Raw genomic sequence first — 57,482 nt, 5'->3', positions numbered from 1 at the left:
CCTCCAGAGCTTCTGGCTCCACCGAGACGACCTGCGCACACACCTGGTGCGCGCCGTGGACCTGAGTGCTCCCGAGCACGCCCGCGTCGTCGACGCGGAGACAATGATCAAGCTCAAGTACCCGCCGATCATGATGCTCTACCGCTACCTGCGCAACGACGTCGCTGGCTTCAACGACGCCCTGGCCGACGCCATCCGCTGGCACAAGGAGTACTGGACCGCCGACGAGGACCGCGCCGAAAACATCCTCGGGATCGTGGCCCTCGCTCCGCTGGCCATCGCCAGCCTCGCGAAGGCCAACGGCATTGCCGTCGAGGTCGAGTCCGACTACCTCCCCGAAGCCCTCCTCGACTTCGCCTGGCGCGGCGAGTTCGACGCGTAACACCGCACCCCACGTAAGGCGCACACATGACCATCGTCATCTCACGCCACGCATCCGTATGGACAACGTGGCCGTGATCATGGCGCAGTTCGTCGCGGCCGCACAGGAAGCCGTCGAGGGGATGGAGACCTCCGAGGACGACCGCTACGACGCAACGACCTTCACACTGGGCGCAGCGAAGTAGCGCTGCCTCCAGGACCCCAGTTCGGACGAGCTCGAGACCTGGCTCGAGGAGGGGAGTCCTGTGTTGCACCCCCAGCTGCTACAGCCTGGCGTGATGCGCTCGAGCTTCGACGGGAAGGCAGCGAGGCCATGCCGGAATAATTGCCTCCTTGCCTCGATTGTTCGTTCGCAGTGATCGAGGTGGAGTCGGGGGAGGCGTATGAGCAACCTGAAGGCGTTCCGGGTGCGCGGTGGGCGGGCAATGGAGATTCCGGGCTCGTCCCTGGCGCTGGAGCGCCAGTTGCAGTCGCTGATAGAGGGCAATATGGAGGCGATGCTCGGTATCCGGTTCCTGGCGAGCGAGTATGCGACGGGTCGACACCGGGGCCGGATCGACTCTCTGGGCTTGGATGAGAACGGGACGCCGGTCATCGTCGAATACAAGCGCTCCCGCGACCAGAACGTCACGAATCAGGCGCTGTCGTATCTGTCGTGGCTCCATGACCATCACCATGAGTTCGAGAGCCTGGTCAAGGAGAAGGTCGGCACCGAGACGGCCGAGGCGATCGACTGGAGCAATCCCCGAATCGTCTGCATCGCCGGGGACTTCACGCACCACGACACGGTCGCAATCGAGATGATCGGCCGCCGTATCGACTTGGTGAGCTACCAGGTCTTCGACGACGTGCTGACACTGCAGCTCACCGCATCCGTTGCCGGCACCACAGCTCCAGCCCGGGGAAAGGCACCCGCCGCATCCCGGATCTCCAGTGCGGCTTCGCCGAAGTCAGTGCAGCAGTACCTGGGCGAGTCGCCGCAGGACCTGAAGGATCTGTATGCGGATCTCGACGAGGTGCTGCTGTCGCACGGGGAAGTACAAAAGGAGCCGCAGCTGCATTACATCGCGTACAGGCAGATCAAGAATGTCGCCACGGTGCGCGTCCAGCCGCGGAACCGGATGCTCGTGATCAACCTGAAGCTAGACCCGGATACCGTGCAGTTGGAGGAGGGTTTCTCCAGGGACGTTCGAGGTCTGGGTTGCCTGGGGATTAAGGACGGCGTCGAAGTGCGGATCAGATCGCGTGAGGATCTTGCCCGGGCCGGGGACCTCATACAGCGAAGCGTTGAAGCAGGCTGACCTGAGGCGTCAAGGGCGGTTGCATTATCGGGTTTTCGATGATGCAACCGCCCTCTTCTGCGTCTATCCCCGATCTGCCGGGGCGTGCTGCGCTCACTCTTCCGGTCCGGCGAGGGTGAAGTCGTCCTGGGTCAAGGTGCTGCGCAGGCGATGTTCGGCAACGGTGGCGTAGTGGTCGGAGAGCTCCACGCCTACGAAGCTCCGGCCCTCCTTGAGGGCTGCGATGCCTGTGGCTCCTGAGCCGGTGAAGGGGTCGAGGACTGTGCCGCCGGGCGGGCAGACCTGGACGAGCTGCTGCATGACCTCAATGGGCTTCTGCGTGATGTGGACGCGGTCCTTGCGGGGCTGAGAGGCGATGTAGTGGCCGGGAAGGTAGAGGTCCCGGGTGTTGTCCAGGGAGCCCTTGACGCCCCAGAGGATGAACTCTGAGTCCTGCTTCGGTCCGCCCTTGCGGGGGCGTGAGGCCGGCTTGATCCACGGCATCTTCCCGGTCCAGGTCCAGCCGGCCATCTGCAGGGCATCGGATGTGGTGGGGTCCTGCCTCCAGTCGGAGAAGACCATGACGACGGCGTGTTCGCGGCTGACGCGGTATGCCTCGGTGAGCAGTTCGGTCAGCCAGGCGCGGTAGGAGCGCTGGTCGCGATTCTCGCCCGGGAAGTTGGCGAGGTTGTGGCGGGCGTCGCCGCTGGTGTACTTCGCTCGGGCGGTGCGGGCGGTGCGTTCAGAGCTGGTGCGTCCGCCGGAGTTGTAGGGCGGGTCGGTGATGACGGTATCCACGCTCTCGTCCGGGAGGGACTTCAGGACGGTGAGTGCATCGCCTCGGTGCAGGGTGTAGGACGACATTCGGCGGATCTCTCTTTCTGGAAGACGGCACGTGCACGCATCCGCGGAAGGGGATGTGCGTGCGAGTAATGCGCAGACAACCGCTTTGCAAAGCTGACTGCGGTGAGCAGCGGGCTGGAGGTTAACGCCTTTCCCCGGCCGCACCCAATGGCGTGATCTTGGTCGTTTCCTTTCATGATCATGCCTAGTTTGGTGCGGCCGGTTTTTGTCTCTACAGTCTCGGCGTGTTCGCAGGACGGGCCCTGGCTCCGGCCCTGTTGAGCTGCGCTGACGCGTTCCGCCTCGTCCAATCGGTGCCCCGCTCAGCACCCTGAAAACCCTGAGGATGCGAGGGAGAGGAATTCATCGTGTGGCGCCTGAGATTATGAGTGCGGCTGGCTGCCGCCTTGCGCTAAAGAGTCTGACGCTTCGGAGTTAGCAGCTTCGAAGCGCAGCTCCCCCCTTGGGGGCTTCGATGAATAACCGGCGTGGCGCCGGTGGCCTTTTCGACGAGAACGCCGGCACCACGCTGCCTACGAGTAAGGAGCTGCCAATGCAGCATGCCCAGGCATGCCCCTCCCCCGAGCCAGATCTCCGGATGCGCCGACCGTCCGGTGGCCGACTGTGAAGAGGGTCGCAGTGATAGTCGGGGGCGTCGTCCTCACCCCGATGCTGCTGGTCGCGCCCGCCGCCGTCGCGCTGGCCAATGCCGGCCGCGCACAGGCCGCCTGTGGTGAAACCGGTGATGCCGGCGCGGTGGATGCCAAGGCCGTGGCCAAGCAGGTGGATTCGATCCTCAAGGGTGGCGGCAAGGGTTCGGTGTCCGTTCGGGGCCTGGACAACCCCAGGGAGCAGATCTCGAACGCCAAGACGATCCTGGCCACCGGTGTCGCGATGAAGGTGCCCCCGCGCGGCGAGATCGTCGCGTTGACGACTGCTTTGCAGGAGTCGGGACTGCGGAACTTGGGCTACGGCGACCGGGATTCTCTCGGACTGTTCCAGCAGCGGCCCAGCCAGGGCTGGGGCACCACAGCGCAGGTCAGGGATCCCCTACACGCCTCGACGAAGTTCTACGACGGGCTGCGGAAGGTCTCGGGCTGGCAGTCGATGACCATCGCCCAGGCCGCGCAGGCGGTCCAGGCGAGCGGGTTCCCGGACGCCTACGCCAAGTGGGAACCGCTGGCCACCGCCCTTCAGAAGGCCATCGCCAAGGACGCTCCCGATGAGAGCACCAAGCCAGTGGCCTCCGCTGGCGGGTGCGGCACGGGAGGCGACGGGAGCAGGTTCGGCCCGATACCTGCCGTATCCATGCCCAAGGGCTACAAGATCCCGGCCGGTGCACCCAAGCCGGTTCGCACGGCGATCCGTTGGGGCCTGGGTCAGCTCGGCACTCCGTACCAGTGGGGTGGCCACTGCACTGCTCCGCACGGCCCGGACCCGATCGGCCGGTGTGACTGCTCGTCGCTGATGCAGGCGTCGTACAAGGCCGGCGGGCTCTCGCTCTCCCGGACCACCTACAGCCAGGTCAAAGAGGGTAAGGCGGTCAGCGTCGGGACCCTCAAGCCTGGCGATTTGCTTTTCACCCGCGGCAGTGCCGCCCGGCCGGAACACGTCGGGATGTTCATCGGCCAGGGCCTGATCCTGCAGGCCCCCGCGAGCGGTGACGTGGTCAAGGTCTCGACCTTCGCCTCTTGGCGGCCGGACATCCTCGCCGCCCGCCGAGCTGTCTGACCGGCCCCTCTTCCCTCTCCCTTCTCTCCTTCCTCCCTCGCGGGCCTTCACATGCCCGTATTCGCACTGGAGTTCCCTTGAATCTCATTGAGCACGCCCAGTACCTTGCTTACAACCCGGGCGTGACACCCAAGGGCGGCGGCCTGCCCGGCCTCCCCGTACTGAAGAACGTGATGGGCAGCCTCAACCTCTACGGGATCATCGCGGCGGTCGGCGCCCTGGTCATCTCCGCGCTCACCTGGGCCTGGGGGGAGTCACAGCGGTGGCCATCAGGCAGAAGCCAATGGCAAGAAGGGCACGGCCGTCGCCGCCGGATGCGCACTGCTGCTGGGTGCGGCCAACGGCATCGTCGCGTTCGCCTCCAACCTGGGAACGCAGGTCCACTGATGTCGAAGAATCGTTTCTGTACCGCTGATGAGCATGGCGCGCCGTCCTCTGTCCTGCGGCGTGCCGTGATCGGTGGCATCGCCCTCGCCATACTCGTGGCTGTGGCCGGCTTGGTCGCATACCTGAACCGACCGCAAGACCCTGCCACGGCGAGGCCGTCGCCTGCGCCGACATCCTCCTCACCGACTTCGCCCCATCCGGCCACCACTTCCGGCAAGGGCGCAACCGTGTCCGCTCCTCCCGGGACGAGCGATCCAGTCGTCTTCGCCAAGGCTGCCACGAAGGCGCTCTGGTCCTACGACACCCGCGCCTCTTCCCAGACCCAGCAGTTGGCCGGGCTGCGGCGGTGGATGACCGGCGAGAAGAAGTACGCGGACTGGAAGTCGGTTGCCGAGCAGGTACCGAGTCCGGTGCTGTGGTCGCGGATGCACGACAACGGCCAGCACGCGAGTGCCACAGTCGGTGAGGGGCACTTCCCGCAGTCGTTCAAGACCGCCCTGGCACAGGACCCCGGCGCGATCACCCAGGCGTACGTCTACGCCGTCACGGTCACCGGCAAGCAGCCCCTTTCCTGGAAGGGCTCCGGTTCCGGAGCCGAGGCCCGTTCCACCACGCTCGCCGTCCAGTGCCGCCCCCACCACAACTGCGCACTGTCCGCCGTCCTGCCGAGCGTCGCGCCGTGACCGCCCTGATCCCGGACAAGGAGGTGCCCTGATGGGAGCCTGCAACCTTCCCCTGATGAACACCGTGTGCGACGCCGTCGGCGGCGTCGTCAGCTCCACCGGCGAGGCGGTCACCGACGGCATCGGTGCCTGGATCGCCAAGTCGAGCAGCGAGGTGGCCCAGTCCGCCGCCGCCCTTGCCTCCAAGGGTGTCAACCAGACCACCACCATCGACCTGAACGCCGAGTGGTTCCGCAATAACTACGAGCTTCTGCTGCCCATCGGCCTGACCTTGACGGTCGGCACGTTCTGCCTGCAGCTCATCCGTGCTGCGTGGCGCAGGGACGAACGCGCCCTGTTTCAGGCCGCGTTCGGCACCATGGTCGGCGTCTTCTTTGCCTTCGCCGCCATCGCGTGCACCACCATTGCCATCAACGTCGTCGATGCGCTGAGTGCCGGGCTGTTCCACATGGCCAACAGCTCCGTCGACGATGCGATCCGCCGCCTGGTCAAGGTCAACGAGCTGGGGATGATGTACGGCCTGGGCTGGGGTGTGCCCGCCATCGTGGCGCTCGGCTGCGCGATCGGCGCCTTTCTGTACTGGGCGGTGATGGTCGCCCGAAAGGTCGGCATCCTGGTGCTGGTCACGTTGGCGGTGTTCGCCGGGGCCGGCGGCGGCTGGGAAGCGGCCAAGCGCTGGCGGCGCGGCTGGATCGAGGCCACGGCCACGCTCGTTGTCAGCAAGCTCTTGATGACGATCGTGTTCCTGCTGGGCGTCTCGGCCATGGGCAAGTCGGATGCGCACGGTGGGCTCGGTGCGCTGTCGGATGCGATTGCGGGCATCGTGGTGCTGGTTTTGGTGATGCTCTGCCCTTACGCCACCTATAAGTTCGTCGACTGGGCTGCCGACGGCGGTGGCCACGATGACCTGCACCGCACCGGCGTGGCGGGCATGGCCGTGGCTGCGGGTGCGGCGAAGACCGCGGGCCAGCTCGCGATACAGGCGGGTACCGGGACGCCGGCTCCGCAGGGTCCGTCGAAGGTTCCGGGCCAGGGCGCGGACGGTGCCGCCTCCGGGATCGACCCCACCGGCGGCACCAGCGGTGGCGGCAAGCCGAAGCAGACGTGCTTCCGCTACGGCGAGGACCCCAACGCCACGGGCGACAAGGGCCAGGCGCTGATCCAGCGGCCTCCCACGGACGGCGACCGTGGCCAGCCCCTGATCCAGCGCCTCGGTCAGGCGACCGCCTCGGGGGCAGCGGCAGCTTCGGCACCGGTCTCGTCCGCGGCGAGTGTGCGGATGGACCCGCCTGCACCACAGCCCAGCGGGCCGCCACCGGCAAGCGGGCCCCCTCCACAGGGCAACACCACGCCGTAGCGGTGGGCCTGCCCCAGCCGCCGGGCGGATTGGGCTCGTAGCCCTCAGCTGACGGGGCGGGCGCCTGGCCGCGCTGCCGGCCCTCCCCGTCTCCCCTCCTTCATTTCTCACCACGTTCCAAGGACGGCTTTGCCATGCACCCCGACGCTTCTCTGCCGGACGGCCCGGTCACCGTGAGGTTTCCCCATCGCTCACGCCGCGGTGTCCTGCTCGGCCTCTCGGTCGCACAGCTCGTCGTCGTCACCCTCACCGGCCTGGCTCTGCTCGCGGTGCTGATGAATGCCGGCGTCACCGGCGCGCTGAAGCTCATCCCGCTGTGGGCGGTCATCCTGGCGGCGGTCTTCCTCCGCCACCGCGGACGGTCCCTCGTCGACTGGGCGCCCATCGCCCTGCGCTATGCGCTGCGGCGTTTCCGGAGCCAGCTCATGTGGCTCGCTCGTCCCTCCCGCCGACCGCGGCGCGAGGGCCTGCTGCACCTGCCCGGCACCGCGGCTTCCCTGCGGGTGGTCTCCTCCCCCGGCGGTCAGTTCGGTGCGGTGCACGATCCGCACCAGGGCACTCTGACCGCCCTGGTGAAGCTCTCCTCTCGCGCCTTCGCCCTGCTGGATCCGGCATCCCAGGCCAGCAATGTCGCAGGCTGGGGCCGTACCCTCGCCGGCCTGGCCCGCACCGGTCACATCGCTCGCGTCCAGGTCCTGGAGCGCACCGTCCCCGACTCGGGCGACGCCCTCAAGCGCTACTGGAACGAGCACGGCAACGCCGACACTCCCCTGGCCGGGCCCATCTACGGCGACCTACTGGCGGCCGCCGGGCCCGCCGCCGCCCCGCACGAGGCGTATGTCGCGCTCGCCCTTGATCTCAAGGCCGCCCGGCGCCTGATCAATCAGGCCGGCGGCGGACTCTCCGGCGCCTTCACCATCCTCGCTCAGACCGCCTCTTCGTTTGATCAGGCCGCCCGTAACGCCGGTCTCACGCCGACGGGTTGGCTTCCGGCGGAGGAGATCGCCGCTGTGATCCGTACCGCGTACGACCCCGCGACGTCCGCCGCGCTGGACCAGTGGTCGACCACGGGACGGCCCCAGGCCGACCCGGCCGCCGCAGGGCCGGTCGTCCTGATCGAGAAGGCTGACAGGATCCAGACCGACTCGGCTCACCACACCACGTTCTGGATCGAGAACTGGCCCCGGGTCGAGATGAGTCCCGGCTTCCTGCACGGGCTCCTTTTCACTTCTAGCGTGCGCCGCGCTCTCTCCCTGTCCTACGACCCGAAGTCGCTGGACTCCGCTCTCAAGGACGTACAGCGCCGCAAGGCCACAGTGATCGCGGACGCCGCCGAGCGGCAGCGCAAGGGCCAGGTCGACTCCGAGGAGGACTCGGTCGAGTACGCCGACATCAAGCAGCGTGAGCGCCAGCTGATCTCCGGTCACGCCGATGTCGGGCTCACCGGTCTGCTCACCGTCTCGGCCGACACCGGCGAGGAACTCAACGCAGCCTGTGCCGCGATCGAGACCGCTGCCGCCGACAGCTTCATCGATCTGCGCCCGCTCACCTGGCAGCAGGCCGAAGCCTTCACCAACGCTGCCCTCCCGCTGGCCCGCCCCTAGCGCCCCAGCTCCACCACCGCGCTCAACCGAAGGGCCCTGTCATGCCGACTGAACCCCTGCCCGACCTGGCTGAGGACTTCGTCCCTTTCGCCACCGCCGCGCTCGACTTCCATCACGCGATCAACATCCCGGTCGCGCCGATCGCCGCCAGCAGGACCGAGCTCGATTCCCTGCACGGTCACGTCGTCGCCCTCTACGGCCTGCTCGACTCCCACACCGCCCGGACCACTCCGGTGGCCGAGGCCGAGGGCGATCATCTGCGGGCGGGCCGGATCCGCCTGTGGCAGGCCGCCGAGCACCTCCACGCCGCTTTTCACGCAGCCCCTCACCCCGGCACCGGCCGCCTGCCCAACCGGGAGGCGTGCCGGGTCCGGCTGCCCGAAGGGGCACCGGAACTCAGCGTGTGCCAGCGGCACCTGGCCACCTCTGCCCAGGTCCGCCGTGACCACACACCGGCCGATCTGCGCGACCCGTTCACCGGCCTGATCCGCCACTGACTGCCAGGAGCACCAGCACCATGTCGTCCCCCCGCACCCGTGCCAGCGCCAGTCCGCTGTTCGTCCCCCGCAACAGCAACCGTCGCACCGCCCGCGCGGCCCGCGACCAGTTCGCCGCCGCCCGCGACCAGGCTCGCCACGCCGCACGACCCCAAGCCCGCCGTACCGAACCTGGCGTCGACCCTGAGCTGCGGGCCACCTACCCGGCTGCCGGCCGACCCGGCCCGGCGTCCGCCCGCGGCGGCCGTCTCAAACTGCCCGCCCACCGCATGACGACCGCCACCGCGTCCGGCGCCTACCCCTTCCTCGCCGAGGGCGGCCTCGGAGCGCGAGGCATCTACGTCGGCCGTGACGTCCATGCGGAGGCGGCGTTTACCTACGATCCGTTCGCGCTGTACGGGCGTCTCGACGGGTTCACGAACCCGAACGTCCTGCTCGCCGGGATCATCGGCATGGGCAAGTCTGCCCTGGCCAAATCCCTCGCCGTGCGGGCCGTCGCCTTCGGCTACCGCATCTATGTTCCATGCGATCCCAAAAGTGAATGGACCGGTGTCGCCCAGGAACTGGGGGGTCAGACGATCGCCCTCGGTCCTGGCCTTCCGGGCCGGTTGAATCCTCTGGACGCGCCTGCCCGGCCGCAGGGCGTCGGCGAAGAGGACTGGGCCAACGAAGTTCGCAAGCGGCGCCTTCTCCTTCTCGGCTCGCTCGCCAAAACGGTCCTCCGACGGGACCTGCACCCGATGGAGCACACCGCTCTCGACCTGGCGCTCGACCAGGCCGTCGCACACGCCGAAGCCAACGGCACCACCCCACTACTGGGCGATGTCGCCCAGGTTCTCGGATTTCCCGCGCGGCTCGACTCCGCGCTCGGTGAGCTGACCGGCCGCCTCGGGCACGCCGCCGAAGACCTCGCCCACGCACTGCGCAGGCTCATCCACGGCGACCTCGCCGGGCTCTTCGATGCCCCCAGCACAGTGGGATTCGACCCGAGTGCGCCCATGCTGTCCATCGACCTCTCACGCCTGGGCACTGCCGGCGACGACACCGCCCTCGTCCTCGCCATGACCTGCGCCTCCGCATGGATGGAGTCCGCGCTCGCCGACCCCGCCGGTGGACGGCGTTGGGTCATCTACGACGAAGCATGGCGCGTCATGCGGCACGTCGCCCTGCTGGAACGCATACAAAGCCAGTGGAAGCTCTCGCGTGGTCTCGGCATCGCCAACTTGATGGTGATCCATCGACTTAGCGATCTGCTCAGTGCGGGTGATGCCGGATCGCGGGGCCGGACGCTGGCGGAGGGTCTGCTCACCGACTGCTCGACCCGGATCATCTACCGCCAGGAAGCAGATCAACTCGCCTCCGCCGCCACCTTGCTGGGGTTGACGGGCGTGGAGACCCAAGCCGTGTCCGCCCTCACCAAGGGACGTGGCCTGTGGAAGGTCGCGGGCAGGTCGTTCATTACGCAACACCTCCTCCATCCACGCGAACGGGAACTGTTCGACACCGACGCCCGCATGCACGCCTGAGCTTCGCCCGACGCCGTACATACCGCGGGTGGGGGAAGCCGAAGCCGCACTTCGGCTCTCCCCACCTTCGCCGTTCGGCGACGAAGGAGCCCCACCGCGCCCCCGGTCGACGTGCCTGGCCACGAGCGCTGACCTCGTTTGGCCTAGCGGATTTCTCCGGCATCACCAAACCCGTCTTTGGGTCGCATCCTCGTCGTCCGCACGGCCCCAACCTCTTCGAGGTGCACTTCTTGTGGCGGAATCACGTCCGCACATCACCGTCAGCCGCCACGACCGCTACGGCGTCGTGGCAGCGGCTTCGCACGGCAACCACGTCGCCGACCACATGCTGCGGCGCGTCGGCTTCGAGCGACTTCTGGGCAGCGACCACTACGCCCTGTCCGAGCCGGACCGCGACCCGACCCGCCGCGGACAGCAGGCGGTCCAGTCCCTGCGAGCCGCGCAGTACACCGTCACGTCCGATGCCGCATACGACCTCAGCCTCCAGTCCGCGCCCCGCACCAACCGCGGCCCCCTCGGCCAGCTGGAGAATCGTTCCGCCGCGGTGGGTGCCAGGGCCGGGGAGGCGACCTTCGCCTCCGCCGGTGCTCTCGATGCCGACATCCGGGCCGCCCGGATCGTCGTGCATGACCAGGTACGCGATGCCGAGGGAGCGCTGCGGGCTGTTGGCACCGATCTACGCACCCGTGAGGGCCTGCTGCTTCACGGTGAGGGCGATCTGCGGTACCTCGAGTCCCGGCTGGAGCACACCGGTCGCGCGTTCGATGCCTTCTATGCGATACCCGGCAACGAGCGCCGTGATCCGAGGCTGTCGATGATGCAGCGCGCTCAGGCCGCCACCGCCATCTCGCCGGCTCGCGCAGGCGCCGTGCTGCCGCAGCAACCGGCCGCCACCGTCGCCTACCGCCCGGCCACCGCCCCCCAGCAGCCGGTCCGCGGCCGCTGACCCCTGCCTCGAAGGACGTTCGTGATGAACCTGCCCTATGAGCCCGATGTCGCCTTTGGAGTCCACCCCGATCTTGGTGTGGCCGCCGCCGTCGCGCATGACGGGCCGCAGCTGGACGAGGTGCTGCGCAAGCACCACTTCCGCTACAGCCAGGACCTCGACGTCTACCTCCTTGCGGAGGGCATCGGCCACAACACCGCGGTCCGGACAGTGGCCGCTGCCACCCGCGAATTCCAGGACACCGGCCATACCGTCGCCGCCGATCCCCGCATCATGCTGCCGCCGCCCATCCCCACTGCTCACGGTGTGGCCGCACGGACAACGCAGCCTGGTCAGTCGTTGACCGCGCTGACCGGCGAGCTGCACGAGCTGCGTCGCTCGGCCGATGTCGCCAGCACCTTGGAGCAGATCCTCGATGAGCACCACGGTGCGGTCGGTGATCTGGAGGAGTTCATTGACACCGCTGCCGCCTGGTGTGAGCGACTCGAGACTCCGGGCGGCCGGGAGTTGAGCCAGCATCTACGCACGATCGCGCACCACATCGCCTTCCTCGGCGACCGGTTGACCGACGCGCAGCTCGGCCTGTCGGTCATGCCGGACGTGACGCCGAAGGACGCTCCGCCCCTGGCCGATGTGCCACTCCCGGCGCGACACACGGTTCCCTCCGTCACTCACAGCACCCGAGCTCGCGCAGCCGTGGCGCCTTCACCGAAACGCCCCGCGGGTCTTCCCGCGGCCCTGGAAGAAGCACCCCGCTCCACGGCCGCGCCACCCAGCCCCCGCCGTACGCGCTGACCCTCTATCCCGATCACAGAAGGAGTCCTGCCATGGCCGTCAAGACGCAGTGGAAGATCAACCACGCCTGCGGGCACCCGAGCAATGCAGACCTCGCCGACCGTCCGGCCGACCGGCGTGCCGGATACGCCCGCTGGCTCTCGGCACGCGGCTGCCCCGCCTGCTGGCGGGCCTCCCGTGGCGAGGATGTCGAGTCGAAGACCGAGTGGCTGGCGAAGAAGCAGGCCGCCGAGCAGGCCGAAGCCGCGGCATGGTCCGAGCAGTACCGCATGCCTCCGCTGGAGGGAACCGACCGCGCCATCGCCTGGGGCACCCGCTGCCGCCACCAGCTCGTCTCCGCCGCCTACACCGCCCTCGTTCTCGAAGGGACGACCACCGAATCCGAGTGGGAAGCCGTCGAGGACGCCGTGCGGCCGGTGACCCGTGCCGGCTGGTGGCTCGATGAGCGCGAGACCGACCCCGCCGACCTGCCTGAGCTGCTGCACGCCGCCGACGGCGACCGGCCGAACAAAAACCCCCACTTCTAACGCCCGCCCCTCCCTCGCGAAAGGCTCTGCCGTGCCTCCGTCCCTTCGTCTGCCACATACACCGCTCCGCCGACACCGCAGCGCTCCTCACCCGGCTCCACGAGAACCGCGACGCCGGCTTCGAGCCCTATCTCCTCGCCGCCTGGTCGCCCGAGCTGGAAGCCACCAACGCGCTCTCCCTCGCGCACCTCGCCCGGGTGCTCGATGAGCCCCTCCTCACTCGCCAGTGGCGTACGGGACGACGACCGGCCCGGCCCGCCTGGCACTGCTCCGTGGTCAACGCCACCGGCGTCCCCCTCTCCGACGAACAGTGGCTGGACCTCGTAAAGGACCTCATCGACGCCACGGGGATCGCTCCCGACGGCGACCGATTCGCCTGCCGGTGGGCCGCGTTGCGCTATGGCGACCACTCGCTCAACCTCGTCGCCAACGTCATCCGCCAAGACGGGCGCTGGGCCAGGATCCACCAGGACACCTGGCACGCACGCTCCGCATGCGGCCACCACGCCCGCACGCTGACCGCCCAGCTCGTTCACTGAACCGCCGCCACGACGCGTCTGCTGCCGCCCGCTCACCCTGCCGAAAGGTCATCCCATGTCCCGCTTGAGCCGCTTCCGGTCCCGCTGCATCGCCGTCCTCCGCGACGTGTACTTCGACGACGTCGAGATCTACCGCAAGCCGCGCAGCTTCGATGTCCTCGCCGACAGCCACAACCAGGACGCCGACAAGATCCTCCGAGGCTTCGGCTTTGAGGAGCCGCACGGGTCCAGGCACCAGTTCCGCCTGCCCAATGGGCTCAGCGAGGCGGAGAAAAAGGCCCGTGCCACACAGGCCGCGATCCATCTGACTGCTGCAGGCCACGGCACCAACTTCGATCTCGGCCTCCTCTGCCATGCCGCACGCGACGCAGCACACGCCGAGATCTACGGCAACCGCTCACGTCCCACCCCGGCCACCTAACCGGCCGCCGGCACGGGAACTCCCCATCCGACTCTGCAACCAGGAGCCCGCAGTGATCACCAGAAGAACGCGCCGCCTCGTCCTCCCCTCCCTTCGCGCCGCGCACCCCTGGAACTGTTCTTGTCATCGCCACGCACCACCACGCCCTCGACCACCACCGGCACCGACGTCCTCCTCTACCTCCTCATCACCCTCGCCGCACTGGGGATGGGGGGAGGCTCGCTTGCCTGGCTGTTCGGCAATCTCGTCAACACCGTTACCGGCACCGGCTCATGGGCCGTTTACCAACCAGAAGAATCGCTTCTCCGCCCGGAGCAAGTCTGGCCTAATCTCACCGGGCCTGCTGTCATCACCTGCTGCTACGTCCTGCCCGGCCTCGTCCTCCTGGCCGGCGCCGTCCTTGCCGCGAAGGTGTGGCTGCGCCTGCGCCGCAACCCCTCGGGTCTTGCCTCCGCCAGGGATCTGGCGCCGCTGCTGCCCAAGCAAGTGGCTGCCAAGGCCATCGAATTGCGCCCCAGCCTGGGAGGCAGCAAGCCCAAGGCTGTCGTTCCCGAAGACCGTGGCGTGCTGCTGGGCCGGCTCAAGCGAGGCAGGGCCGAGGTCCGCTCCTCCTGGGAGGACGTGATCCTCGCGATCATGGCGCCCCGGTCGGGCAAGACGTCGTGCCTGGCGATCCCCGCGATCCTGCACGCCCCCGGCCCGGTCCTGCTAACGTCCAACAAGGCGGCGCGCGATGCCTACACCGCCACGGTCGATGCCCGCGCTCAGGTGGGGACGGTCTGGACGCTGGATCCGCAGCAGATCGCGCATGCGCCCAGGACCATGTGGTGGGACATCCTCGCCGACGCCCGTGACCTTGCCGGGGCCCGGCGGCTCGCCGGACACTTCGTGACCGCCTCCGTGGACGAGTCGAGCGCGGGGGACTTCTGGTCCACCGCCGCAGCCAACACGCTCACCGCTCTGTTCCTGGCTGCCGCCCGGGGTCGCCGCCCGATCACCGACGTGCTGGCCTGGCTCGCTTCCCCAGCCGACCGCACCCCCGTCGACCTCCTCCAGGACGCCGGTCTGGACGCCGTCGCCGCCCAGCTCCAGGGCACCGTGGCCGGCGCGGTCGAAACCCGCGACGGCATCTTCGAGACCGCCCGCCAGTACGCCAGCTGCCTCCTCGACCCGACCATCGCCGCCTGGGTCACCCCGCCCAACGGGATGCCGAATGTTCGGGAGTTCAAGCCGGAGTCATTCGCGACCAGCAAGGACACCTTGTTCCTGCTGTCGAAGGACGGTGGCGGGTCCGCAGCGGCAATCATTGCCGGGGCAGCCGATGCCGTGATGCGCGCCGCTGTCATCCAGGCCGAGCGCGCCGGCGGACGTCTCGATGCCCCGCTGCTGGCGATCCTGGACGAGGCCGCCAACGTGTGCAAAATCTCGGACTTGCCCGACCTGTACTCGCACCTCGGGTCCCGTGGGGTCATCCCGATGACGATCCTGCAGTCCTACCAGCAGGGCATACGGGTCTGGGGCCAAGCGGGCATGGACTCCCTGTTCTCCGCCGCCACGATCAAGCTGTTCGGCTCCGGCATCGACGATGCCGACCTCGCCGACAAGCTCTCGCGCATGGCCGGTGACCACGACGTGCGCACGGTCTCCGTCTCCACCGGCGAGTCCGGCAAGTCCACCTCGGTCTCCATGCGCCAAGAACGCGTCCTGCCGCCCGACGCGATCCGCGCGCTACCCAAGGGCACGGCATACCTGCTCGCCACTGGCATCCGCCCCGCCCTCCTTGCCCTCAAGCCCTGGTACAAGGAGCCGGGCGCCGACCGGCTCGGCGCAGCCTCCGCCAAGGCCACTGCGGCCATTACCGACCACGCCCTCGCCAAGCCCCGGCAGCAGGACGACTTCGGACCGGCGGCATGACCAGGCCCCGCCGGCCCGATCCCCGGATGAGACCGACGGGGTGCCGTTCCCGCCCCGTGTGCGTCCCCAACCCGCTCCTGCTCCCGTCTCTTGAGGTGCACCCATGCCCCGATCGCCACTGGCCACAGAGCTTGCGCACGGCACCGGCACCCGACGCCCGCTACATCCCGGCGCGCGTCGGCAGGCGGCCCAGCGCACCACGACGCTTCCCGCCACCGCGCCGACTTGCCCGCGACTCCCCGCTGGCCGACTCCGCTGACCGGCAGACATAGGTGTGGCTCCGCGAACGGGGGATGCCGCGGAGCCACCCTCGCACCATACCGTCCGTCTGCCCCTTTCCCAGGGCCTTGCGGCTCATGGCGAGATCCGCTCTTCAGCGCTGTGCAATCCCGACGAGCCCACCGCCCGCTCAGTCGGGCGGGTAGCCGGGCTCTGGCCCCTGGTCCTGCAGCTTCAGTCCGAAAGTCGCGGAGCGCCTGTGAGGCAGCGGCTGGCGTTCTACAGTACCCGCGTGGACATCGTGGAGAGGATCGCCGCCATCAACTTTTCCGAGCCTGAACCGGAGCGGCCGGCCGGGGTCGACCCCGCCGACACGTGGCGCGTGCCCGTGGGCGTCATCTACGTCGCGGACCACCGAGAAATCGACATCGTGCGGACCATCAATGAGACGCACGCCGAATCGCCCGGACTCCTGGGGCTGGTGGACTACAGGCCGGAGCCGGAACCCGTACCGCTGGCGTGTCCGCAGTGCGGCGTCGCGGAGGAACTAACCCTTGAGGGACGATGGGGAGGGCCAGCCACCGTCATCTGTCCCTGCGGGCATCAGTGGCCACTGATCGCAGATAACCCGGCCTGGAGCGCACGCCAGATGCAGCGGGCCATCCTGCGCACCATCCAGGACAACGGCCTGCCGGGCGAACGCCGCTGACCTGCGGTAGCTACAGCACGTCCACCAGGAGTACACACGTCTTTAGGAGGTACTTCTCGTGGAGCGTTTCAACCCGAAACGCTTAGAGAGCATCTGAAGCTGCTCGCGCGTGAAGCGCCACCGCCCGCCGTCCTCGGCCTTGAGGAACTCGGCGCACCACCCGGCGATCTGCCAGCCGAGCGTACGCTCGGGCAGCTTCCAGGAACAATCCGCCTCCCTCAGCCACGTCGGGCCGAGGAAGGTGGTTCGAGTGCGTCGATCTCATCTTCGGTGAGGGCTGGAATGGGACTTCACCTCCCTCACTGGAAAGCTGAGGACCACTCGGCCTGTCGGTGCCTCGGGATACAGTCAACGGATGGGCACTGTCATGTACTTGAGGAGCGATCCCCCCGCCGACAAGGGGACCGATTGGCGGGCCTTCGAGGAGACCGTGACCAAGTGGGTGGCAGACCTTGATCCGAGGGCGACGGTCACGCATGACGCTCGGCTCAAGGGACGAATGAGCGGCATCGAGCGACAGATTGACGTCTTGGCCTCTGGAAGGTTGGCCGGGACAGAGGTAAAGATCGTCTTCGAGTGCAAGAGGTACGAGAGGGCTGTTGGGCTCGCGACGGTCGAGGAGTTCATCGGCAAGCTCCACGATCTCGATGTGGACCGTGGCGTCCTATGCGTATTCGGTAGCATCACGGCCCCGGCCTTTTCGCGCCTCGCTCGTGCCGCCCATCCTCAGGTCGATCTCTATGTCTGGGAACGGCCACGACCGCAATGGTCGGAGCTGCTGGACGACTTCGACGAGGCCGTTCTAACTCGGGACCCCAACACGCGTCGGCTGTACTACGCGAGCCCCAAGACCTTCTCGTAGTCGGCGATGGCAAGCACGGCCGCGGACTGTTCCTCGGGCTCGGGCAACTCGATGCGCACGCGGCGCCGGTCGCCCTCGGCGACGAGGAGCCGCTCGAAGGCGCTGTAGATGGTCTGGAGCATCTGTCCTGACCGCTTGCCGGACTTCTTGTAGTAGGAGAGGTCTTCGCACAGCGAGTAGGCGAGCGCCCAGTCGGACTGCTGGTAGAAGTCGGCCTGGCCGGACTCCTTCAGGGAGTCCCACAGGGGCTTCGCGATGGGGTGCCAGTTGCGGTCGGCGTTCGGGCACCTTCGTAGGCCGGGCAACGCCTCGCGTCACCGACTGCACGTCTCCGCCCTTGCGCTCGCGCAGGCGGGCCAGGTCAGCTTCCCGGTTGGGTGCGGGGCCTGGCACATCGACACCCCCTCGCGTCCTGCGCGACTCAGCCTCGCGCCGCTGCGGATGCGATCATGAAAATCGTTAGTTACGAATGGAGCATGGGCAGAGGGGAACGACGGAGACGGAAGGAGCGGAGGGGGCCGCTCATCTTCATCAGCCATGCCACGGGTGACTCGGATACGCCGCTCGTCCAAGCTATATGCGCCTTCATGAAAGACGCAGGGCTGGGCTCCGGAGACTACTTTTGCAGCTCACATACACCTTACTGGTTCACTTCAGGCAAGAATGACGCCTCGCAGATATATGGGTTTCTGGACCAGACGGTAGTCTTCATGCTGGTCACGACCAAGCTGTTCTTGGAGCGGCCGAATTGTCTGCTGGAGGTTGGCTACGCGATCAGTCGCCGCCGGCGTGATCAGGCGGATCGGCGTTCCAGCCGCCTTCAAATGCTGCCCGTAGTGGTGCCACCTGTGGACTTTACACCCATAAACAATATGAAGCTGGGTTCGGCGATTGCGCTGAACGACGACATGAAGAATGCGAACCTGTTTGCGGCTCAGCTGCGGAAGCTGCTTGAGCAAAGCGGTCACCCGATCAATGATGAATCGTGGACCGCTGCTACCGGGACATTCGTGAATACTAACTGGCCCAACGCGCTGTCCGAGTATCGCAGCAAAGCTGATAACAAGGCCGCTTAGAACGGCTAACACAATGAGGCGTATCGCTCCTGATGGCCGTGCTTGACAGGCCAGTTGGACGTTGTCCGGACCATGGGTACTTCGCCGTGGATCGTGTCGGATGACCTGTGGGACCGGATCGAGCCACTGCTACCGAGGAAACAGCGGCGGTTCCGATACCCCGGGCGTCTGCCGATCCCCGACCGTCAGGTGCTGTGCGGGATCCTGTACGTGCTGCACACTGATATCCAGTGGGAACACCTTCCCCAGGAGCTCGGCTTCGGCGCCGGAATGACGTGCTGGCGCCGACTACGGGACTGGAACAAGGCCGGCGTCTGGCAACGACTCCACGAGGTCCTACTGGCCGAACTGAACGCCGCAGCACGGCTCGACTGGTCCCGCTGCGTAGTCAACTCCTCCCACGTCAGGGCCCTAAAAGGGGGCTCCACACGGGCCCTCACCGGTCGACAGGGGCCGGGCAGGATCCAAGCATCACCTGATCACCGACGGCCACGGCACCCCGCTCGCCGTCATTCTCACCGGCGGCAACCGCAACGACATCACCCAGCTCATCCCGCTGCTGGACGCCATCCCGCCCGTCCGCGGCCGGGTCGGCCACCCACGGCGCAGGCCGGACTCGCTGTTCGCCGACCGCGGCTACGACCACGACGTCTACCGCGACCAGGTCCGCGCCCGCGGCATCATCCCTGCCATCGCTCGCCGAAGCACCCGCCATGGCAGCGGGCTTGGCGTATACCGGTGGGTGGTGGAGCGGACCTTTGCCTGGCTCCACGGCTTCCGACGACTCCGCGTCCGCTGGGAACGTCGACCCGACATCCACGAAGCCTTCCTCAAACCGGCCTGCTGCCTCATCACCCACCGGCAGCTCCAGCCATCGTGTTAGCCCTTCTTAGCCCCTGTCGGAAGGTTCGCTCCCAGCTTCTCCGCTGTCTCGGGTTTGCCACAGGTCGCCTCCCTCGTACTTGCTCCGGAGCAGTGGAATCACCCCGCTGGGAATGCGGAACCCCTTCGCCCAGGAAGGGTCGGCGGCGTGGCCGTAGACGGTGGTGAGCAGGAAAGGCTCCCCTCCTGTTAGCACACCTATCGCTTGCAGATCCCTCGACAGGGTGCCGATCGGTTGGGTGAAGCCGCGGAGTCTGCGTGTCTCGTCGTAGCCGGCAAGCTCGTACACCGTCTCCCGGTCCACGAACCCGCCGTTTGCCGCAGCTGCAACGATTGCTTTGACTCGGGATGGGTAGCGCCTCATCAGCTCGTCCATGAACGCCGCCAGCGACTCCGCTGTCCAGGCTTCATCTTCGGAGTCTTTGTCGGCCGATGCCTCGCCCAGTTGCTCCAGGTCGCGGACCGAGCCCTCGTCCACGTTCAGTTCGAGGAGTTCTTTGGCCCAGCGGAGCAGTTCGCTTGGAGTGAGCATGTAGAGTCCCACCCCGGCCTGCTCCCGCAGTTCCTGGAGGAGTTCGGCACGGGGACGAGGCGGGATGTCGTATCCGCGGTTGGTCCACCAGTCCTTCTTCACGTCCCCCGTGACCAGTAGAACGTCGCACCCGCGGTGCCGGGCCTCCGCCATGAGCTGTACCCATACGAGGTAGTCACCGGCAGCTAGCTCGGGTTCCTTGGTGCGGAAGTCCTCGTGCCCCGGCGGTATCCCCTCGTCGGCGCGCTCCTGCGCCTCTTTCACGGCCTTGTCGTATTCGTCCGACGGCAGCGGCTCGCCGACCCGGCCGTGCAGAAGCGGTTCGAGGGCGTTGAGCACCGGGTCAGTGTGAGTGATGGCAGTCTCCTTGAGTGCGTCGCACTCGGCCTGCGCCCGGATGAACTTTTTGAGGCTGCCGGCTGCTTTGGCGAGCTCGGTCAGGTCTCGGTCAGTCCGCTCTACAGCCTCTTCGTTGTCCTTGAGTTGGACGGCGGTCAGCCAAGTGGTCACTACTGTCCGGGCCGCGTTGACCGCCTTATCGAGCGCGGCGCTCGCCTCATTGGCCTTGGTCGCGTGGTGATGGCGTACGGTCGGCGACTCGCGGTTACGCCAGAACTCCGTGAGCACCTGGTGTGGAATCCACAGGCGCTCGCGAAGCCTGGCGAGGGCGGCAAGGGTGTCCCGGCGGGTGCTCTCGTTCGAGCGGTAGAGGTTGAGCAGCACATTGGTGTCAAGCACGACCAGACCGGAATCGAAGATCCGCTTGTAGTCGGAGCGGAGTGGGCTGCGATGGGCCTCGTCGCAGTCGAAGACGCCCCGGACTTGCGGCAGGTCGGACGTGATGTGCGCTGCTGCCATGAAACGCTCCCCGGGAATCGTAAGGCGCATCAGCCCTCCCCGGCTGGGTGCGCGGGGGAAAGTCTAGGACCGGATCGAGCCACTGCGACCGAGGAAACAGCGGCGGTTCCGACACCCCGGACGTCTGCCGACCACCGACCGTCAGGGCTGGTCATCCGACACGATCCACGGCGAAGTACCCATGGCCCGGACAACGTCCAACTGAACTGTCAAGCACGGCCATCAGGAGCGATACACCTCATTGTGTTAGCCGTTCTTAGAGTAGGCAGGGTGGGCCTCTGTCCGCCTAAACCGTTGGTTGATGCGCCGCCGCTGGGCGGCCAGGGCGAGGGCTCCGTCTCGTGAGGACTTGGCCCGGTGATGAAACCCGCAGAGTGCTCGAAGGCTTGTCTCTCGACGGTCATCACCAGGCACGATGTGGTCCACGTCCGTGTCCAACTCCGTGCAGCGCTCGCCGTACTGATCGCGGTGAGTGCAGCGGTGCCCGTCTCGGCACAGGACGCGAAGTCGGATCTTCGGCCAGTCCGCCCGCAACCGTTCGTGTCGGTCTGAGGAAGCCCAGTTCGGCATCACACCCCCGGGTCGAGGAGTGTTCAAGGGACAAGGTCGTGAGACAGAAGTGCCGTGTCCCCCAAACGAGACAGTCAGGAGAGCCCCGGTCGCCACGGCGGAAGGGGACATTCCAATTGCGGTCCTACACTCACGCCTGTCGCCCCGCGCTGCTGGACTACCCGATCGACCTGGCCTGCCCGCCCGAGGCCGGCGATCCTGGAACACTGCACCTGACCATCGAAGTGGTCGCCGACGCCCCGTTGCCGACATCAGCGCCAGCAAGCGCGCGGACCTGGTCAACGCGCTGCACAAGGAGGTGGCCGAGGTGCCCCCGTCTGTGACCGAGGTAGGGCCGCCCATCGGGAATGTTGCGGGCGCGGTGCCCGCGTGGAGCGCATGCGCACGGGGCGAGGAAGGAAGGTCCCCGGGCGTGGGGCATCGCTGACGGAGGCGCTGCCGCTGTTCGCGGAACCGACCGACGCAAAGACCGGGGCGGGGCCTGGGGGCCGTACGCCACCGCCATCGACCGGTGGGAGAGGATCACCCGCCCCGCACCGCGTCCGACCGATGATGCAGGCCGCCTGAGCCCATTGTTCGTTAAGTGGATGCAGGGCCTCGGCCCCGGTTGGGTAACCGCCACCCCAGGACGGGACGCCCAGCACAACTGGGCTGCCTGGGCAATGGCGTTGTGCCACAACGCGCTGCTCACGCCTTGCGGATCCTCGCCCAGTCCCGGCCGCCGTGCCGCCATCGCATACCGCTCTGAGCTGGACTTCTACACCAGATTTCCGGCGTGGCCAAACCCCGTTTTCTCCGGATCCTCGACACCCCGCACGTTCAAGCCAAGGGGTATCGATGTCTGAACCCGCCCACGAGAGCGAACCGGTACGCACACCGGACCACGACCTGGACGACCTCGTCTCCACCGTCACAGAGCTGGCCGCGGAGAGCCGCAAGCAGGGCGAGACGCTCGCCCGGCTCACCGACGAACAGCCATCCGAGCAGGACTGCGAACAGGCCGAGCTAGATGCCGCGGAAGGCGCCACGCCGGCCTCCGCCCCGCCGGGCAGCGATGAGGCTGCCGCGGGGGCGGAGGGGCCGTCCTGCGTCTTCATCCTCGGGCTCGACGACAAGGCGTACACCGAGGAACTCGCCGGCCTGACCGTCTGGGTGCACCACCTTCTGCTGCCGGTCTACGGACGGGAGATCACTACGGGCCGCCCGTGGTGCCCGCAGTGGCACGAGCACCCCGAAGCCGTCGCCCGGCTGCACGCCCTGTGGCTGGCCTGGCAGCAACTCACCGACGTCAAGGCCGGACTCGCCGGGCCCTCTACCTGGCACCGCGACCACCTCGACCCAGCACTGCTGCAACTCCGCACGCCGGACGGTCCGTTCGGGGCGTGCACCACCAGCCCGGCCCGGCCCAACCACCGGCTGCTGGCCTCCCCCGAGCCTGCCGGAGTCTGACATGGCCAACCTTCACCTCCCGCGGCCGGACTACCGCATCGACGGGCTCAAGGCCACCACCGAACAGACCGAGGAGGACTTCTCCTCGGTGACGCTCTCGGACGACATGTTCTTGCCTCTGGTCGAACACCACAGTGCCGACGGACGCGACAGCTACCTGCTGATGTACGACTGGGCTGCGATCTGGGACGTCCCCGGTACTGCCGAGTACGTCGCGCTGCACATCAGCCGGGGCCATGAGCACCGCACGTTCGACTTCGCCTCCGAGACGCACCCGACCGTCCCGCTGGCGCAGAACTGGCTCGTCCGTCGTGGCTGCCCCGATGAGGCGGCGGAGTTGTCCAACATCCACTGGCCCCGTCCGGCCGACGCGCTTACGTCGCATCTTGAGGAGCAGCTCCGGGCCAACCAGGACGACCGTTACACGGTCATCGACCACCACACCCGCCATCAGGGCCCCTCCGGATTCGGTGTCGAGGTACAGATACTCCTCCACGACACCGCTCCCGACTCGGCGAGCACGCCCTACCGGTTGTTCCTTGAAGAGACGACCGACGACTTTCGCTCCTACACGGTGCGGGAAGGCGCCTTCGCCACGGCCGACGCTGCGCATGAGTGGGCCAGGGACCGCTCCTGCGCCCTTCCGATTGCCCCGTCCTCGTTGCCCTCGGACGTGCGTTTGGCCCGTGCTGCACGGTCACGCTCGTCGGTCGCCTCCGACGCCGGCCCGCCAGCGGTCTCCTTGCCCGGCGCGCCGCACCGAACCGCGGCCGCACCGGCACGTGTGCGTCGGAGCGTGTCGTGAGCCGGGCCCGGTACGCCTTCGCGGCTCATCCCGAGGCCCTCGCCGATCTGCGCTCCGCCCCGGAGGGCATCCGCGACCTGGCTCTGCTGGAGTTGCAGCACCTGGTCCACAGCAACGAGCGCGGCGCCGCTTTGCATCGCGAATTGGCGGGCTGCCACAAGGTCTACGTCGATCCGGAGACCCGGTGGCGACTGGTCATCCAGTACCGGGACGCCCCGGCCTCCTCCCAGCACGCGAGGGAGATCTACCTCCTGGCCGTCGGTGAGCGTCAAGACCAGTCCGCTTACCGCACCGCGGAGCACCGGCTGGAGCGCGAGCGGCAGGCATCCGCCGCCGCACAACCTCTCGGGCGTCGCGCTCAGGCCGCCAGGGCCCGCTCCCCTCACGGCAGCACCGGCCGGGGCGCCGCCCCTCCGCAAACGCCTACGGCTCCCGCCACGCAGCCACGGGCCCGCCGCACCCGCTAACAAGCCCACCGACTTTCGGAGAACTGGACATGACCGACCCCCGCATATCGGCGCACGACGCCGAGCTCGTTCGCAAGGCGATCGACCGCCTCGCTCCCCGCTGGACGACCTGGACGCTGCAAACCATCGCGCAGCACGGCCAGATGCGCGTCTCGAAGGGAGCCGCAGCGCTTCCGTGGCTCACGACCCCGAACGCGCACAACATTCTGCGGCGAATGCACACAGACGGGTTGCTGGACCGTCCGGTCTTCGGGGTCTACGAGGTCTCCCCCTCGGGTCGGCACGCGCACAGCATCCACCGCACGCTCGCTTCCTGGCACCGCACACACTCCGGTGGAGGCGGCCCGACCGTCGCCGAGGCGGAGCGGACGGAGGACACCCTGCGCCGGCTACGCGGCGAGGGGGCGGTCCCCGTCCGTCGCTGTGCAGCACAATCCCACGACACTGGCAGCGGCCAGCACGGCCAGGGCCAGCGCAGCCGTACGGCGAACCCTCCTCACCCGTCCCGGGGCTGTTCTCCCACGCCCCCGGCACCCCAGCCACACGTCCCGGCACACGTCACGGCGCTCTCCCACCCCTCACGGACCAGGTGATCCCGCATGACCACCGTCAGACGCCGCAGCCGCGATGGCGCCCGCGCACCTTTCGCCTCGAACGTGCGGGCGTCCGTGCACCACCTCATCTGGAGATCCGATCGCCATGCCTGCCCACGCTCCTGACGGGGACTTCTACGTCTCACCCGTCTACCTCTCCGGCTCCACCGTCACCGGTGACCCGGCCCTTCAGCCGCTTCTCGACCAGGGCTTCCACCTGCATCACGACGAAATGGCGATTATGTGGAATCAAGTCTGTCAAGTGTCGGCGTACGGGCTCGGATGTACGCGACAACACCTGACCCGGCGCCGCTCTGCGGCAGCAGTCAGCCTTCCGTGCCTGGTCGCTGTTCTCGCACGGTGCCCCCGCGGGAGCCGTCGCCCTGCGACGGCCCGAAGGCGCGTGTATCGCTGCGCCACCGGGCGAGGCCAAACCGCGTGGCCACGGTGTAGGGGTGGAAAGCACCCAGCACCCGCACTTGGGCGGGCAGCAATTCCTCTAGAGCAGTGACAGCAGCAGCCAGGTCCCCGGCCACGCCCTGCCAATACGCACGGATGTGACGGGTGTTGAGAGTTCGTGGGTGCTCGGGTCCCAGCAGCCGATCGCATCCGGCTAGCACGTCCGCAAAGCCGGTGGCAGCGCCCATCGCGTCCCCCGCACGGCCCTGCCACCAGGCCAGGCTGCTCGCGGTATCGAGAACAAGAATATGGTCATGCCCGAGCACCCTCAAAAGGTCAGCAAGGAGCTGCTTGAAGGTGGCCGCGGCGCCGACGGCGTCCCCGGCTTGCCCCTGCCAATGAGCGAGGTTGCCACGCGTTACCAGGGTGTCGTGATGGTCAGGCCCTAGCAGTCGAAGCCGGTCGGCCAGCACGCTCTCATACACGGTTGTAGCAGCCGCTGCGTCGCCGGCCGCCCCCCGCCACCAGGCCAAATTGGACCGCGTGGTGAGAGTGCGGGGATCGTCGCGGCCCAGCACCCGCAGTTGATCGGCAAGTAGCTCCCGGTAAGCGGCTGCGGCGCTCGCCCTGTTCCCGGACTCGCCCCGCCAGTGGGCAAGGCCGTCTCGGGCGCTGAGGGAGGCCGGGTGGTCAGGTCCGTGGTAGCGCCGCGTGAGGGCCGCCAGGTGTCGGAAGTGGTGAGCGGCGGTATGCGGTTGGCCGGCCATTCCGAGACTGTCCCCGAGGCGATAGAGCACCTCGTGGGCCTCGGGCTCGATCAAAACGTTCTCGCTGTGGTTGGCAAGTTCGGTGGCGTTGGCGCGCAGCGCTTGGTCGAGAGCGGTATCGCGATCGACGCCTGACCAGTTTGCGACCAGGGCGTCTGCGACCGTGCGAGCGTAACGATGGCGCTGGCGGGGGCCGAGGGCGTCACGAGTGGCGCGCTGGACAAGCGCGTGGACCCGCACGGCGCGGTGGGAGATGGCCGGGGTGTGGTCGATGAGGCTTAGTCGGTGCAGGACGCGAAGAGACTGTGCGATCCGGTCCGCAGTTACCGCCAACTGCGAGGTGAGCAGGCCCTCCTGACCTGGCTTGGCCAAAATCTCCGCCAAGAGCGTGACGACGGGGGTAGAGGTGAAGACGGCAGCGGGGATGCCGTTGGGGTCGAGCATCGCGGCTAACTGCAGCAAAGGACGGGCCAGCCCCTCGGGGGTCAACTGGTCCGCGCGCTCGACGGACAGCGACCAGACCGCAGCGACCGTCGTGCTCTGGTCATCGGGTAGCCGGTCGAGTTCAGGAACGGCGTCCGCAAGGGTCCGGGTGCGGTCTGCAAGTAGCTTTCGGTAGGCGGCGATGGTGAGCGCTTGGTCTATGAGGTGGGCGGCAGCCTGGGACAGAGCCAGCGGTAGGCAGCCCAGGTCGTCAGCCAGGGCAGCGAGCTCACTTGCCGACTCGTTACGGCCGTGGGCGGACAGGATCATAGCTAGGTAGCCGACGGCCTCACCGAGGCTGAATAGGCCGACCCGGACTTGGCAGCGGCCCATGCCGGCCAGCGCCGCGTCCCGGCGGCGGGTGGTAACCAATGTCTGGCCGAGCGGATTGCCCGGCGGCCACAGACCCCGCATATCGGCTGGGTTAGAAACGTCGTCCAGCACTACCAGCCAGCGGTACGGTTTGGCGCGTAGCCATGCCAGGAACATCCGCGCCGCCCTCTCCAGATCACCCGGGTCCGCACCGCACAATTCAATGCCGGCCTGGCCGTAACCCGAGACAATCGCCGTGCGGTTGCTCGCTGTGATCCAGACCAGCAGGTCGACCATGCGACTGTCCCAGGCATCGTGGACGTAGTCGGCAGCAAGTTGGGTTTTGCCGACGCCGCCCATCCCCGTCAGCACCTGGCACAGCCCGACTGTGCTTCCGCGGGAGACCGCTGCACGCAACTGGCCGGCTTCGGCCCGGTATTGGAAGGACTGCGCACGCGACGGGATCACTCCGACCTGGTGGGGCAACGCCGCCGGTGTTCGGGGCGTGGCATATGCGTGGAGGTGAGTGATGGATCCTGCCGCGAAACCGCCCACGGCGGTCACCGCGGTGTCTGCCATGACGTGGGGGACCGATACGCCGGACCCGATCAGGACTGGTCCGGGTCCGGCTGGTGAGGGTTTCCCAGGGCCACGTCCCCCATGGTCCAGGCAGCCGCGGAATTGTCGGAGGCGCTAATGCGCACGTCCCCTCCGACGGCTTGCCCACCCGTGCCAGCCACCACGGCACCCGTCGAATGCTGAACTTGCTGCAGTTCGGCGACGGCCGCTCGCACCGCCTCAGCGAAGTCGGGATCGCGTTCAGCCGCGTCCTCCAGAGCGTCAGCCAGGCGGCGGCGTGTACGCTCGGTCAACTCTTCGCGCCCCGCCTTCGCTTCTTCCCGCGCCCGCTCCAACGCCGGGTCCTGACCGAGCTTGGCGCTGACCAGGTTATGGACTCGGTCCATCCCCGCATCCAGTACGCGGTCTACCTCCGTGTCTGCCCTCGCGCTTAACCGCTGCGACTTCCTTACCACCCATGCGAACACATATCCGACTGCTATCTCGATGCCCGTCATCTCCACCTCCAGCACTCCTCCCATACCGCGAGGCGACCTTACCCACACTTTGCGCCGCCCGACCGTCTTGATTGCCCCACTTCCAACGTGATTACCAACAACCGAACAGCTGAAGGCCGTGGCCCTGGCCCTGGGTGACAGCCACCACCCCGGAGCTGCCGAAGCAGTCATGAACTGTCAGGAGGCCCCGCATTATACCGATCCCGAGGGTCTGTCAAATGAGCGGTTTAACTCTGGTTATTGGAGTTACTGACTTGCTGCGGAAAGCCGGCCGTCGAAGGTGATGTCGAAGGCGTTCAGTGCGGTCTTCCAGCGCATTGTCCATCGTGCCTGGCCGTTGCCGGTGGGGTCGAGGGACATGATGGCCATGTAGACGCACTTCAATGCGGCCTGCTCGTTGGGGAAATGGCCGCGGGCCTTGACCGCCCGCCGGATCCTGGCGTTGGCGGACTCGATCGCGTTGGTAGTGCAGACGATGCGGCGGATCTCGGTGTCGAAGCGGAGGAACGGGGTGAACTCCTCCCACGCGTTCTCCCAGAGCCGCACGATCGCCGGATACTTCCGGCCCCAGGCGTCGGCGAACTCAGCGAACCGCTCAAGTGCGGCCTCTTCGGTCGGCGCGGTGTAGACGGGCTTGAGGACGCGGGCGATCTTGTCCTAGTCCTGGCGGGCGGCATAGCGGAAGGAGTTCCGCAGCAGGTGGACCACGCAGATCTGGACGGTGGTGCGGGGCCAGATGGCCTCGACCGCGTCGGGCAGGCCCTTGAGCCCGTCGCAGACGAGCATGAGGACGTCGCCCACGCCGCGGTTCTTGATCTCGGTGAGGATGTGCATCCAGTGCTTGGCGCCCTCGTCGCCGTCACCGGCCCACAGTCCGAGGATGTCCCGCCGACCCTCGGTCGTGACCGCCAGGGCCACGTAAATGGGCCTGTTGGCAACCGCGCCGTCGCGGATCTTCACGTGGATGGCATCAATGAAGATCACGGGATCGACGGCGTCGAGGGGCCGGATCTGCCATTCGGCCTTGCCCTCGAGGACCTTGTCGGTGATCGTGGAGATCGTCTGGCGGGATACGTCGGCGCCGTAGACCTCGGCCAGGTGGGCCTGGACCTCACCGGTCGTCAGGCCCTTCGCCGCGAGCGAGATGACCATCTCGTCCACTCCGGACAGACGCTTCTGCCGCTTGACGATCCTCGGCTCGAAGCTGCCTTCCCGGTCTCGGGGCACGGCTATCTCGACCGGGCCGACATCGGTCAACACGGTCTTGGCCCGCGTGCCGTTCCGTGAGTTGCCGCCGTTCTTCCCGGCCGGATCGTGCTTGTCATAGCCGAGATGGTCGGTGATCTCGCCCTCGAGAGCGGACTCCAGGAGCCGCTTGGTCAGCTGCTGGAGCAGCCCGCCCTCGCCGGTCAGCTGAAGGCCTTCGGCCTGAGCCCGGCCCACCAGCTCGTCGATCAGCCGGTCGTCCACAGACTTCGCCGGCACCGCCTCAGACGGCTCGACAGACTCGGCCTCGGTCACATTGTTGCTGGTCATCGATGCATCTTCCATGATCGGGAGTTACACCGAACGTTTTACAGTCCCGCAGCGGGCCGAACTCTGCACGGCCGAACCACGCCGCCCGCGGCCGATCCCGCTGAGCAGCCCGCTACGCTCGCCCCGCCGTCAGGAAGCCCCGGCCTCACCACACCGGCCCCTGCCACGCTCGCCCGTGGTTCCGCCGGCGACCAGCTGAGCGAGTTCCTGAACGCTCAGCTCGATCCGTCTGCCGTCGGCCATGCGAGCCCGGCCCAGGGACGCAGCCCCCACATCGTCAACCACCTCGTCGCACGCACGGAGCTCTTCGCTCGCCAACCCAACCTCCCGCAGCAATCGGTCGCCCCGGAAAAGCCGCTGGGGCGACCGATTCATTCCCCCTGTGCGGACATCAGCGGCCGGTCCCGTCGCCAGTTCGCCCACGGCAGACGCACACCGCCGGACAGGACTGGAGACCCCGCGCCACACCATGTCAACGTACGGATGCCGCAGAAAACAGCAGGTCAACGGAGGATTGTTGCTCATGACGTGCACCGCTATCGCCCCTTTCCCGGCCCCCTCCGCGCTTCCGTTCGCCGCCCTCAGCGGACGCGAGTGGCTGCTCGACTGCCACTGCGGGCAGCCCGTAGCCGACTTCCTCGAAGCCCAGGGATGGGACGTCGCTTTCGACCTGGACGACAACGTCCACTGCTCCGGCCCCGACCAACGCGTGTACGTGGGATTCCTTCCCGAAGACCCGCAGCGCGCCGCACAGCGCGAGCTGTGGGTCGTCCGCGTTAACCGGGCGGACGGCACAACGGCGTGGAGCCAGACCTTTGGACTCATGTCCCTGCACAAGCCGTCGCCGGATTCCTCGGTGCACTTATCGCCTCCCCTGGCGACTGCATCTGACCTGGAGACCGCCCCATGCCTCGCCACTCGATCACCGTGACCGCCTATCACGCCGACGGCACCATCTGCCCCTCCGACCAGCGGCACACCACCGGCGGTACGTCCCTCACCGAGGGATGTACCGAGCGGGAACGCTTCCTTGCGGCCTGCAGCTGCAAGCAGTGGACCAGCGGCCCCTCGTCCACCAAGTCCCACGCCACCCGGCAGGGCAGACGCCACCACTCCGACCGCCTCACGGCACCATCTGCCCCGCCGCCTCAGGGGCCTGCTGCCCTGGGCGATCTCCTGCGACTCAGCCCAGAGGACTGACCAGCCCTCTGCCCGCTTAACCCACTGGTCTTTCCCCGCCCACTCCTACCCCAGGAGGCCGTCTTGCCGTACAAGATCACCGTCCGCCAACTGATCCACCAGCTCCAGGCCGTCGACCCCGACCTGCCTGCCTACTTCGCCATCAACCCCGACTGGCCCCACACCCACTACGTCGGCCGCACCGTCGAAGTCCCCGGCCCCCACGGTGCTGTGTACCTCTGCGAGAACGGCCAGGAGGGCGTGCTGCCGCCCACAGTCCGCACCGAGCTGGGCTGGGCGGCAGCATGACCCCCCGCGCCCCTGCGCCCCGCTCAGCGAAGGTGATCGGCTCGGACGGGTACCTAGACCTCAGCGACCTGGCCCGTCGCCCCATGCCCCCGGCGGCACGCGGCGCTCTCCTACGCTCCGTTCCACCACGGTCCACCGGAGCCGATCCACGCCGTGTGGGACACCGAACCGGAGCCCAAACTGCTCCGGCCCGGCAGCATCTTGCTGAGCTGGAAGCCCGGACCCGGGGGCATGGATGTCACTGCCCGCCTGGGGCTGGCCGCAACCACCGTCGTTCTCGCCACCTGGCCCAGGCTCCATGGCGACTGGACCGCCGTCGTCCACCCCACCCTCTTCGAGGTCGCCGGTCTCCACGCTGCGTTGGCCATCGCCATCGACGCCTTGAACCTGGCAAACCGCCTGGCTGGTGACTGAATGCCGCTCGCTCCGTTCCCTGAGTGGTTGTACCGCATTGAGGCAACCACTCAGGGAGAAAGTGCTGCCTAGCGCACTGCGCCGGGACGGAAGGGGTCGCGTCGGAGCCTGAACGCTCTTCCGCAGATGGGCGCTCGTAGGCAGCGGCTGGCCGCTGGCCACCACACTTGTACGGTTTCCCGGGCAACACATCACTCCATCTCCTAAACTGCTGCGGGCCGACGGTTGGCTGCCGTCCACACATCAACGGGGAGTAAATGGAAGCCGCTGCCATTGGCGCTCGCCTCGCCTCAAGCGTTGTAGCGCCACTGATCAAGAGACTCTTCGTAGCTGACGGCCCCGGCGCAGGTTTGGTCGACAAGCCGCTGCGCGTCTCGAAGCTCGTTTCGTTCAAGGGCGAAAAACGAGTTCTGTCGGACGAAGATCTGCACAAGATCGCCGAGGAACTGGTGAACCGCGCCGCGAAGTCCACGGGCGTTGAGGAGCGTCTCCCGGCGTACGAACAACGCGCTGTGGCACATGCCGTAGCGGACTCCCTGAGATCACTCGGCTACATCGACATGGACGACGTGCAAGCCGTGCAGCTCGGGCACCTTGCGCTCTCTCGGCATTTACGGTCACAGAGCCGCTCGGCCACTCTCGGCCTATCCAGCGACGCGGTGACACTTCACGCGAGCGTGCTCGACACCGCGTGCCTGCACATCCTGCAGTTTTTCACCCAGAGATCAACCTTTGTAGCCCGCACGCTGATCGAACACAGCCGCCGGATCGAAGAGTTATCTCTCAAAATCGACTCCCTGATCGCCCGTACTCCGTCACCAGCCGACGGTCCTTTCGAGGAGCGCTACGCTGAGTACATCGCCTCCAAGCACGGAAAATTGACCATTTTTGGACTCGATCTGTCCGAGGCGCCTGAAAATTGGCCGCTCGACGCCGCCTATCTGAGCTTGGACGCAGCAGGTGGCAGAGCGCATGACCTCCCTACTCTCCTACCCGCGGATCACATCTTGGCCGGCCGTGATCGAGTATTGCTCCGAGGCGTGGCGGGGTCAGGGAAAACGACGCTCGTACAGTGGCTGGCGGTATCCACGGCGCGGAAGGCTCTCGACGAACGTCTCCTGTACCTCTACGGCCTGGTGCCGTTTGTACTGCCGCTGCGCACGCTGACCCGAGGCGGCGCCAAACTCCCCACACCCGACGGATTCCTGGCCGCCGTTGACTGTCCCATCGCCAACCTCCAGCCCACGGGATGGTTCGACAGGGTATTAAGGTCAAAGCGCGGGTTGATCCTGATCGACGGGATCGACGAAATCCCGGAAAGCGAACGCCAAGAGGCTCGCCGTTGGCTACAGGAGCTGGTCAGCGCCTACCCGAACAACCGGTGGCTGGTGACCTCTCGACCTTCGGCCGTACGCCAGGACTGGTTGGTCGGTGACGACTTCGCAGAACTCGACCTTGCTCCGATGAGCCGGGAGAACGTCGCCGAGTTCATCAAGCGGTGGCACAAGGCCGCGGGCATTGGTGACCGCTATGCCACAGATCTCCTGCAGTCTGTACGAGCCAAGCAAGACCTAGGCCGGCTCGCCACCAACCCCCTGATGTGCGCACTGATCTGCGCCCTTCACCAGGACCGTCGTGGCTACCTCCCGGACGGCCGGAAGGAGGTCTACGACGCTGCCCTCTCCATGCTGCTGTCCCGGCGTGACCGTGAGCGAGGAATCTATAAGCCGGGTACCATCCGCATTGGCGAGGAACATCACATCCAGTTGATCCAGAAGTTGGCCTACTGGATGATCCGCAACGGTCGTTCCGAGATGGATCGGGCCGACGCCATCGAGTTGCTGGAGCACGCACTACCCGCGATGCCGAAGATCGCCGATCAGGGGACAGCTGAGGAGATCTATCACCACCTGCTGATCCGTAGTGGTCTCCTGCGCGAACCCAGTGCAGGTTCGATGGATTTCATTCACCGCACATTTCAGGACTACCTGGGCGCCAAGGCAGCTGTGGAAGGGCTTGACTTCGATTTCCTCATCGCGCACGCGCATCTCGATCAATGGGAAGACGTCATCCGAATGTCCGTTGCCCACGCTCGGACCATGGAGCGAACCCGGCTGCTGACCGGTCTCATAGAACGAGGTGACACATCGGAGAAGGACAGCAGACGTCTCCATCTGCTGGCCGCGGCCTGTTTGGAACATGCGACAGAGCTGGATCCGGTTGTGCGGACGGAGGTGGAGCAGCGGGCCGCGGCGCTTATTCCGCCTCGATCGGCGGATCAGGCGCGCGCTCTGGCTGATGTGGGCCCGGTCGTTCTGGACCTGCTTCCCGGGCCGCAGGGGCTCTCCGACGACGAGGCCTACTTCACGGTACTGTCCGCCACCCGTCTTGCCACCGACGTCGCGATCTCCGTACTGGCGCAATACCGCGACCTCTCAGACCTCCGTGTCCGTTCGGAACTGGCCAGGGTCTGGAGTCGTTTCGAGTGCGATCGATTCGCTGAAGAAGTCATTGCTCACCTCGGAGAGGAAGATCTCTACTTCTGCGTCTCGAATGCACAGGAACTGCATGCGCTCCAACGGTTCGGTGGCCGTACTCGCATCCGGATAACAGGCACGATCACACCTGAGGATTTCCAAACTGCCTGCGACCGGTCCCGCCTCACTCATTTGTGGGTGGAGGCTGGTTCGGGCGCCACCTGGGAGTGGCTGGCGTACTTCCCGAATCTCCACACCATCACATTCGAAAGCCCGCTAGCCAGTATCGATGTGAGCAGTCTCAAGAAGGTCAGGTCCCTGCGCACCATTCGGCTCTCCGAGGACTCCGTATTCGTGGGATCCGAGGCTCTTCCGCCATCCACAAATATTGTGCAAGAGTGCCTGACCACGACCTGATGGGGGCCGTCCGCACCACGGATGCCCGTCGATGGCGTGCGTGTGCCCTCGGGCACTGCCTCCTCTCCGGGGCAGGTTCAAAACCTGCAGAGCTTACGCGCCGCCGCCTGGTGGCTGCGAGAGCTGAGGGCCTGGGCCCACTCGCTCGGAGGGTTCACCAGCAAGCTCCACCCTGCGCGCGTTGTGGGCGTGGCAGCCGCCGCTTCAGGCCTGGGCGCGGGATCACCACGGCGGGTGCTCTGTGTCAATCCTCCCCGCCATCTTCAGCCTGCCGGGGGCTCTGTGCCGACCCCTCGGAGACGTGCGGCTTGTGGAAGCTGCGTTCAATGCGATTCCGCTCATGAGTTCAGGTAGGTGCCACCGAGCGTGCCGTCGTAGCCGACAGCCTGGGCCGCGGCCTCCAAGCTCGGGTAGTCTTGGCCGATTCCCTCACCGATCACCTCCATGTAGTCCGCGCACGTCAGTTCGCGCTCGATCCACTGGTGTGTGCAGCGGCAGCGGATGCTGACTTCGTTGCGGTCGCAGATGACCATCCAGTCGCGCCGAGCGCCGCACTGGGGGCACATGACGGTGATTCCGGTGATACGGATTTCCTCGGGGTGCGTCGTGGCGCGCAGTCCGATGTTCCCGCCGGAGAGCTGCGTCTCCTGCTGGAGTCGCAGCAGCGGGTCATCGCCGGATGCCGTTCCGGGCAGGAGGGTTCTTGGGGTCTGAAGGTTCTCGCTGAGCATCCGCATCGTCTCCATGTCTCTCTTCAATCAGCCGTAACAGGCATGGCTGCCGGTGTCCAGCGCTTTGTGGTGCTGGTCAGCGCCTGGCCCCTCGGGCGCGGGGAGGAGTGCTGGGGTTCGTCCCGGCGGTGGCCTCCGGTGCCTGCTGCTTCGACGGCGGGGGATGTTGACGAGACGTTCGCGAGCCCGTCGGCGGGCGGGGCAATGTGGTGGTGGCGGGCAGGTTCCCCAGCCGCCGCAGGCGCCAGATGAGGACATCAGTGACGCTGTCGGCGGTGTCCAGTTCGCGCCATGTGATGGCCTGCTGGAGGAGGACGTCGGGGTCGTGTCCGGCCCGCTCGGCCTGGTCCAAGGTGGCGGCCAGTGCGTCCCAACCGGGTTCACGCAACACATGCTCCGCGTGCTGGGGCAAAGTGGCTTCGAGAGAGCAGGCATGCCGCTGCCGTACGGGTTCGGGAAGTCGACGGCCGTGCTGCCTCATGGCGTTCATGGGTGTGGCGGCAGCGGTCCGGTAGGCGGCGCGCAGGTGCTGGGCGGATTGTTGGGCTGCGGCGGCCTGTTGGGCGTGGCCGCGGGCGGAGTGCCAGCGGGCGGCGGCGATGGTCACGAGGACCATCGTGGACAGGAGCATCGCGGTGGCGCCACCGTCCTCGCCTTTGCCGAGGGCGTTGCCGGCGCGGATGATGCCGCGGGCGGCGGAGCGGATGGCGCGGTTGTCGGCGCGTTCGGCGCGGATATGAGAGCGAGTGGCGCGTTCGAAGGCTCGGGCGGCCGCGGCGAGTTCCTGGCGGGTCGAGGCCGGCGAGGTCTGGGCGAGGGCATCGAGCATTTCGCCGACGCCGACGAGTTGTGCGGCGGAGTCTGCATCGTCGTCTCCGCTCAACACTGAGGCCGCCCGCTCGGCGACAGGGGCTGCCTCGCACCGGGTGTGAGACGGACGTGGAGGTTCGCCGGAGCGGTCGACGACGGAGGTGTCACCGTCTGATGGTCCTGTGTCGAGGCGCTGGCGGATCTTGGGGAGGGAGAGGTCTGGGGCAAGCTTCGAGCCGGGGAACCAGATCGGTTCGCCGTGACGGTTGCGGTCGCCTGGGAGGGCGACCTTGTATCCGAGGGCGTCGCCGGAGGGGGCGAGGCGCTTTTCGAGGCGGAGGCCGGCCTCGGCCAGGCGGCGGAAGAACTCCTCCTCGCTGGCGGCTCCGGCCAGCGCCTGGCGGACGCGCTCGCGCAGGGTCTCGCGGGGCGTCTCGGTACGCCCGGCGCGTTCGGCTTTCGAGCGTTCGGCGCTGGTGGGCCGTTGGGCGGCGGTGCGGTCTCCTGCGTTGAGGATCTGCAGGCCGAACTCGGCTTCGATCTTGCGGCATTCGGCCTGGGCGCGGATGCCGTCCTCGTGGCGGCGCGGGCTGCGGCCGTCCTCGCGCTTGAGGGTGGCGACGATGTGGATGTGGTCGTCGGCATGGCGTACGGCGATCCAGCGGCACGCCCTGTCGTCGCCGTGTTCGGCGATGCCGGTGGCGTGCACGATACGGCGAGCGACCTCGGCCCACTCGGCGTCGGTGAGGTGACGGTCGCCGGGCGAGGTGCGTACGGGGCAGTGCCACACGTGCCGGGCCGGTCGTCGGTGTTTGGGCAGGGCGAGGACGGGCAGGTCGAGGCGGGCGGCGAGCTGCTTGATCGTGGCCTCTGGGTCACGGCTCGGGTCGGGCGCGAGTTCCGGCATCCAAGCGGCGACCAGGTGCGGGTCGGTGTGCTCGTCCCTGCGGCCGGGCCCGTAGAGGTAGTTCAGCAGTCCATACGTGCGGCTGCCTGTGGAGATGTCGGGCACCATCGTCAGCGCCGCGCGATCTCGATGGCGGCGTCTTCGACGCGCGCGGCGGAGCGCAGGACGCGGGCCGCCGCCTCGTCCGCGTGATCGACGTGGCCGCCGGAGTTGAGGATGCGGGCGATCTGGTTGAGGTTGTTGCCGACGCGGGCGAGCTGGGCACTGGCGGCCATGAGTTCTTCCACCCTGCCGCGCTGGTCCAACAGCCACGCCCTGGAACCGCCTTGGGCCTGGGCGACTGCGACCGCGGCGTCGGCGAGGAACCCGGCGGTCTTCAGACCGGCGGCTTCGGCGGCGCGGGTGACGAGGTCGAGTTCGTCTCGGGTCAGCCGGACGCTGCGGACTTGGTCGCGGTGCACGCTCTGGCGCAGGCGAGGTCGCGTGCGTGGCGCGGCGGGCGCATTCGGTTCCCCTCCCGGCTGCGGTCCGCCCTCGGTCGCAGCCTCTGAGCCCGGCGCCCCCTGGTGCTGGGCCTCCCCCTCCCCTCCTGGGGCGGGGGCTAGCCCTTCCGAAACTCCTCCGCAGCCCATGGCGGCGGAGGAGTTTCGGAAGGTACAGCTTGCTCGGCCTCGTGCCGGGCAGTGGTCCCACTGCAGTTCGGAGGTGGGGCTGGGCTGTTCCGAGGGGATCATCGGGGCGTCTCCACGGTGTGGCCGCGGACTTCGCGCAGGACCTCGGCGACGTAGTCGAGCGCGAGAACAGGGTGGTGCAGGGTTCGGGGTGTGCTGGCCCGAGTTCGCTGGACGGTCCAGCTGCAGTCGGGGCCGGGTTCGGCGCGGTGGAGGTGTCCGTAGTCGCGAAGCACGGTGATCCATGTGTCGGCCTCGGCGTGGGTGGCCGGTGTGGTGCGCATCGTGGTGCCTCTGCTGTGTGGAGAAGTCGGCGGTGGGGGCGGGCCGGTGACCTGGCGTGTGGATCGCGCAGGTCACCGGCCATGCGCCGTGTGTCCGGTCAGCTCGTCGTAGTGACCGGCTTCGTGGCGGGCTCGGTGCGGAGCCGGCGCATCAGGACGGTCAGCCGGTCGTTGCCGAGCGGGAGGTTCTGTCCGCGGATGGCGTCGGCGACGACCTGGCGGGTGGCCTTGCCCGCCTCGGTGACCGCCTGGCGGGCGATCGGAAGGAGTTCCTCGGTCACCGGATCGGCATCCGGCGTGTGGGTGTCCTGGGTCTCCGCAGCGGTGACCGGGGCAGATTTCGGCTGGTCGACAAGCGGCACGGCCGGACGGCGGCGGGTGACCGCGGGGGGTCTGCTGACCGAGTGTCCGCCCAGTTCAGCGGTTCGGCCGTCGTGGCCCGGCTCCGGCTCAGCCAGGCCCTCCTGTTGTCCGGACGGGTCTGTTGAGGCACCCACCTTCCGGCTGTTCGGGCCGGTGGTGACCGCTGGACGGTTGGTCTCCGGTGCGGGCAGCTCGACAGGGCGCCCGGAGATGACCGGCGCCGGCCGAGGCTCGTCCTGGCCGACGGCACTGTCCGGGAGGGCGGCGGTGCCCCGGTCAGCTCGGACACCGGCAGTGTCCGGGTCTCCGGGGACAGCGGGCTCGTCGACTTGCCGGGCGATGAGGATGTACAGGTGGACTGCTCCGGCCAGGGCTAGCGGGGCGAGGGTGGACAGGATGCCGACGGTGACGTCGCCGAGCCGAAGCCCCTCGCCTTCCGGCTGCTGCTGGTTGAGGCGTACGGCGTGCAGCGCGTTGGCCCAGATGCTGGCGGCCGTCGCGGTGCCGAACAGCAGCCAGACGTAGCAGCGGGCGGCGAGCGGTGCGGTGCGCAGGACCAGGAGGGCCCGGACTCCGTAAGCGATGAATCCGTCGATAACCAGAGGAAAGAGGTAGGTGAGGAGTCCGCGGATGTGGATGGCGGTGGCCATCTGCTGGAGGGCGTCGTAGGAAAGGGCGCAACCGGCGCCACCCAGGGCGACGATGGCGGCTCGGTCCCACCGGGTAATCCGCGCGGGTATCGCGGCGAGGGTGCTCACGCGGCCGTCCCGAGGTCGTCGCGGAAGGGCTTCGTCCTGCTCGCCTTGAGCACCGCAGGCTGGTTCGTCGGCTTCTTCTCGCCGTTGTCCGCCTGCTCCTTCTGCTCGACTGCGCGATCGCGGATCTGGCGGCGGGTCTTGCGGTACCGCTTCTGGGCGTGCTCCTTCGTGATCTTGAGAATCCGCGCGAGCTGATCGGCCGGGATGCCGTCCAGGTAGGCGGCGCGGACGACGGCGTCGCGCTCGGCATGCGTGAGGTGGACGTCGTGGCCGGCCAGCACGGCGTTGACGCGGGCGTAGCTGAGACGGCGCCGGAAGTTGCGATGCAGCGGGGCTCGTTCCTCTTCCGTCATGCCGCCCCGGATGCCGTCCTGGTCGCCGTTTTCCAGGGCGGCGTCGAGGCAGGTGTTCAGGACGGGGCACTGGTCGCACAGGGCCTTGGCGGCGCGGATGCGGTCCATCTCGTCCGGCTCGGGGAAGAAATCGTCCGGATCGACTTGATGGGGGCCCGTGGAGCGGCAGGCAGCTTCGTCGTGCCAGGTCAGATCGCCGAGGGTGCGCGGCGTCTCGTTCTCGGTGTGGTGCATGGTGTGTCTCCGTTGCCCCCAGGCGCGTTTGGGCAGGCTGACGCGCCTGGGGTTGAGGCGTGCGGGAGGCGACCGGCGGTCGCGAGAAGGCGGTTAGCGGCCGAGGCGCGAAGCGGCCGTCAGAGCGCTGAAGGCTGCTGGGCCGGCGTGTTCGGTGCGTGTCTGCGGCACAGCAGTGGCAGCGGGGCTGCGGCGCTTGGCTGCGAGGGCGCGTCTGCGGTCGGGGCCGTCGAGGACGACCTTGTCGGTCATCTCGGTCAGGCGGGAGGCGACGCGGTCGCCGATGTGCTGGCGCAGGTCGGCCATGCCGAGGTTGGTGGTCACCAGGGTCGGGAGCATCTGGTTGTAGCGGCGGTTGATCAGCCGCATTGTGATCTCCTCGGTCCACTCGCTGCTCTTGGCCGCCCCGAGGTCGTCGATGATCAGCAGCGGGCAGCGAGCCAGGTCAAGCAGCTCCCGCTCGCCGTCGTGGCCCGCCCGTGGCCGCAGCTCCGCGTAGAGGTCGGCGGCGGTGATCGCCTTCCACCGCAGCCTGACCCCGGCCAGTAGCAGGGACCGGACCGCGCCATATGCCTGGTGGGTCTTGCCGGTGCCGGTGGTGCCGACGATCAGCAGCGAGCGGCCCTGAGCGATGCCCGGTGCCCCCTTGGGCCCGGGGCGACCCGTCTGGGTGACCTCGCGGACCCAGTCGGCGACCGCGGGGTGGTCGGCGACGGCTTCCTGGTAGCGGGCCGGGATGCGGGCCTGCGCCGCCTGCAAGGCGGGGACCGGCTCCGCGGGGTCAGTGAGCGGTGCGTTGGGGTCGATGCCCCGGGAGGTGAGGATGTGGGCCAGGCGACGGGCGATGCCGCCGACGGGCTGGGCGTCGTGGTCGCGCATCACAGCTCCTCGGCGTAGGCGGCGGCAGGGTCAACTGGATTGGCCCAGGCCCGGTGACCGGGCAGGTTAGGCCGCGATTCCGGCCGCACCAAACCGGCCGGCGAGGCGTTCATGGCCTCGTTGACCATGCTGGTCAGCACGCTGGGGTGCTTGGGGTTGGCGGCGAAGCGCCGCAGTCCGCCGCGAATGTGCTCGGGGGCGATGCCCTCGTCCAGGAGTTTTTTGGCGATGCGGCCGAGGTGGCCGATCACGTCACCCGGCGGGCGCTGGTCGCAGGCGGCGACGTACTCGCCGACGAGGTCCTGAGCGGATGGGCTGGGTGCGGGCACTGTGCGCCCCGAAGGATGAGAAGATCCAGGATCCAAGATCCTAGATCCAGGCACCGAGCCCTCGGGGAGGTTTCGCGGAGACTTCGGGGATGACTCCCCAACTCGCTTCTGACCTGCGGTTTTCTTTGCGGTTCGCTTGGAGGTGTCGAGGGTGCCGTCGAGCGTCGCCTGGCCACCGTTCGTGCGCGCGGACGGGTCGGCTGGAGGCGTCACGGCCGTCTTCGACGGCCGTTCGACGGTCCGGGGAGCCTTCGCCGAAGTTTCCGGGAGTCCTCGCGGAGTATTCGTCGAGCCCTCGTGGGGCACGCTGCAGGTGCCGTCGCAGGCCCCGCAGCGCTCCGTGCGGTGGTGGTCCGGGCAGGCCGGGATGCGGGTCTGCGACCTCTTATCGATCTTCTGGTGGTCGAACCAGGTGACGATGTGCAGGTACCGGCGGCCGTCGCAGCCGGTGTACCGGCAGATCAGCCCGGCGTCGGCCAGCTGCTGGAGATCGTCCTCGGCGTGAACTGGGGTGTGCTCAGCACGCAGCGGCCAGAGCAGCCCGGCAACGATGGCTGCATTGTCTCGGAAGCGTCCGTGGTCGTCGGCCTGGGTGAGGAGACCGAAGAACGTCCGCTCGGCGTGGACGCTCACCTCCGCGAGCGACTCGCTGGTGAAGGCTTCGGGCTTAATGGTGCGGATCCTGGCCACCGTCAGCACTCCTTGCCGGTGGCAGCGCACGCCTCGGCGGCGGGCCGCAGGCTCCCGGTGGTCAGGCTGAGGTCGTACGCCTCGCCCCAGATCAGCTCAGGGTGGGCGCGGATCACCCAGCGGGCAAGCGTCGTGCGCTGGGCTCGGTTGAGGGCTATGGGCGCCCCTCGGCCGTCGTACGCGCGGGCGTAGGGGCTCGGCCAGCTCTGGCCAGGCTGGCGCTGCGAAACGCGGAGGATAGAGGCTCCGGGCACCATCTCCGCAAGCAGGCAGGCCAGGCGCTGCTGGCGAGCGTCGATGAGAGGCGCATCATCCTGGGGCGTCTGCTCTGAGAGCGCCCTTTTGCTCCAGTACTTGGGCATGCAAGAATCCCTTGATCGTAGGTGGGACGGGGCGGCCGTTCTCGTCGAAAAGGCCAGCCGACCCGCTCCAGTTATGAATCCGCGCCCTTCGGGGTGACGGCCCGGCGCTCAGGAGCTGCTAACTCCTGGGCGCCGGTTCCATATCCCTAGGCCTGTGCGCGCTTGGCGCTCATTACGCTCCGAAATCTCCCCTGCAGTTCGCACGGCCGGTGGGCTCCACCGAGCGCACCAGCAACATATGCGGGCACCCTCGCAAGATCCAGTAGTTAGGAACGAGCTGCCGCTGCGCCGGAAGAGGCATCTGCCAGGCGATCATTTACCCGGTCGAAGCAGCCACCTTTCCGTCATGAGGGCAGGACTACGAGGCGTAACGGAATCCCGAGGACTCCATCACAATGCACAGAGTTCTCATGCGGCACCTGACGGTAATTCGATCTTCTTGAGGTGCTGGTCACTGCGCATCCGCTCCGGACTCCCATCACACTTCGGGATTGCACGAAAGAGCAGAGCCGTCCCTCGATGTCCGGACATCGGGCAATTCTGACCGACCGGGTGGGCGGTGGCAGAGTGCTCTCGGGTGAAGGCATGGGCGTCGAGAGTCGCCCATTGTGACGCCAGGTAGGGGTGCCGAAAGTTGATCAAAGTCTCCACCCCTGTACAGCCCCTTCTCGCCATGCTTTCACCTCAGCGGAAATCGCTGATGGGCGCGTAGCCCGGAATTGCCATGCACTCAACTGTCGTGAAGGATCACTCGATGCTTCGTCCACTCATGTACAGTGGCCTACCGACTCTCGACGAGAGGGGAAGTGGTGAGCGAGGCGACGGGCCGCACTTTGGCGGAGAAGATCAATCACCTGTTCGCGACGATCAAGGGCGACGACGGCCAGGAGTACAGCAACGATTACGTGGCGAACGCCATCAGCCAGTCGGGGATCGGCATCTCCATGAGCTACGTCTGGCAGCTGCGGAAGGGGAAGAAGGACAACCCCACCGTGCGCCATCTGACGGGCCTGGCGAACTTCTTCGGCGTTCCCGTCGCGTACTTCTTTGATGACTCGGTCACGGGGCAAGTGGACGGCCGGCTGGCGAAAATGGCAGCCGAGCATGCGAGTTTCAGCGACGCACTCGAAAACGGTGACGTCAAGCTGATGGCTTTGCGTGCCGGCGAGCTGTCGGACGAACGGCGAAAGCAGGTAATGGACCTGCTGGACGTCGTCTATAAGTTGGAGCAGGCAGAGCACCGCGAATGACGCGCTTTATGCGGCGTCGTACCGCGGATCGGGGGTGCTGCTGCAGCGCGCGTCGTATGCAGGAGAAGTACCTTGAAAGAGCGCGAGCTTCGCAGTCGCTGTAAGAGAGAGCTGCGAGCCCTGAACGTTCAACCCCCCTTGCAGGTGGAAGAGCTCTGCCGACAGCTGGGAGAGCGCCGTGGCCGTCCTATCCGGCTGGTGCCGCACCGGATGCCGGTACCTGGCCCATTCGGTGCGTGGATTGCAACCCCGTCTGCCGATTACATCTTGTACCAGCAGGAGACCACCCCAAGTCATCAGAGGCACATCGTCCTGCACGAGGTCGGGCACATCCTCGCCGACCACCAGAGCGAAGAAGTCGACGACGAGGAGCTTTGGAAGGGCGCGGTCCCGGACCTCGCGCCGGGATCAGTGAGGCGGCTGCTTCGTCGGACCTCCTACGACGAAGAGCATGAGCGGCAGGCCGAATTGGTCGCGACGATCGTGCTGGAGTGGGCCTCGGTGTTGGACCGAGTCGCCCCTCGACGCGCCGCGAACCCTTCTCTGCATCGTGTGCAGACAGCACTCGGTGATCGCCAGGGGTGGCTGTGACTGCGCTCGTCCTGACAGCCACGCTTCTCCACCTTGCCGTGATCTGGAAGTTCGTGCAGGTAGCAAATGCTCCCCACGATCTTCCCCTTCGCGCCGTGACCTTGTGCCTCGTCTGCACAGCCGCTTCGTTCCTGCTCGGCCTCGACGCCGCGGCGGACATCGTCGACCACCTCCTGGGGGTCGGCGTGTCCCGGCTGATCCAGAACGCGCTGCTGGTCGCGGCGGTCTACTGGCTGATGTGCGTCTTCCTCTTCTCTGCAGAAGAACGGCGACGCGCCAAACGTCGCGCGCGGTGGGAAGCTCTACCCCTGGCGGTGGCAGTGCTGGTCCTCGTCCTGACGACCATCGCCACGCCGGCCCACATCCGAGGTCGGGACTTCGCCAGCGCCGACATGTCGCAGACCCCTGTGGCTCTGTTCTTCATCGCAGCGCTGGTCTACCTCGTCTACGCCCTCGCGTCTGCGCTCTGGTGGACCGTGCGATACGCCCGGATGTCGATGCGCCCCCTGGTGACCGGGCTGTGGCTGACGGCCAGCGCCCTGGCGGGCATGGTGGTGGCAAACACCGGCCGGATCGGTATTGACGTGATGCGGTGGTGCGGTGAACCGGTCCCGGCATGGCTCAACCACGGCACTCAGGACCTCCTAGCGCTCGCTGTCCCGGTGTTCATCGTCGGCGTGACCTACTCCGGCGCTGCGATGCGCATGGCGAGCGGGCGGGTATGGCTGCAGCATCGCCGCGAGCACCGACGCCTACGCCCACTGTGGGAAGCGCTACACGACGCCTTCCCACAGGACGCCCTCAGCCGTGTGCCGACCAGCGGCTGGCGCGATTCCCTATCCCTGCGCGGCACCCACTACCGCTACTACCGCAGGGTCATCGAATGCCGCGATGGCCTGGTGCGCATCAGCCCCCACCTCGCCCAGCTCGGGGTGCAAGAGGGGGCACCGCCTTCAGAACTCGCCCGTCACCTCAAGAAGGCCCTGGACACACAGGCGAACGAACCAGCCACATCCCGCCAGGCGCTGGCCGTCGCTCCTCCCGGCGACGACGACAGCCTCGATGCCGACGTCCGGCAGCTCATGCTGCTCGCCGACGCGCTCAGTATGGAGTCGGCTAGGGCGGAAGCCGGCAGCACTTCGAGGTGAACAGCCCGCGGGCCAGCACCCGGGCAAGCACGATGAGGAGCAACACCATGACAGACGCACTATTCACAGCTGACCAGGTCATCACGGGCCCCAACGGCGCCCGCATCACGGACGGTGCCGTGCTGGTCCGCGGAGACAGAATCGCCGCAGTCGGGCCTCGTGAGGAGATCGAGCGCCTCGCGCCCGAAGGTCTTCCCGCCAGGTCCGTCCCGCACGGCACGCTCCTGCCGGGACTCATCGACTCACATGTGCACCTGATCTTCGACGGCGGCGCCAACCCCCTGGAAGTCGCCCAACAAACGGCTGACGAGGAACTGCTGGAGGGGATGGCCGACCGCGCTCAGCAGCTGCTGCACAGCGGTGTGACGACGGTACGGGACCTCGGCGACCGTAACGGTCTCGCCATCCGCCTGCGCGACGCCATCACCAACGGAGCCCTGCCCGGGCCCCGCATCCTGTCGTCAGCCACCCCCCTGACCTCACCCGGCGGCCACCTGCACGTCTTCGGCGGCGAGGTAACCGGCCAAGACGCCATCCGCACCATGGTCCGCCGCAACGCCGACCTCGGCGCCGAGGTCATCAAGGTCATGGCCACCGGGGGCGGCATGACCAAGGGCGGCCCGGCCATCTGGCAGAACCAGTTCACGGAGCACGAGCTGAGCGTCGTGGTGGACGAAGCCGCCCGCCATGGACTGCCGGTCGCCGTCCATGCCCACGGCACCGACGGCATCGCAGCCGCAGTCCGCGCCGGCGTGGCCACGATCGAGCACTGCACCTGGATGACTGAGGGCGGGGAGTTCGACCTCCGCGAAGACCTCGCTACGCAGATCAAGAGTCAGGGGGTCTCCGTCTGCACGGCCACGAGCCCCAATTGGCGGGGCTTCGCCGAACGCGTTGGTCAGGAGCGAGCCGAGTACCTGTTCGGTTCGATGCGCTGGATGGCGGACCTTGGTGTTCCCATGATTGCGGGAACCGATGCCGGCGTCACCCGTGCGGTTTTCGACGGGCTCGTGAACACCTTGGAGTTCTACGAGTACCTCGGGCTCAGCAACGCCAAGATCCTCGACATGGCCACAACGGACGCCGCGCAAGCCCTGGGCATCACCGGCACCGGACGGATCGCCGAAGGACAGCGTGCCGACATCATCGCCGTCGATGGTGACCCACTCGTCGACCTCGGCGCCCTGCGCAACATCTGCCTCGTGATCGCAGGAGGCGAGAGAATCCGGTGACCATGGGGATGCCGACTACTGCATCGCCGCTACCGTCCGATTCGACGCCGGCAACCGCAAGCGTACGGATGAAGCCCTCTGTCTTCACGCGGGGCGCCGGCGACGCAGATTCCACTTGGCCGGTGAGGGCAGGGGCTGCGACCTCTCACCCTGGTGCTCACGCCGGGCCCGGTGGGACCGCCCCTCAGATGTTCCGGTCCGGGAAGGCATTCGTGACCCCGTTCGGCAGGCTGGCAGCCGTCCCCCCGGCCGGAACACCTGAGCAGCGACGAAGTGCCCGCCAGGTCAGTTGGTCTGTAAACTTCGTGATGGCGGTGTAGCCCTTAGCGTTGACTCTGCAGCAGGCCTAGGCGCTTGCTCATGCCCTCGGCCTCGTCCAAGTACCCCTGATCGCGGGCGTCATTGATGCCTTTCCTGATCAGTCCGTAAGCTTGCTCGCTTAGCAGCTCCGGGTGTTGCCCCAGAACTTGCAGTGCAGCTTTATCGTTCGATGCCCTCATGAAACTGTTGATGCCATCAAATAGTGGCTGCATGGAATCATGAACCTCTTTGGCGATTCGGCGAGCAAACTCCTCATCGCTTGAAGCCGGTTGCCTCGACACGGCGCCCCACCTCGCTCTGCGCTGAAATCACTTTCGCTCTTGTCCCAGAGCCCCCGACCTACGTATCTACCCAGACGAACACAATCGTGTGACCCGCGCACCTTTTCAGGTTGTGGACCCTCACCTGGTCGACAAGCAGACGCTTTGGTTGGGCCCTTTAGCGAGATTTTCACGTCGGCGGCTAGCGATGCCCACTGGGCGCGTGACCGGCTGAGCACGATGCGTGCGCTGTAGTCGCTGTGATAACGCGTTACGTGTTCAGCCCCGAGGTGCGAAATTCGTGCCGAGGTAGATCCTGGGAGTACCGACGGTCTCCAGTGACGAAGATGCCAAACGCTTACATGTTGGATGCCAGCGAGAGCGACCGGCTAGTAGGAGATAGTCGCCGACTGCGACGTGGTATCGGAGCGACGCGATGGCCAATGCAAGCTTCCCAGAAGGTACGGGGCCTGGCGGCGGGGAGGATCGCGCCCGGTTGGAGCGACTGCTCGGGGATATATCGAGGCCACCTAAAGAGCAGGCCCGGGCATTGCTTGAATTTTCGACGGAGCTTACGGTAGCCGCTCGCAATCTTGATATCGGACTGCGCGCCTCAACTGCCGCTCTGGAACGGATCGAACAGGACGAGGATCCCGATTTTGTGCTGCAGAGCTACGCGCACATGCAGGTGGGCGGGTTGGCCCTTCTGCAAGGAGATGAGGAGCAGGCCCGGTTCCATATCGAGCAGATGCGGCACTTCGCAGAGATCGCAGGCGACTCCCAGGCACAGACAGGAGCTGAGACTTTGCTGGCTCAGCTGGCCCAAGCCCGGGGCGACCTCGCGCAGGCACAGCAGCACTGGGGACAGGTGCTGCGCCTAGGCGAGCTAGCCGAGGACGTGGATCAGCAGGGGGGCGCGAACTGGTTCATGGGACAGATCGCCCTGGACCAGGGGGACATATCGGAGGCGAGGGGCCACGCTGAGCAGGTCATGGCGTTGACGGAAAATCCGGAACTCGTGGCTGGGGCCGAGTTGCTCCTCGGAGGACTCGCGCGACGCCGTGGCGATCTCATCAGGGCAAAGCAGCATGGGCGACGCTCAGTGGAGTTCGCGGAGGCTGCGGGCGGTGTGCTCGGGCGAGGGGATTCTTGCCTCTTTATGGCTCAGCTAGCGCGGGACGAAGGGGATCTCGACGAGGGAAGACGGCTTGCTGAAGAGGCATTGGCTCTTGCCCAATCAGCTAGCGACGAGCTGGAGCCTCATGAGTCCCTTCGATTCCTGAGCCAGGCTCATTGCGTTGCCGGCACTCTGGCCCGGGAGCGGGGGGATCTGGCCGAGGGACAACGGCTTGCCGAGCGGGCGTTGGAGTTGGCCGAGGCCGCTGGAAGCCGTGGGATGCAGGCCGATGCTCACGACCTGCTGGCAGTGATTGCGGGGCATGAGTGGGGGGATCTTGCGCGGGCACGACACCATGCGGAAGTCTTGTTGGAGCTGGCCGAGGCCACGGGCGATGTCCTGCAGCAGAGCCGTGCCCAGCAGCAGCTAGGTGAGTTGGCCGGGCACGCGTCTGGGGATCTGGCCAATCTGGCCCAGGCACGGGAGCGTGTGCAGCGGGCGTTGGAGCTGGCCGAGGCTGCCGGCGACCTATTCGAGCAAGCTCACGACCGGGTGATGCTGGGCGAGATTGCCCGGGTTCAGGGCGACCCCGCGGTCTTCGAAGACCACGTACAGCGGGCGTTGGGGCTGGCCGAGGCCGCCAACCACAGGGTAGGTCAGGGTAACGCTCACCACCTGCTTGCCCAGCTGTACTACGAGCGGGGCGAAGTCCGGCAGGCGCGAGAGCACCTGGAGCAGGCTCTGGTGCTGGCTGAAAGTGCTGGGGATACGCCGGAGCAGAGCAAGGCGCACCTGATGCTCGGAGACCTCGCCCGCCTGCGTCATGAGTATCTTGCCGCCTGCGACCATGCTCGGAAGGCCCTCGAGCTGGCGGGTGAGGCAGGAGACGATATCGGTGCAGCCAAGGCCCACGTAGTCCTGTCGAATGCGCTAGTAGCGCTTTCGCCGCGGGAGCTTCAGGCAGGACTGGAGCATTTGATGGCAGCGATCCGCCTACGGGAAAGAGTGCGGCTGCGAGTAGGTAGCGCTCCCGACCGAGCTCGCATCCTCGCCCAATCTGAGGACTGGGACCAGGTAGCACTATCGCGGGCGGCAAGCCTTCGTGATGGATGGGCTGGACTAGAACTGGCAGAGATTGGCCGGGGAGAGGCGTTGGCGGAACTGCTGCACTCCCACGATAGCCATCGTGACGCGCCGGAACTGGTCCAAGCCCTCCTGACCGAACTGGAAGAGGCGCACTCCCGCAAAGGGGTATTGCTCAACGCGCGGCCCCTCTCTGACGAACGGTTCGTCGACCCGGGGCTTCTACGCGCGCGACAGAAGGCCCAGGGGGAGCTCGACGAGCGGATCGCACGGCTCCACAGGGAACTGGCCACAGCGGTGGGCAGCGCGTTCCAGCGCGTTTTCACGGCTGAGCCGGTTGCCGTAGACAGCCTCCGTGCGCGTCTGCACGGAAACGTGCACGCCCTCCTGCTCAGACTCTTCCCACACGAACAGAAACCAGATAGCCGGCTGCTGTACTCCGTGTGGGTGCCTCCGGATTCCACCAAATCTCCCGTCGTCGAGGAGACAGTGCTGACCGCGGAGCAGGTCAACTGGTTGACGGATCTGACAAGCCCCAAAGACGCACACCTCGCCGGTTGGCGTCTACTAGAAGATACCGAACATCCCTGGCGACGAGAGCTGGGCGAGCGGCTACTGCCCGCAGGCCTGCGCACGCACCTGACCACGCTCAGCCGGAACACCGAAGAAGTTCCGCCAACGTTGCTAATCGTGCCGAGCGGGGAACTTTGGGGGCTACCATTCGCCACCCTCGAAGTCGGCAGACGCAATCTGCTGGACTTCGCCGCCCTCGCCTTACTGCCTGCCTTGCGGATGTTGCCTGATACTGCACCGGTCAACCAGCAGCAGAAAGACGGCGGAAAAGAGGCGCAAGCCCTCTCCTACATAACCAGACCATCCGCCGAACTCGACCAGCTCGCCCGCGACTACGCAAACCGGCTGGATGAAGAAACCGACCCTGAACGGCTAGTGGCCAAGCTGCGTTCTGGCGACCGCTACCAGCTTGGAGTCCTCTCTGTACATGGCGACTCGGAACTCGGACTTGCCCACAGCATCGAGCTCCAGCGCGATCCCCCTCACAAACTCTCCGCTGCTCGCCTACTCGGCCTCAACCTTCCGCCGCACCTGGTGATCGGAGCCTGCTGGTCAAACCGCATATCATCGGGGCCAGGCGAGGAGCCCATTGGACTGCCCACCGTGGCCCTCACACGCGGCGCTACCGCGCTCACAACCGGTCTATACCCAGTGCCCGACAAGGCCACTGGAACTATTCTCAGCGCCTACTACCGGGAACTTGCCGCCGGCCTGCCGCCCGTCCATGCCTTGCGCAACGCTCAGAGAAGCTACATCGCCTCTGCCCAGCACAACGGCTCTGATTGGGAACTTGGACCTACACCTGGGTACTGGGCTGGACTAACGATTCTGACCACTGAACCTGGACAGCAAGGTCGGTGCTAACAGTTGGATGTCACGAAGGTCCAGCCTGTCCATCGCCCGGGTGCCAGAGCCAGCATCGTCTGCCTTGGTCGAAGCTCAGCGTTCCGGATCGGAATCGTGACAGATCCAAACTGTGCAGTTTCGCATAAGCATCTTCAGGCAGCCCTGGTACAAGAACAACCTGCAGTTCCGTTGGTCGATCCTGGAATACCACTTCGCGACCGTCGGCACCTGCCGCGCGGAAAAGTCTCTCAATGGCTTTCCGAAGTGCTCGATAGGCGTCTTCGCCCATGCTGCTCAGAAACGCCTGCAGTGGGAGAATGACAAGGACTGCCAACGTCACGATGTCACGGACCGCTGGGCGAGGCCTGGTAGGGACGCAGACGCCCATGGAGGACAACGTGTCGAGGAGGACCTTCCTCTGATCGTTTGAGAATTCTACGCCGAAGCTGATATCTGCTTCCAGTACATCCGGCTTACTCATGGCCCCTCCACCGCGAGGTTACATTCGGATGATATCCAGTGTATTCGCGGTTGGGCGTGCAGCGCAGCTTGAAGTCAGCATCCTTGAACTATCCGAGTCCGAGGTGCGGTTGTGCTCTGAGCAATGCCCAGCAGGCGGGGTGGACTTCGTCGCCTTTGAGGCGGAAGTAGCGGAGGATCTACCAGGTCTTTTTGCGGGCGGGCTCTATTGATGACAGTGGCAGTGGGGTCAGCCCTGTCGTGGCAGAGTGGTGATGGTCGTGAGGGCATGCGTGAACGCGTCGGCCCAGGGCCCTCGGGTGGGAAGCCGCAGGTGGAGCCGTCTGGCGGTGTGGACGAGGCGGCCCGGGACGGTGAACAGGGTGCGCTGGAGGGTGAGGGCGGTGGCCCGGGTCAGGTCGTGGCCCGCGAGGATGCCGACCGCGCGGCCCAGGTTTGGGCCATGGCTGCCAGTGCGAGCCAGGCCGCGTTGGCGGTGAAACGCCCTGATGGAAGGTGGGCCAGGCTGGCGGATTTCAGCTCGGCGATGGTCTGCTCGACCACGGCGTGTCGCCGGTGATCGGCCTCGAGTTCAGTGAAGTCACCGGTGTGATCGGTGACGTATGCATGGTGGCCGTAGGTGGTGAACAGGACGAGTTGGGAGCCGGGAGTGGGACGGACGCGGCGCACGATCAGCCGCACCGTGACCGGTGTCTTGGTGTGCTGCCGGTGGCGAGGCGGTCGAGGAAGTGCTGCGCGCCGTAGCGTTTGCCCTTCAATCGGCCATGCAGGTCCGGGACGGCCAGCAGCACGGTGTCGACGCGCCCCGCGGCAACGTGCTCGCGCAGCTGGTCGAGTGTGACCGGGCCGGCGGACCGATCACTCTGCCCGGGTGCCGTGGGGAGCGAACCGGCTCGGTTGCCGGAGTCGGCAGGGGGCGGGGTCATACGATCTCCTGGTCGAAGCGGTCCATGGAGCGGTCAACGTGGTGGGCGGGCACCTCGTAGGTGCGTTCTCCCGCGACCCGCCACCAGAGCCAGGCCAGCAACAGCACTGCGATCAGCGCGACCGGGGCGTAGTTGAAGGACTCGACGGATACCGGGGCCGCCTGCGGCAGGCAGAACAGCACGGTCACGAACGCCACCCATGCGACGGCGACACAGCCGACCGGGACACCCCACCGGCCCAGGTTCCACGGCCCGGGCGCAAACCGGTTGCGGTGCTTGATCCGCAGGTAGATGGGGATCGCGTAGGCGGGGGTGATGCCGATGACGTTGATGCTGGTGATCGCTGCGTACGCCGTCGGGCTGTACAGGCTCGGCACGGCGAGCAGCGCGGCGACACCGACGGCCAGCCAGACGGCGTTGCGCGGGGTGCCGGTGCGCGAGTGCACCCGCCGCCACAAGCCCGATCCCGGCAGTGCACCGTCCCGGCTGAAGGCGAACACCATCCGGGACGCTGCGGCCGTCTCGGCGTTGCCGCAGAACAGCTGTGCCGCGATCACGATCAGCAGCAGCGCCTTCGCACCGCTTCCTCCGAGCGCGTCCAGGAAGATCTGGGCGGGCGGAACCCCGGTCGCCGTGCCCTGCGTTGCCGCGTAGTCCTGGATAGCGAAGGTCAGCCCGGCCAGCAGGACGAAGCCGGCCACCCACGACCAGCCGATCGCCCGGATGATGCCGCGGGACGCAGACACCTGGGCGTTGGTGGTCTCCTCCGACAGGTGAGCGGATGCGTCGTAACCGCTGAAGGTGTACTGGGCGAGCAGCAGGCCGATCAACACGACGTACAGCGAGGAGGACCAGCCGGTGTCGTTGACGAACTCGCCGAAGACGAAGCTCGCGTCCTGGTGGTGTGCGGGCACGATGGCCAGGGCTCCGACGATCACGGCGACCCCGGCGACGTGCCACCAGACGCTGATGCTGTTGAGGATGCTGACCAGGCGGACTCCGAACAGGTTCAGCCCGGCGTGCAGGGCGAGGATGATCAGATAGATCACCATGGTCTTGCCCTCGTTCGGCTCGAAGCCGAACTGGAGGTTCAAGAAAGCGCCGGTGAACAGCGCGGCCCCGTAGTCGATGCCGGCGATCGCTCCGAGCAGCCCGAGCAAATTCAGCCAGCCCGTGTACCAACCGTATTTGCGGCCGCCGAGCTGCTCGGCCTGGAAGTACAGCGCTCCGGATGTCGGGTAGGCGGAGGTCACTTCCGCGAGACCGGCACCGACGAACATCACCATCACGCCGACCGCGAGCCAGCCCCACATCATGACGGCCGGGCCGCCCGTGGTCAGGCCGAAGCCGTACAGGGTCATGCACCCAGACAGGACGGAGATCACGGAGAAGCTGATGGCGAAGTTGCCGAAGGACCCCATCCGGCGCGTCAGCACGGGTTCATAGCCGAGTTCACGCAGGTAGGCATCGTCAGAACGGACACGAGCGGTGTGGCGAGGTGATCCTGAGCGGAACACGAAACCTCCAGGGGGAAGGGACGAAGTCGAGGCGAGATAAGCAGGTTCATGCCAATCAGCTGGTGTGCCCGAGGGGGCCCCGGCGCGGGGAAGCGGGAGGGGCGTGGCTGTTCGCGTAGGCCAACGACTCCCTGCGAGCCCGGAACATCAATTCCTGACCGCCGGTGGCTCCAGGCGGCCGTTCTTCGAGTGACGCCCAGGGCTCGCGTGTCGCGTAGGGCTCCATTGCGGTGAACACGTCGGCCGCTTCCAGGTACTGGTGGCTCGCCCACAGCGCGTAGGCCAGGTAGTTCAGGTCGGTCAGCGACCGCATGGCGGGATCCGCCTTCTTGAACCAGCCGTGGAAGGCATCGAGGGAGTACGTGCGCATGGGGTCCTCGGCCCACTGTCGCCGCCACAGGGGATGAACCTTTCCTTCGGCTCTCTGCAGGCGGCACTGCTCGACTTGGGCATAGGCGGGCAGGAGCAGCATGGGTGTGCCGGCGGGTGCCCAGGACGCCACCCAGCGTCCGAAGTCGAAGACGGAGGCGAGCTGCGCCGAGGGCGGAGCGTTGCGGGAGAGCAGGAATTGCAGAACTCGGTGGTACGCCTCGCGGTTGTAGGGATCGCGTCGGGTCACCTCGTCCAACAGCTGCCACGGTCCTGGCGGCAGCATCGGTTCTGCCGACCGCACGCGGTGTTCGGGGCGGCGTTGGTTCCTGTCGATCTGAGCGAGGGCCAGCAGACACACCCAGGGGACCGGATCCTGCGGAGAGCCCTGCGCAGCCATCTGCGCAGCATGCCGGGCCCGCGTCTCGAATTCGGCGACACCGGTGTGTTGTTGGCGATGGGCGCGCAGGGCTCTCTCCACGAATACCCGAGCGCGCATCACCTGCGGGTCGTAGGCGTCCGGCTCCTCGGCCAGCCACACGTCCACGACGTCGGCGCCTGCGGCGGCGACTGCCAGGACCTGCGTGCGCGAGGTTCTGAGCCCTCGCGAGCTGGTGGCGAGTAACAGATTCCGAGCGGCTCTCCAACGGCCCGCTCGGAGTTCGACGATGGCCACGCGAAGGTCGTCGTCACCACCGGCCGGGTGATACACCGGGCGCATCAGCTCGTCTCGCATGCGACTGAGGCGTTGCGGCCGGCGGGGGGCTTGACCTGATGTCCGGCCGAGGTACACACCGCGGGGACGGGGGCTGCGTTCGTCAGGGGTGTCATGAGTCCTCGCAAGGGTGGGGCTGAGTTGAAGACCGCTGGGCACGCCTCGGGACGTCCGCGCCCGGTGCAGCCCTGCGGCGCCGGCCAACCCAGTACGTCCGGGCGGTCGACCTAAAGACGGAGGCTGCTGATCGCCGTGATCACAGCCTGGGCGAACTGGCTGATGCTGGGAGCGAGCGAGGTGCCCTGAAGATAGAAGCCCAGCAAGATGGCTGCCACGGCATGGCCGATTTTGAGCCCGCCCTTGCGGACGAGCAGACACACGATCACGGTCAAAGCAACGACCAACGAAAGGTGAAGTGTCACGGCGCTGTCGCCCTCCTGCCGTCATGCCACCGGCAGGTCCGGCGAAAGGGCTTCGAGCCGGAGCGCAGCGTCAACCAAAGCAACATGGCTGAACGCCTGCGGGAAGTTGCCCACCAGAACGAGCGAATCACCCCGGTAGCGGCGGCGGTCGGCCGGCGCGGGCCATCCCCCGGGACCGTTGACCGGCCTCATCCGCCAGAATCCGTGCTCCTCCGTACCGAGCAGCCCCGCAAAGACCACCGGGGAGTCGAAGCGGGGCAGGCACGCCCAGTCAATGGAACCCTTCCTACCGACGAGGGCGGCCGTCTGCGTATCGCCTATCACTCCGTAGTCCTCGATGAGGCCGGCCATGCGTGTCTCCGATCTTCGGTGGGGGCTGGCCTGGCGGTACGTCAGGCGGCGGTGTGGCGTGGTGAGGCCTGGGTGGCGCAGAGAGCCGAGTCAGGAGGTGAATTTCGCTGCGTGTTGCTGCGGCTATGTGCATGCGTCACTGGATGCCGAGCAACTGCCCGAGCGAGGCCAGCTGACTGAGTGCTTGGAGCGCGTAGCTCTCTGCGGTCTGTTGTGCGTTCGCCGATGGCCGTGTCGGGTGAGCCACCCGGAAGACTCCACAACAGTGGGGCTGACTTCTGGCCTTCAGCCATCGTCTGGGCGCGACCCCGCCTCTCGCGAGTTCACATGACCACCCCGTTGCTGAGCAGCTTCAGTGTCATGCGGGCACGACCGATGACGCCGTCGTCGCCGATGCGAGCTCCCCAGGCCAGACCGCGGACAGCGTCCAGTGCGACAAGAGCAGGCAGAACCTGCTTCTCCGGTCGCGCCAGCTCCCGCCCGTAGCCAGTGAAGAACGCAGTGCGAAGACGGGGCTGACACGCCCACGGGCCGGTGGCCAGGCGCACAAAGTCGTCCACGGCCAAAGCAGGCTGTGCCCTTCCAAAATCCAGCAGCGCGACCGACTCCGTAGCCGCATTCCACAGCAGATTTCGCTCCTGCGCGTCCCCATGAATGAAGGCCACAGGGCACGACGACAGAAGAGGTAAGAGCATGGCCAGACGACGGACGAGTTCCCGCCCGGCAGGCGAGAGCAGATCACCGGCAGCCGCGAGATGCTCCTCGAGCGATCGCCTTCTCGCCCTCAGCAGTCCTCCGGGATCCACGCTGGCTCCAATGGAGACGCCAGCTGAGCTGTGCAGGGCACGCAACAGCCAACCGGCCTGGTGGTGGACCTTGATGCGGTCAGCCATCGTCAATCGTGTGGTGGTCACGTTCCGGCCAGGCGCCGCTGTCAGCAGGACTGCCAGCTGGGCGGGATCGCTCGCCATCAGCCGCGCAGCGCAAAGCGGTCCGAGAGCCGGTACAGCGAACCGGTAGGCGTGTACTTCACGCACGTGGAAGATCTCGGAAGGGGCAACCTTCACAAAGAGCCGGGAGCCGTTGCGGCAGAAGAGTTCCCACACAGGCGAGTTGCTGCTGGTGGCGACACCGCGGACCTTCGTCAAGGTGCCGGTCACACAGGAGGCCCACTCGATCAGGCCCCTTGGAAGCTCGGCGCCTAGCTCGTCGCGAGACACGCTCGTCACAGGTGACCTCCGCAACGAGGGATCCCGGCGGTGTGCCATACCCGTGCGTGGAGGAGCCCCCACAACCCGGCAGCGGCACCTGGGGTGGCGTCGACCTGCGGGGTGAACGCGACGTGAGCAGTTTTTTCGCTATCGACCACGTCAGGACCTGAACATTTCGGTCGGTGCGGGCACATATAGAAGCTATCCTTTCTGACCTTTCCCTCGATGCCTGGCCGACCAGGGAAGAGGGGCCACCTCGGCTGGGACACAGCCCGGCAAGGTGAGTGCCAGGAGAGGAACTGTCGCTCACCGCATCTCCCCTTCCGGTTGCGAATGGTCGCTTCAACGACTAAATCCAGCCAACACAGTTGATCGAGCTGGCCCTCCACCTGACGGTGCACCGCGCGTCGGCGCACCAGCACCGTCTGAACTCAAGTGACGATCGCGCCTATTGAGCAGGTGAAGGCGTCCTACCGCGCTTATCGCGCTTGATGGCGGGAGGTTGAGTGTGCCTGCCGCACTTCCCTGCTGCACATCCCGACGGTGATATCACTGAAGTGATAACGACCAAACGTTGCATGTTAATTGAGACCAGGGGGCAGGAGGTGTGGTGGTCTCGGAGGGGGATCGTCGCTGTGGTCGGTGTGGTTGCCGGTTAAGTCGGTACAACGCCGCTCCGCGGTGCGGGGCATGTGCACGTGCTGCTGGCCTAGGTGAGGCGAGTCTGCCGTCGTTGAGGGTGCCGGAGCATGCTTGGCGGGACCACCAGGTACGGGAGGCCCTGGCTGCATGGGACCTGGGGAAGATGCTGAGCCTGGTGCGCCGGCTGGCCTCTCTTCGGCAGGAGGACATGGCGCAGATGACGGGGCTTAGCCAATCCGCCTTGTCCATGCTGGAAAATGGAACCCGGCCTCTCACGCACATCGACAAGATCACCAGACTGCTCGATGGGCTAGCAGTTCCCCCTGAACTTGTACGGCTGCCGCTGACGCGTTCTTCCACCGCACTTCGCGCCGTGGAAGGCGATGGCTCCGATGCTCCAACGCTGGAGGAGATCCCGCCTTATGAGTGGGAGAGCCCACTCGCAGTCGCCAAAAGGATGAACACCACCATCACCTCGAATACTGACCCCGAGGCCGTGAAGGTCCTCCAGCGGTCGGTGGGGGACATCGTGGCGCGCTACGAAGCCAGAGGCCCGCATCGAATGGCGCCCGAGGCAGAAGACCTGCGTAGGTACGTGCAAGAACTCTTGGACGGGCGGCAGCCACCCCGCCAGCAGGAAGCGCTGTTCCGACTGGCAGCACAAGCTTCCGGACTGCTTGGCTACATGGCCGTCAGCGCTGGCCGTGACTCCTTGGCGGAGGCGTACTGCGCTGAGGCTGAGAAGCTCGCAAGTGCCATTGGCGCTCAAGACCTCCTGATGTGGATCGCCGGCACCAGATCCCTCAACGCGTACTACTTGGGTGACTTCGCAACGGCCGCTGGGTGGGCGGACGCGGGCATTGACCTTGCACCTGGGCGTCCACAGGCTATCCGGCTGTTGGCCAATGGACGGGCGAGAGCACTGGGCAAGATGGGCGACAGGAAGGGAGTCGAACGGGCACTTGCCGAGGCAGAAGAACTCACCGTGCGGCACCGGCCACCTGGCGGGCTCACCTCATGCATCTTCTTCGCCCCCTACAGCCCGGCCCGAACACTGGCAAACGCGGCTACTGCGCATCTCGCGCTCGGTGACACTAAGCGAGTACTGGAGTGCGCTGGCCGGATCGACGATCTCGTCGAGCGATCCGATTCCGCATGGAGCCGCACGCTGGTCCGTCTGGATGTGGCTACGGCTCTCCTCAATGGGGCAAGCCCTGACGTCGAGCACGCGATGA

At 67.0% G+C, this 57,482-nt stretch carries 54 protein-coding genes and 4 pseudogenes (2 of these 58 running past the window's edge); 34 read left to right on the top strand and 24 right to left on the bottom strand.

Features of this window, described 5'->3' with window-relative positions:
• From CPH93_RS29700 to CPH93_RS29695, 3 genes are all read left to right on the top strand, one after another.
• Nucleotides 1–382 carry the end of an immunity 49 family protein gene (locus CPH93_RS29700; RefSeq protein ID WP_231976997.1) on the top strand. 479 nt of this gene lie to the left of the window's left edge, so only the last 382 of its 861 coding nucleotides appear in the window; its start codon lies beyond the left edge, outside the window; its stop codon occupies nt 380–382.
• A 58-nt stretch (nt 383–440) separates the two neighbouring features.
• Nucleotides 441–566 (top strand): hypothetical protein, encoded by a 126-nt coding sequence (locus CPH93_RS37350; protein WP_269460124.1) that lies wholly within the window; start codon nt 441–443, stop codon nt 564–566.
• A gap of 198 nt (nt 567–764) precedes the next feature.
• A complete protein-coding gene (locus CPH93_RS29695) occupies nt 765–1,682 on the top strand; it encodes a DUF5655 domain-containing protein (protein ID WP_096214583.1) in 918 nt (305 codons plus the stop codon).
• A gap of 93 nt (nt 1,683–1,775) precedes the next feature.
• Here the strand turns inward: CPH93_RS29695 and CPH93_RS29690 are convergent, their stop codons facing one another.
• Complete coding sequence (locus tag CPH93_RS29690) at nt 1,776–2,525, bottom strand: DNA-methyltransferase (RefSeq protein WP_096214582.1); 750 nt, start codon at nt 2,523–2,525, stop codon at nt 1,776–1,778.
• A 603-nt stretch (nt 2,526–3,128) separates the two neighbouring features.
• Between CPH93_RS29690 and CPH93_RS29685 the strand changes: the two genes are divergently transcribed.
• The 15 genes and pseudogenes from CPH93_RS29685 to CPH93_RS29610 all read left to right on the top strand — a co-directional run bounded on the left by CPH93_RS29685 (nt 3,129) and on the right by CPH93_RS29610 (nt 17,221).
• Nucleotides 3,129–4,235, top strand: coding sequence for a C40 family peptidase (locus tag CPH93_RS29685; protein ID WP_443031409.1), 1,107 nt, complete (start codon nt 3,129–3,131; stop codon nt 4,233–4,235).
• Nucleotides 4,236–4,312: 77 nt separating this feature from the next.
• Nucleotides 4,313–4,622 (top strand): annotated as a pseudogene (locus tag CPH93_RS37030) (DUF6112 family protein).
• 227 nt (nt 4,623–4,849) lie between these two features.
• A complete protein-coding gene (locus CPH93_RS29675) occupies nt 4,850–5,305 on the top strand; it encodes a hypothetical protein (protein WP_231976996.1) in 456 nt (151 codons plus the stop codon).
• A 31-nt stretch (nt 5,306–5,336) separates the two neighbouring features.
• Nucleotides 5,337–6,662: an SCO6881 family protein gene (locus tag CPH93_RS29670; RefSeq protein ID WP_162501014.1), complete on the top strand. Its 1,326-nt coding sequence runs from the start codon at nt 5,337–5,339 to the stop codon at nt 6,660–6,662.
• A gap of 134 nt (nt 6,663–6,796) precedes the next feature.
• A complete protein-coding gene (locus CPH93_RS29665; protein WP_096214580.1) occupies nt 6,797–8,266 on the top strand; it encodes an SCO6880 family protein in 1,470 nt (489 codons plus the stop codon).
• 41 nt (nt 8,267–8,307) lie between these two features.
• Nucleotides 8,308–8,763 carry a DUF6238 family protein gene (locus tag CPH93_RS29660; RefSeq protein ID WP_096214579.1) on the top strand — a complete coding sequence of 152 codons (456 nt, stop codon included), beginning with the start codon at nt 8,308–8,310 and terminating at the stop codon, nt 8,761–8,763.
• Nucleotides 8,764–8,783: 20 nt separating this feature from the next.
• Nucleotides 8,784–10,289 carry an ATP-binding protein gene (locus CPH93_RS29655; protein ID WP_096214578.1) on the top strand — a complete coding sequence of 502 codons (1,506 nt, stop codon included), beginning with the start codon at nt 8,784–8,786 and terminating at the stop codon, nt 10,287–10,289.
• Between the two features lie 232 nt (nt 10,290–10,521).
• Nucleotides 10,522–11,235: a hypothetical protein gene (locus CPH93_RS29650; RefSeq protein ID WP_096214577.1), complete on the top strand. Its 714-nt coding sequence runs from the start codon at nt 10,522–10,524 to the stop codon at nt 11,233–11,235.
• Nucleotides 11,236–11,259: 24 nt separating this feature from the next.
• Nucleotides 11,260–12,030, top strand: coding sequence for a hypothetical protein (locus CPH93_RS29645; protein ID WP_096214576.1), 771 nt, complete (start codon nt 11,260–11,262; stop codon nt 12,028–12,030).
• A gap of 32 nt (nt 12,031–12,062) precedes the next feature.
• A complete protein-coding gene (locus CPH93_RS29640) occupies nt 12,063–12,557 on the top strand; it encodes a hypothetical protein (RefSeq protein ID WP_096214575.1) in 495 nt (164 codons plus the stop codon).
• Between the two features lie 197 nt (nt 12,558–12,754).
• Nucleotides 12,755–13,096: a hypothetical protein gene (locus CPH93_RS29635; RefSeq protein ID WP_159395073.1), complete on the top strand. Its 342-nt coding sequence runs from the start codon at nt 12,755–12,757 to the stop codon at nt 13,094–13,096.
• A 55-nt stretch (nt 13,097–13,151) separates the two neighbouring features.
• A complete protein-coding gene (locus CPH93_RS29630) occupies nt 13,152–13,517 on the top strand; it encodes a hypothetical protein (RefSeq protein WP_096214573.1) in 366 nt (121 codons plus the stop codon).
• Between the two features lie 120 nt (nt 13,518–13,637).
• Entirely contained in the window at nt 13,638–15,431 is a 1,794-nt protein-coding gene (locus CPH93_RS29625; RefSeq protein WP_096214572.1) for a type IV secretory system conjugative DNA transfer family protein, read from the top strand.
• Nucleotides 15,432–15,942: 511 nt separating this feature from the next.
• Nucleotides 15,943–16,359: a hypothetical protein gene (locus CPH93_RS29620; RefSeq protein ID WP_159395072.1), complete on the top strand. Its 417-nt coding sequence runs from the start codon at nt 15,943–15,945 to the stop codon at nt 16,357–16,359.
• Between the two features lie 355 nt (nt 16,360–16,714).
• Nucleotides 16,715–17,221 (top strand): restriction endonuclease, encoded by a 507-nt coding sequence (locus CPH93_RS29610; protein WP_096214570.1) that lies wholly within the window; start codon nt 16,715–16,717, stop codon nt 17,219–17,221.
• Here CPH93_RS29610 and CPH93_RS29605 read toward each other — a convergent pair.
• Nucleotides 17,194–17,526, bottom strand: coding sequence for a phage terminase small subunit (locus CPH93_RS29605; RefSeq protein WP_231976995.1), 333 nt, complete (start codon nt 17,524–17,526; stop codon nt 17,194–17,196). The two genes, CPH93_RS29610 and CPH93_RS29605, sit on opposite strands and share 28 nt — an antisense overlap.
• A 405-nt stretch (nt 17,527–17,931) precedes the next feature.
• Between CPH93_RS29605 and CPH93_RS35920 the strand changes: the two genes are divergently transcribed.
• Together CPH93_RS35920 and CPH93_RS29600 are read left to right on the top strand one after the other, a co-directional pair.
• Nucleotides 17,932–18,297: a hypothetical protein gene (locus CPH93_RS35920; protein ID WP_159395071.1), complete on the top strand. Its 366-nt coding sequence runs from the start codon at nt 17,932–17,934 to the stop codon at nt 18,295–18,297.
• A 72-nt stretch (nt 18,298–18,369) separates the two neighbouring features.
• A protein-coding gene (locus CPH93_RS29600; RefSeq protein ID WP_231976994.1) for an IS5 family transposase occupies nt 18,370–19,180 on the top strand; the annotation gives its coding sequence in 2 pieces (ribosomal slippage) (nt 18,370–18,728 and nt 18,727–19,180; 813 coding nt in all).
• Nucleotides 19,181–19,186: 6 nt separating this feature from the next.
• On the opposite strand, the gene CPH93_RS29595 is transcribed toward CPH93_RS29600, so the two are convergent.
• On the bottom strand, nt 19,187–20,569 hold the full coding sequence (locus tag CPH93_RS29595) for a PIN-like domain-containing protein (protein ID WP_159395070.1): 1,383 nt from the start codon (nt 20,567–20,569) through the stop codon (nt 19,187–19,189).
• 1,407 nt (nt 20,570–21,976) lie between these two features.
• Here CPH93_RS29595 and CPH93_RS29585 point away from each other — a divergent pair.
• From CPH93_RS29585 to CPH93_RS29575, 3 genes are read left to right on the top strand one after another with little or no spacing between them, the layout of a single operon-like run.
• Nucleotides 21,977–22,588, top strand: coding sequence for a DUF4913 domain-containing protein (locus CPH93_RS29585; RefSeq protein ID WP_096214568.1), 612 nt, complete (start codon nt 21,977–21,979; stop codon nt 22,586–22,588).
• 1 nt (nt 22,589) lies between these two features.
• Nucleotides 22,590–23,393, top strand: coding sequence for a hypothetical protein (locus tag CPH93_RS29580; RefSeq protein WP_096214567.1), 804 nt, complete (start codon nt 22,590–22,592; stop codon nt 23,391–23,393).
• Nucleotides 23,390–23,860: a hypothetical protein gene (locus CPH93_RS29575; protein WP_096214566.1), complete on the top strand. Its 471-nt coding sequence runs from the start codon at nt 23,390–23,392 to the stop codon at nt 23,858–23,860. Before CPH93_RS29580 ends, CPH93_RS29575 begins: the two co-directional genes overlap by 4 nt.
• Nucleotides 23,861–24,779: 919 nt before the next feature.
• On the opposite strand, the gene CPH93_RS29570 is transcribed toward CPH93_RS29575, so the two are convergent.
• The 3 genes and pseudogenes from CPH93_RS29570 to CPH93_RS29560 all read right to left on the bottom strand — a co-directional run bounded on the left by CPH93_RS29570 (nt 24,780) and on the right by CPH93_RS29560 (nt 29,026).
• Entirely contained in the window at nt 24,780–26,993 is a 2,214-nt protein-coding gene (locus tag CPH93_RS29570) for a tetratricopeptide repeat protein (RefSeq protein ID WP_096214565.1), read from the bottom strand.
• 29 nt (nt 26,994–27,022) lie between these two features.
• Nucleotides 27,023–27,496 carry a chromosome partitioning protein gene (locus tag CPH93_RS29565; protein ID WP_096214564.1) on the bottom strand — a complete coding sequence of 158 codons (474 nt, stop codon included), beginning with the start codon at nt 27,494–27,496 and terminating at the stop codon, nt 27,023–27,025.
• Between the two features lie 240 nt (nt 27,497–27,736).
• Nucleotides 27,737–29,026 (bottom strand): annotated as a pseudogene (locus CPH93_RS29560) (IS256 family transposase).
• A 523-nt stretch (nt 29,027–29,549) separates the two neighbouring features.
• Between CPH93_RS29560 and CPH93_RS29550 the strand changes: the two are divergent.
• From CPH93_RS29550 to CPH93_RS29525, 5 genes are all read left to right on the top strand, one after another.
• A complete protein-coding gene (locus CPH93_RS29550; RefSeq protein ID WP_231976993.1) occupies nt 29,550–29,957 on the top strand; it encodes a DUF317 domain-containing protein in 408 nt (135 codons plus the stop codon).
• A complete protein-coding gene (locus tag CPH93_RS29545) occupies nt 29,933–30,226 on the top strand; it encodes a hypothetical protein (protein ID WP_197708716.1) in 294 nt (97 codons plus the stop codon). The genes CPH93_RS29550 and CPH93_RS29545 overlap by 25 nt, the downstream gene beginning before the upstream one ends.
• 63 nt (nt 30,227–30,289) lie before the next feature.
• Nucleotides 30,290–30,514: a hypothetical protein gene (locus CPH93_RS29540; RefSeq protein ID WP_096214562.1), complete on the top strand. Its 225-nt coding sequence runs from the start codon at nt 30,290–30,292 to the stop codon at nt 30,512–30,514.
• A 231-nt stretch (nt 30,515–30,745) separates the two neighbouring features.
• Nucleotides 30,746–30,928, top strand: a complete 183-nt coding sequence (locus CPH93_RS37025; protein WP_231976992.1) for a hypothetical protein — start codon at nt 30,746–30,748, stop codon at nt 30,926–30,928.
• A gap of 257 nt (nt 30,929–31,185) precedes the next feature.
• On the top strand, nt 31,186–33,822 hold the full coding sequence (locus CPH93_RS29525; protein ID WP_231976991.1) for an NACHT domain-containing protein: 2,637 nt from the start codon (nt 31,186–31,188) through the stop codon (nt 33,820–33,822).
• 338 nt (nt 33,823–34,160) lie between these two features.
• On the opposite strand, the gene CPH93_RS29520 is transcribed toward CPH93_RS29525, so the two are convergent.
• The 9 genes from CPH93_RS29520 to CPH93_RS29480 all read right to left on the bottom strand — a co-directional run bounded on the left by CPH93_RS29520 (nt 34,161) and on the right by CPH93_RS29480 (nt 41,193).
• Nucleotides 34,161–34,568 (bottom strand): hypothetical protein, encoded by a 408-nt coding sequence (locus tag CPH93_RS29520; RefSeq protein WP_231976990.1) that lies wholly within the window; start codon nt 34,566–34,568, stop codon nt 34,161–34,163.
• Between the two features lie 61 nt (nt 34,569–34,629).
• On the bottom strand, nt 34,630–36,378 hold the full coding sequence (locus tag CPH93_RS29515) for a relaxase/mobilization nuclease domain-containing protein (RefSeq protein WP_096214560.1): 1,749 nt from the start codon (nt 36,376–36,378) through the stop codon (nt 34,630–34,632).
• Nucleotides 36,379–36,380: 2 nt separating this feature from the next.
• Complete coding sequence (locus CPH93_RS29510) at nt 36,381–36,731, bottom strand: plasmid mobilization protein (protein ID WP_231976989.1); 351 nt, start codon at nt 36,729–36,731, stop codon at nt 36,381–36,383.
• 269 nt (nt 36,732–37,000) lie between these two features.
• On the bottom strand, nt 37,001–37,225 hold the full coding sequence (locus CPH93_RS29505; protein ID WP_096214558.1) for a hypothetical protein: 225 nt from the start codon (nt 37,223–37,225) through the stop codon (nt 37,001–37,003).
• 98 nt (nt 37,226–37,323) lie between these two features.
• On the bottom strand, nt 37,324–38,346 hold the full coding sequence (locus CPH93_RS29500; RefSeq protein ID WP_096214557.1) for a DUF2637 domain-containing protein: 1,023 nt from the start codon (nt 38,344–38,346) through the stop codon (nt 37,324–37,326).
• A complete protein-coding gene (locus CPH93_RS29495) occupies nt 38,343–38,933 on the bottom strand; it encodes a WhiB family transcriptional regulator (RefSeq protein WP_096214556.1) in 591 nt (196 codons plus the stop codon). The genes CPH93_RS29500 and CPH93_RS29495 overlap by 4 nt, the downstream gene beginning before the upstream one ends.
• Before the next feature lie 93 nt (nt 38,934–39,026).
• Nucleotides 39,027–39,812 (bottom strand): ATP-binding protein, encoded by a 786-nt coding sequence (locus CPH93_RS29490; RefSeq protein WP_096214555.1) that lies wholly within the window; start codon nt 39,810–39,812, stop codon nt 39,027–39,029.
• Entirely contained in the window at nt 39,812–40,831 is a 1,020-nt protein-coding gene (locus CPH93_RS29485) for a hypothetical protein (RefSeq protein WP_096214554.1), read from the bottom strand. The genes CPH93_RS29490 and CPH93_RS29485 overlap by 1 nt, the downstream gene beginning before the upstream one ends.
• A 2-nt stretch (nt 40,832–40,833) precedes the next feature.
• A complete protein-coding gene (locus tag CPH93_RS29480) occupies nt 40,834–41,193 on the bottom strand; it encodes a hypothetical protein (RefSeq protein WP_231976988.1) in 360 nt (119 codons plus the stop codon).
• Nucleotides 41,194–42,002: 809 nt separating this feature from the next.
• On the opposite strand from CPH93_RS29480, the gene CPH93_RS29475 reads away from it, so the two are divergent.
• The 4 genes from CPH93_RS29475 (at nt 42,003) to CPH93_RS29460 (ending at nt 45,414) form a co-directional block, all read left to right on the top strand.
• Entirely contained in the window at nt 42,003–42,443 is a 441-nt protein-coding gene (locus CPH93_RS29475) for a helix-turn-helix domain-containing protein (RefSeq protein ID WP_096215638.1), read from the top strand.
• A 267-nt stretch (nt 42,444–42,710) separates the two neighbouring features.
• A complete protein-coding gene (locus CPH93_RS37020) occupies nt 42,711–43,034 on the top strand; it encodes a hypothetical protein (protein WP_231976987.1) in 324 nt (107 codons plus the stop codon).
• The gene (locus CPH93_RS29465) at nt 43,031–44,182 is read left to right on the top strand and encodes an MAB_1171c family putative transporter (protein ID WP_096214551.1); all 1,152 of its coding nucleotides are present in this window, start codon (nt 43,031–43,033) and stop codon (nt 44,180–44,182) included. Before CPH93_RS37020 ends, CPH93_RS29465 begins: the two co-directional genes overlap by 4 nt.
• Before the next feature lie 47 nt (nt 44,183–44,229).
• Nucleotides 44,230–45,414, top strand: a complete 1,185-nt coding sequence (locus CPH93_RS29460; RefSeq protein ID WP_096214550.1) for an amidohydrolase family protein — start codon at nt 44,230–44,232, stop codon at nt 45,412–45,414.
• A gap of 323 nt (nt 45,415–45,737) precedes the next feature.
• On the opposite strand, the gene CPH93_RS29455 is transcribed toward CPH93_RS29460, so the two are convergent.
• Nucleotides 45,738–46,016 (bottom strand): hypothetical protein, encoded by a 279-nt coding sequence (locus CPH93_RS29455; protein ID WP_159395069.1) that lies wholly within the window; start codon nt 46,014–46,016, stop codon nt 45,738–45,740.
• Nucleotides 46,017–46,491: 475 nt separating this feature from the next.
• Here CPH93_RS29455 and CPH93_RS29450 point away from each other — a divergent pair, with 475 nt between their 5' ends.
• A complete protein-coding gene (locus CPH93_RS29450) occupies nt 46,492–49,632 on the top strand; it encodes a CHAT domain-containing protein (protein WP_159395068.1) in 3,141 nt (1,046 codons plus the stop codon).
• A 10-nt stretch (nt 49,633–49,642) separates the two neighbouring features.
• Here CPH93_RS29450 and CPH93_RS35915 read toward each other — a convergent pair whose 3' ends face one another.
• From CPH93_RS35915 to CPH93_RS29415, 8 genes and pseudogenes are all read right to left on the bottom strand, one after another.
• Nucleotides 49,643–50,095 (bottom strand): hypothetical protein, encoded by a 453-nt coding sequence (locus tag CPH93_RS35915; RefSeq protein WP_159395067.1) that lies wholly within the window; start codon nt 50,093–50,095, stop codon nt 49,643–49,645.
• A 228-nt stretch (nt 50,096–50,323) separates the two neighbouring features.
• Nucleotides 50,324–50,658, bottom strand: a pseudogene (locus CPH93_RS37015) (transposase); the annotation flags it as partial.
• Between the two features lie 107 nt (nt 50,659–50,765).
• Nucleotides 50,766–51,020, bottom strand: a complete 255-nt coding sequence (locus tag CPH93_RS29440; protein WP_096214546.1) for a DUF4339 domain-containing protein — start codon at nt 51,018–51,020, stop codon at nt 50,766–50,768.
• Complete coding sequence (locus tag CPH93_RS29435) at nt 51,017–52,441, bottom strand: amino acid permease (protein WP_096215637.1); 1,425 nt, start codon at nt 52,439–52,441, stop codon at nt 51,017–51,019. Before CPH93_RS29435 ends, CPH93_RS29440 begins: the two co-directional genes overlap by 4 nt.
• A 151-nt stretch (nt 52,442–52,592) precedes the next feature.
• A complete protein-coding gene (locus CPH93_RS29430; protein ID WP_231976985.1) occupies nt 52,593–53,642 on the bottom strand; it encodes a hypothetical protein in 1,050 nt (349 codons plus the stop codon).
• 206 nt (nt 53,643–53,848) lie between these two features.
• Nucleotides 53,849–54,043 (bottom strand): hypothetical protein, encoded by a 195-nt coding sequence (locus CPH93_RS29425; protein WP_096214545.1) that lies wholly within the window; start codon nt 54,041–54,043, stop codon nt 53,849–53,851.
• A gap of 69 nt (nt 54,044–54,112) precedes the next feature.
• A pseudogene (locus CPH93_RS29420) lies at nt 54,113–54,394 on the bottom strand (trehalase-like domain-containing protein); the annotation flags it as partial.
• A 323-nt stretch (nt 54,395–54,717) separates the two neighbouring features.
• Nucleotides 54,718–55,554 (bottom strand): phosphotransferase enzyme family protein, encoded by an 837-nt coding sequence (locus tag CPH93_RS29415; RefSeq protein ID WP_159395066.1) that lies wholly within the window; start codon nt 55,552–55,554, stop codon nt 54,718–54,720.
• Between the two features lie 856 nt (nt 55,555–56,410).
• On the opposite strand from CPH93_RS29415, the gene CPH93_RS29410 reads away from it, so the two are divergent.
• A protein-coding gene (locus CPH93_RS29410; RefSeq protein WP_159395065.1) for a helix-turn-helix domain-containing protein crosses the window boundary here: on the top strand, nt 56,411–57,482 show its 5' portion. It continues 119 nt past the right edge of the window; 1,072 of the gene's 1,191 nt are visible here — the first part of the coding sequence; its start codon is at nt 56,411–56,413; its stop codon lies beyond the right edge, outside the window.

This window comes from Streptomyces sp. 2323.1, from assembly GCF_900221035.1.
GTDB lineage: Bacteria > Actinomycetota > Actinomycetes > Streptomycetales > Streptomycetaceae > Streptomyces > Streptomyces sioyaensis.
This window is presented reverse-complemented; position numbering and strand designations above follow the sequence as displayed.

Excerpts from the sequence above, each read along its gene's own strand:
- CPH93_RS37350 (WP_269460124.1), top strand. The coding sequence starts at position 441 with ATGGACAACGTGGCCGTGATCATGGCGCAGTTCGTCGCGGCCGCACAG.
- CPH93_RS29695 (WP_096214583.1), top strand. The coding sequence starts at position 765 with ATGAGCAACCTGAAGGCGTTCCGGGTGCGCGGTGGGCGGGCAATGGAG.
- CPH93_RS29690 (WP_096214582.1), bottom strand. The coding sequence starts at position 2,525 with ATGTCGTCCTACACCCTGCACCGAGGCGATGCACTCACCGTCCTGAAG.
- CPH93_RS29670 (WP_162501014.1), top strand. The coding sequence starts at position 5,337 with ATGGGAGCCTGCAACCTTCCCCTGATGAACACCGTGTGCGACGCCGTC.
- CPH93_RS29665 (WP_096214580.1), top strand. The coding sequence starts at position 6,797 with ATGCACCCCGACGCTTCTCTGCCGGACGGCCCGGTCACCGTGAGGTTT.
- CPH93_RS29660 (WP_096214579.1), top strand. The coding sequence starts at position 8,308 with ATGCCGACTGAACCCCTGCCCGACCTGGCTGAGGACTTCGTCCCTTTC.
- CPH93_RS29655 (WP_096214578.1), top strand. The coding sequence starts at position 8,784 with ATGTCGTCCCCCCGCACCCGTGCCAGCGCCAGTCCGCTGTTCGTCCCC.
- CPH93_RS29645 (WP_096214576.1), top strand. The coding sequence starts at position 11,260 with ATGAACCTGCCCTATGAGCCCGATGTCGCCTTTGGAGTCCACCCCGAT.
- CPH93_RS29640 (WP_096214575.1), top strand. The coding sequence starts at position 12,063 with ATGGCCGTCAAGACGCAGTGGAAGATCAACCACGCCTGCGGGCACCCG.
- CPH93_RS29630 (WP_096214573.1), top strand. The coding sequence starts at position 13,152 with ATGTCCCGCTTGAGCCGCTTCCGGTCCCGCTGCATCGCCGTCCTCCGC.
- CPH93_RS29610 (WP_096214570.1), top strand. The coding sequence starts at position 16,715 with ATGGGCACTGTCATGTACTTGAGGAGCGATCCCCCCGCCGACAAGGGG.
- CPH93_RS35920 (WP_159395071.1), top strand. The coding sequence starts at position 17,932 with ATGCTGGTCACGACCAAGCTGTTCTTGGAGCGGCCGAATTGTCTGCTG.
- CPH93_RS29595 (WP_159395070.1), bottom strand. The coding sequence starts at position 20,569 with ATGGCAGCAGCGCACATCACGTCCGACCTGCCGCAAGTCCGGGGCGTC.
- CPH93_RS29585 (WP_096214568.1), top strand. The coding sequence starts at position 21,977 with ATGTCTGAACCCGCCCACGAGAGCGAACCGGTACGCACACCGGACCAC.
- CPH93_RS29580 (WP_096214567.1), top strand. The coding sequence starts at position 22,590 with ATGGCCAACCTTCACCTCCCGCGGCCGGACTACCGCATCGACGGGCTC.
- CPH93_RS29570 (WP_096214565.1), bottom strand. The coding sequence starts at position 26,993 with ATGGCAGACACCGCGGTGACCGCCGTGGGCGGTTTCGCGGCAGGATCC.
- CPH93_RS29550 (WP_231976993.1), top strand. The coding sequence starts at position 29,550 with ATGACGTGCACCGCTATCGCCCCTTTCCCGGCCCCCTCCGCGCTTCCG.
- CPH93_RS29545 (WP_197708716.1), top strand. The coding sequence starts at position 29,933 with ATGCCTCGCCACTCGATCACCGTGACCGCCTATCACGCCGACGGCACC.
- CPH93_RS37025 (WP_231976992.1), top strand. The coding sequence starts at position 30,746 with ATGGATGTCACTGCCCGCCTGGGGCTGGCCGCAACCACCGTCGTTCTC.
- CPH93_RS29525 (WP_231976991.1), top strand. The coding sequence starts at position 31,186 with ATGGAAGCCGCTGCCATTGGCGCTCGCCTCGCCTCAAGCGTTGTAGCG.
- CPH93_RS29520 (WP_231976990.1), bottom strand. The coding sequence starts at position 34,568 with ATGGAGACGATGCGGATGCTCAGCGAGAACCTTCAGACCCCAAGAACC.
- CPH93_RS29515 (WP_096214560.1), bottom strand. The coding sequence starts at position 36,378 with ATGGTGCCCGACATCTCCACAGGCAGCCGCACGTATGGACTGCTGAAC.
- CPH93_RS29505 (WP_096214558.1), bottom strand. The coding sequence starts at position 37,225 with ATGCGCACCACACCGGCCACCCACGCCGAGGCCGACACATGGATCACC.
- CPH93_RS29495 (WP_096214556.1), bottom strand. The coding sequence starts at position 38,933 with ATGCACCACACCGAGAACGAGACGCCGCGCACCCTCGGCGATCTGACC.
- CPH93_RS29490 (WP_096214555.1), bottom strand. The coding sequence starts at position 39,812 with ATGCGCGACCACGACGCCCAGCCCGTCGGCGGCATCGCCCGTCGCCTG.
- CPH93_RS29480 (WP_231976988.1), bottom strand. The coding sequence starts at position 41,193 with ATGCCCAAGTACTGGAGCAAAAGGGCGCTCTCAGAGCAGACGCCCCAG.
- CPH93_RS29460 (WP_096214550.1), top strand. The coding sequence starts at position 44,230 with ATGACAGACGCACTATTCACAGCTGACCAGGTCATCACGGGCCCCAAC.
- CPH93_RS35915 (WP_159395067.1), bottom strand. The coding sequence starts at position 50,095 with ATGAGTAAGCCGGATGTACTGGAAGCAGATATCAGCTTCGGCGTAGAA.
- CPH93_RS29440 (WP_096214546.1), bottom strand. The coding sequence starts at position 51,020 with ATGACCCCGCCCCCTGCCGACTCCGGCAACCGAGCCGGTTCGCTCCCC.
- CPH93_RS29435 (WP_096215637.1), bottom strand. The coding sequence starts at position 52,441 with ATGGGGTCCTTCGGCAACTTCGCCATCAGCTTCTCCGTGATCTCCGTC.
- CPH93_RS29430 (WP_231976985.1), bottom strand. The coding sequence starts at position 53,642 with ATGCGAGACGAGCTGATGCGCCCGGTGTATCACCCGGCCGGTGGTGAC.